This window comes from Streptomyces tardus (genome assembly GCF_018101125.2).
In the GTDB taxonomy this organism is placed as follows: domain Bacteria; phylum Actinomycetota; class Actinomycetes; order Streptomycetales; family Streptomycetaceae; genus Streptomyces; species Streptomyces tardus.
In genome coordinates this window covers 349985-406860 of record NZ_JAELVF020000001.1, presented here as the reverse complement: position 1 = coordinate 406860, position 56876 = coordinate 349985, and the positions used below count along the sequence as shown (strand labels likewise).

The following is a 56876-nucleotide window of genomic DNA, read 5'->3' as shown; positions in this document are numbered from 1 at the left end:
AGAGTCATCGAGCGATGGCCGGTCCAGCATTCCGAGCCGCCGCGGTACGGGTACGCGTCCCCGCGACCAGCGCCAACATCGGCCCCGGCTTCGACGCCTTCGGCCTCTCCCTCGGCCTCTACGACGACGTCGTGGTCCGGGTCGCGGAGTCCGGACTGCACGTCGACATCGCGGGTGAGGGCGCGGACAACCTCCCCCGCGACGAGAGCCACCTGCTGGTGCGCGCACTGCGCACCGCCTTCGACGTGCTGGGCGGTCAGCCGCGCGGGCTGGAGGTCGTCTGTGCCAACCGCATCCCGCACGGCCGCGGCCTGGGCTCCTCCTCCGCCGCCATCTGCGCGGGCATCGTGGCCGCCCGCGCGGTGACGACCGGCGGCGCGGAGCGGCTCGACGACACCGCGCTGCTGGAGCTGGCCACCGAGATCGAGGGACATCCGGACAACGTCGCGGCCTGCCTGCTCGGCGGCTTCACGCTCGCCTGGACGGACTCCGGGGCTGCCCGGGCGATCCGCATGGACCCCGCGGACTCGGTGGTCCCGGTGGTGTTCGTGCCCGCGCGGCCGGTGCTCACCGAGACCGCGCGCGGGCTGCTGCCGAAGAGCGTTCCGCACGTCGACGCCGCGGCCAACGCCGGCCGTGCGGCGCTGCTGCTGGAGGCCCTGACCAGGCGCCCCGAGCTGCTGCTGCCCGCGACCGAGGACCGCCTCCACCAGGACTACCGCGCGCCGGCGATGCCGGAGAGCGTCGAGCTGGTCAACAGGCTGCGCGCGGACGGAGTTCCGGCAGTCATCTCCGGTGCGGGGCCGACGGTGTTGGCGCTCACCGAGGACGGCTCGGCGGAGAAGATCGCACACACGGCGGGCGAGGAATGGACCGCCAACAGACTCGCGCTCGATCTGCGCGGCGCTGGAGTGCTGCCGCTGAAGGGCCCGGATGCGGGCAGTTGATGTTGTCGCCGGCCGTGGATTGCCGGTGATGGAGAGGGGGAATGTTTGTTACGTCCGGTAGTGTTAACCTCAAGCCAGCACTCGCAGCCCTTTGCGGTGTGGTGCTTGGAGTCCCCAATCGGGGCAACTCATCCTTCCGGGAGCTTCCCACGCTGTCTGAGCTGCATGCCGAGCAGTGTTGACCACATCCCGGAGCGGCGTGAATGACGCACACCTCTCACGCCATTTTTGAACCGACCTCTCCGCCGTACGCACAGGCGGGACTTACCGCCACGGCGCGGTCTCAGCAAATCACGGACCGCAGCCGGACAGCACAACCGGTCGCCGAGCCAGACAGGCCGACGCCCGCTCCAGGGAAGGACCCTTCGTGAGCGACACCACCGATCTGATGGGCGTGAACGCCGACGCGCCTGCCAAGGACGCCTCTGCCGCGCCTGCCTCCGGTGCTGCCACCGGCACCACCGGGCGGCGCCGCCGCACCGGTACCGGTCTTGAGAGCATGGTCCTGGCAGAGCTTCAGCAGATCGCTTCCGGCCTCGGCATCAAGAGCACGGGCCGGATGCGCAAGAGCCAGTTGATCGAGGTCATCAAGGAAAAGCAGACCGCCTCGGGCGGTGGCGATGCGGGCGGCGCCAAGGAGAGCGAGCCCGCCGCCGACACCAAGAAGACCGCAGCCAGGTCGGCCGGCCGCAAGAGCGCCGACGCCGATCGCGGCGACGAGGCCGAGGCCGAGGCCAAGCCGAAGCGGCGCAGCACCTCGCGGGCCCGTACGGGCGACGCGGAGGGCGCGGGCGACGCGGGGCAGGTCGAGATCCCGGGCCAGCCCGCCGGCGCTGCCCAGTCCGAGCAGAACGGCGAGGGCGACAAGCGCGGCCGTTCCGCGAGGGGCGAGGGTCGCGGGGACTCCGCCAACTCCGGTGCGAGCAGGGGCGATTCAGCCTCCGAGAGCGCCGACTCGCGCCAGGACGGCAAGGACGGCAAGCACGACGGCGGTCGCGGTGACGGCCGTCAGCAGGACCGCCAGAGCAAGCGTCAGCGCGGTCGCCGGGGCGAGAACCAGGGCGGCCAGCAGAACGACCAGCAGGGCGGTCGCCACAACCGCGGCGACAACCGGGACAACAACCGCGGCGACAACCGCGGCGACCGCGACAACCGTGGTGACCGCGGCGACCGGGACAACCGCGGCGACCGCGACAACCGTGGTGACCGTGACGACGACTTCGACGGTGGGCGCCGCGGGCGCCGCGGGCGCTACCGCGACCGTCGGGGCCGCCGCGGTCGTGACGAGTTCGAGCCGCAGGTCAACGAGGACGATGTGCTGATCCCGGTCGCGGGCATCCTCGACATCCTCGACAACTACGCGTTCGTGCGCACCACCGGCTACCTGCCCGGGCCGAACGACGTGTACGTCTCCCTCGCCCAGGTCCGCAAGAACGGCCTGCGCAAGGGCGACCACGTCACCGGCGCGGTCCGTCAGCCGAAGGAGGGTGAGCGCCGCGAGAAGTTCAACGCGCTCGTCCGGCTGGACTCGGCCAACGGAATGGCGCCCGAAGAGGGCCGTGCGCGCGCCGACTTCAGCAAGCTGACGCCGCTCTACCCGCAGGAGCGCCTGCGGCTGGAGAGCGACCCGGGTGACCTGACGACGCGGATCATCGATCTCGTCTCGCCGATCGGCAAGGGGCAGCGCGGTCTGATCGTGGCACCGCCGAAGACCGGCAAGACCATGATCATGCAGGCGGTGGCCAACGCCATCACCACCAACAACCCCGAGTGCCACCTGATGGTCGTCCTTGTCGACGAGCGTCCGGAAGAGGTCACCGACATGCAGCGGTCGGTCAAGGGCGAGGTCATCTCCTCGACCTTCGACCGCCCCGCCGAGGACCACACCACCGTCGCGGAGCTGGCGATCGAGCGGGCCAAGCGGCTCGTCGAGCTGGGCCACGACGTGGTCGTGCTGCTGGACTCGATCACGCGACTGGGCCGTGCGTACAACCTCGCGGCGCCGGCCTCCGGCCGAATCCTCTCCGGCGGTGTCGACTCGACCGCGCTGTACCCGCCGAAGAAGTTCTTCGGCGCCGCGCGGAACATCGAGGACGGCGGCTCGCTGACCATCCTGGCCACCGCTCTGGTCGAGACCGGCTCGCGGATGGACGAGGTGATCTTCGAGGAGTTCAAGGGCACCGGCAACATGGAGCTCAAGCTCGACCGGAAGCTCGCCGACAAGCGCATCTTCCCCGCGGTCGACGTGGACGCCTCCGGCACCCGCAAGGAGGAGATCCTGATGGGCAGCGAGGAGCTGGCCATCGTCTGGAAGCTCCGCCGGGTGCTGCACGCCCTCGACCAGCAGCAGGCGATCGAGCTGCTGCTGGACAAGATGAAGAAGACCGGCTCCAACGCCGAGTTCCTCATGCAGATCCAGAAGAACACCCCGGCGCCCGGCAACGGCGACTGAGGTCGCGGGCGGCCGGGGACCCGTTCCCGGCCACCCGGCCCCGCGCCCGCACGGGCGCCAGGATGTGCGCACCTCCCGCCGGAGGTGCGCACATCTCTGTCGTGGGGCAGCACCCGGGAGGCGTCCTCCCGGGTGCGGAATAATTACGGCCGTCCCCCGGTTTTGGGAGGTACGGCCAGTAATGGCAGACTGGTACGTCGGTTCCGGTTCACGCCCCGCAAACCCGCGCGGGCGACCCGGCGCCCTCCCGAACCTAGGAGACACCTTGAAGCGCGACATCCACCCGGAGTACGTGGAGACCCAGGTCAGCTGCACCTGTGGCGCCTCGTTCACCACCCGTAGCACCGTTGGAGAGGGCGCGATCCGCGCAGACGTCTGCTCCGAGTGCCACCCCTTCTACACCGGCAAGCAGAAGATCCTCGACACCGGTGGCCGTGTGGCCCGTTTCGAGGCTCGGTTCGGCAAGAAGGCCGGGACCAACTAGCGACCCGACAGCGCCGGTTTCCGGCCGCCCTGCCCGGCGGTGCGGGACCGGCGCTTTGTCGTCCACGCCGTTCCATTCCGGTCCCGCCGGTGCGTACGCCCCGTGCGGCCTCCGGCCCACTCCCTAAGGACAACCGATGTTCGAGGCGGTCGAGGAACTCATCGGCGAACACGTCGACCTCGAGAAGCAGCTCGCAGACCCGGCGATCCACGCCGACCAGGGCACGGCCCGCAGGCTCAACAAGCGCTACGCCGAGCTGACGCCGATCATCGCCGCCTACCGGGGCTGGAAGCAGAACGAGGACGACATCGCGACCGCGCGCGAACTCGCCGCCGACGACCCGGACTTCTTCGCCGAGATCAAGGAACTGGAGTCCGGCCGCGAGGAGTTGACCGAGCGGCTGCGCCTGCTGCTGGTCCCGCGCGACCCGAGCGACGACAAGGACGTCATCCTGGAGGTCAAGGCGGGCGAGGGCGGCGACGAGTCCGCACTGTTCGCCGGTGACCTGCTGCGGATGTACCTGCGGTACGCGGAGCGGCAGAACTGGAAGATCGAGCTGATCGAGTCCACCGAGTCCGACCTCGGCGGCTACAAGGACGTGCAGATCGCGGTGAAGGCCAAGAGCGGCCGGACCGAGCCGGGCCAGGGCGTGTGGGCGCGGCTGAAGTACGAGGGCGGCGTGCACCGGGTGCAGCGCGTACCGGCGACCGAGTCCCAGGGGCGTATCCACACCTCCGCCGCCGGCGTACTGGTGCTGCCCGAGGCCGAGGACGTCGACGTGGAGATCAGCGCCAACGACCTGCGGATAGACGTGTACCGCTCCTCGGGCCCGGGCGGCCAGTCGGTCAACACCACCGACTCCGCGGTGCGCATCACCCACCTCCCCACCGGAGTTGTGGCCTCCTGCCAGAACGAGAAGAGCCAGCTCCAGAACAAGGAGCAGGCCATGCGCATCCTGCGAGCGCGGCTGCTCGCGGCCGCCCAGGAGGAGGCCGAGCGTGAGGCGTCGGACGCGCGCCGCAGCCAGGTCCGCACCGTCGACCGCTCCGAGCGGGTGCGCACGTACAACTTCCCGGAGAACCGCATCTCCGACCACCGGGTCGGCTTCAAGGCGTACAACCTCGACCAGGTGCTCGACGGTGAGCTCGACCCGGTCATCCAGGCGTGTGTGGACGCCGACGCCGCGGCAAAGCTGGCTGCGGCACAGTAATCCGGGGGAAGCGAGTCCGATGGGGTGGGCAGGTAGTCGATCATGAACCTACTGCTGGCAGAGGTGGCACAGGCCACCAGGCGCCTGGCGGACGCCGATGTGCCGTCGCCGCGTTTCGACGCGGAGGAGCTCGCCGCCTTCGTGCACCGGGTCAAACGCAGTGAGCTGCACCGCGTCGGCGACAGCGACTTCGACGCCTTCTACTGGGAGGTCGTCGCTCGTCGCGAGGCCCGGGAGCCGTTGCAGCACATCACCGGCCGCGCCTTCTTCCGCTACCTCGAACTCCACGTCGGCAGGGGCGTGTTCGTGCCCCGCCCGGAGACCGAGTCCGTCGTGGGCTGGGCGATAGACGCGGTGCGCGCCATGGACGTCGCCGAGCCGCTGATCGTCGATCTGTGCACCGGCTCCGCGGCCATCGCCCTCGCGCTCGCCCAGGAGGTGCCGAGGTCGCGGGTGCACGCGGTCGAGCTGGACGATTCGGCGATCGTCTGGGCCCGCAAGAACGTCGAGGGCTCCCGGGTGCGGCTGCACCACGGCGACGCGCTCGCCGCGCTGCCCGAGCTGGACGGCCAGGTCGACCTCGTCGTCTCCAACCCGCCGTACATCCCGCTCACCGAGTGGGAGTACGTCGCCCCCGAAGCGCGCGACCACGACCCGCAGTTGGCGCTCTTCTCCGGCGAGGACGGGCTGGACCTGATCCGCGGGCTGGAGCGCACCGCGCACCGCCTGCTGCGGCCCGGGGGCGTGGTCGTCGTCGAGCACGCCGACACCCAGGGCGGCCAGGTGCCGTGGATCTTCGCCGAGGACCGTGGGTGGGCGGACGCGGCCGACCACCCCGACCTCAACAACCGACCCCGATTCGCCACAGCACGCAGGGAGGTGCCGTAATGGCACGGCGGTACGACTGCACAGAGGCCACCGACCGCAAGACCGGTCTGCGCGAGGCGGCTTCGGCCGTGCGCCGCGGTGAGCTCGTCGTCCTCCCGACTGACACGGTCTACGGAGTCGGCGCCGACGCCTTCAGCGGCGAGGCCGTCGGCGACCTGCTGGAGGCCAAGGGCCGCGGGCGCGGCATGCCCTCGCCGGTGCTGATCGGCTCGCCCAACACCCTGCACGGGCTGGTCACCGGGTTCTCCGAGGCGGCCTGGGACCTGGTCGACGCCTTCTGGCCCGGCGCGCTCACGCTCGTCGCCAGGCACCAGCCCTCGCTCACCTGGGACCTCGGCGAGACCGGCGGCACCGTCGCCGTGCGAATGCCTCTCCACCCGGTGGCGATCGAACTCCTCACCGAAGTCGGCCCGATGGCCGTATCCTCGGCGAACCTCACCGGGCACCCCGCGCCCCAGGACTGCGACAGCGCGCAGGACATGCTGGGCGACTCGATCGCCGTCTACCTCGACGGCGGTCCGACCCCCGACATCGTGCCGTCCTCCATCGTGGACGTGACCGGGGAGGTACCCACCCTGCTGCGGGCCGGGGCGATCAGCGCGGAGGAACTGCGCAAGGTCGTACCCGAGTTGAAGGAGGCCAGTTGACCGCGCCGCCGAGGCGCGAAGGAGGGGGCCACGCCCCCGCCGACACCTTCCGTATCCTCCATGTCTCCACCGGCAACGTCTGCCGCTCGCCGATCACCGAGCGGCTGACGCGCCATGCCCTGGCCGCGAGGCTGGAGGACGGGCTGAGCAACGGCCTGCTCGTGGAGAGCGCGGGGACCTGGGGCCACGAGGGCGCCTCGATGGAGGAGCACGCGGCCACCGTGCTCGGCGAGTACGGCGCCGACGCCTCCGGGTTCGTCGGCCGCGAGCTGCTGGACGAGCACGTCATCCGCGCCGATCTGGTGCTGACGGCCACCCGAGACCACCGCGCACAGGTGATCTCCATGGGCCACTCCGCGGGCCTGCGGACCTTCACGCTCAAGGAGTTCACCAGACTGGTGCGCGCCATAGACTCCGCCACCCTGCCCGCCGCGCACAGCGCCGACTCCGTCGCCGAGCGGGCCCGAGCGCTCGTGCAGGCCGCGGCGGCGCTGCGCGGCTGGTTGCTGGCGCCCACCGCGGACGCCGACGAGGTCTACGACCCGTACGGCGCCCCGGTCTCGTACTTCAGACTGGTCGGCGCCGAGATCAGCGCGGCGCTCGATCCTGTGGTCACCGCGCTGACCGGGGTGCCGGCGCCTGCCTGACACCGCGGAACCGTTCCACCACCGGCCCGTGTCCTAAGGTGTGGGCCAAGGATGCTCGAAATACCTCTGGGGAGCCCGTGCGGGAGTATCTGCTGACGCTGTGCGTCACGGCCGCCGTCACTTATCTGCTGACCGGCCCGGTACGGAAGTTCGCGATCGCCGCCGGAGCGGTGCCGCAGATCCGCGCCCGCGACGTGCACCGTGAGCCGACGCCTCGGCTCGGCGGCATCGCCATGTTCGGCGGGCTGTGCGCGGGTCTGCTCGTCGCCTCCCAACTCGAGAACATCAGCGACGTCTTCACCCTCTCCGACGAGCCGCGGGCCCTGTTGGCCGGTGCCGGCATCATCTGGCTGCTCGGTGTGCTGGACGACAAGTGGGGCGTGGACGCGCTGGTGAAGCTCGGCGGCCAGATGATCGCCGCGGGCGTGATGGTCTGGCAGGGCCTGACCATCCTCTGGCTGCCGATCCCCACCGTGGGAATGGTCGCCATCACTCCGCTCCAGGGCACCCTGCTCACCGTGGCGCTGGTGGTCATCACCATCAACGCGGTCAACTTCGTCGACGGCCTCGACGGACTCGCCTCGGGCATGGTGTGCATTGCCGCGATGGCGTTCTTCATGTACGCCTACCGCATCTGGTACAGCTACGGCATCGAGGCCGCGGCCCCCGCGACGCTCTTCGCCGCCGTACTCATGGGCATGTGTCTGGGCTTCCTGCCGCACAACATGCATCCCGCACGAATCTTCATGGGTGACTCGGGGTCGATGCTCATCGGCCTGGTGCTCGCCGCCGGCGCGGTCTCCGTCACCGGCCAGGTGGACCCGGACGCGCTCAAGCTCTTCAGCGGCTCGGAGCGGGCCGCGGTCCAGGCGACCGTGCCCGTCTACATGCCGCTGATCCTGCCGCTGACCATCCTCGCGGTGCCGACGGCCGACCTGATCCTCGCCGTCGTCCGCCGTACCTGGAACGGGCGTTCGCCGTTCGCCGCCGACCGCGGCCACCTCCACCACCGGCTGCTGGAGATCGGCCACAGCCACAGCCGTGCGGTGCTGATCATGTACTTCTGGTCGGCGCTGATCGCCTTCGGCGCGGTGGCTTTCTCGGTGCAGTCCTCCAGCCTGGTGATCGTCCTGACGATCATGCTGCTGAGTGTGGTGGGGCTGGTCGTCCTGCTGCTGCCGCGCTTCAATCCCCGGGTTCCGACGTGGGCCCAGCGCTTCACTCCGCCCCGCTACCGCATCCCCGCAGCGGCGGCCCGAAGGAACGGCGGGAAGTCCCCCGGCGGCGCGGGTGCGGCAGGGGAGAGCGGCGCCGCGGAGTCGGGAGCCGGGGAGGACGACGCGCAGAAGTCCGTCGAAGAGGCCGGGAAGCCCGGCGAGGGTGCACCCGGCGAGGCCGGTGCGGGGTCCGTGAAGGCCGAGAGCGGCCCGGAGGCGGCCAGGGCCGCTGGGCTGAACGGCGCAACGGCGGTGGGGGAGCGGCACCGCTTCCCCGGGCGCGACCGGATCGAGAGCAACTCGTCCTGACGGGCCCCAACGAGCTGCTGGGACACGGCAGTTGGGGCACGAGTGACACTCGGTGCGAAGTCAACGCTCAGTTGATGAGGTTCGCTCTCAGGTGTGATTGTTGGCACTCGATGTAGGTAAAGACCTCATCAAAAAGTTTGTGATAGCGTTCACGAGAACCGGCGAGGGAGTCGGAGAGTCGTGGTGCGACGGCTCTCGCCCGCGTGGTCACGCAACCGGTACTGCTCACTGTTGTGAGCCCCCTGACCTTCCGTTTCCTGTGCTGGAGCAGCCTTCATGCAGTCGAACGACGCCCGGATTCTCCGCGGCGCCGCGATTCCCGCCGCCGCGGTCGGCCTGGTGGCCGTCGTGGTAGCCGGATTCGTCGCGGGCGGCAAGGGTGCGCTCGGTGCCGCTCTCGGCGCGGTGGTGGGCATCGCCTTCTTCGCCGCCGGCCTGCACGGTCTGCGGGTGGTCGGCCAGCGATGGCCCGAACTCCTCATGAGCGCCGGGATGTTGGTGTACGTGACTCAGGTCGCGGTACTGCTGATCCTGCTGCTCGTCTTCCGGGACGCCACGTTCATGAACGGACGGGCTTTCGGTCTCGCCGCACTCGCCTGCGCGGTGGTGTGGCCGATCGGTCAGGCGTGGATGCAAAGTCGCGTCAAGACGCTCTACGTCCAGCCGAGTTCGGAGGACAAGCCCTCCGAAGAGGGGCCTCGGTGATGAAAGCTACTCACGAGTGCTCCGAAGGTAGGGGCGACATAAACCCCTCGCGGTCGGACTGCTATGGTCCGACGCCGAGAGTGCTACTACGAGCCAAGCGGCGCGCGCTGAGCGGGACGGCGCCGCGTACTCACCACTCCGCCTCGAGCCGCCGTGCCGACCTCGTCGGACGGCTCGGCTCTTCCCGCGATATCCAGTCCAGTGCCGCTACGTGGCCCTGTGCCACGCAGACACATCGAGGTAGCCGTACCTATGCGTCAGACCGAAGGAGCTCGCGGTGAGTAGTGACCAGATGCTCGCCCTCAAGGTCGACTGTCACCTGTTCCAGGGCTGTGGCTTCGCGGAGTCGGCGCCGGGTGTGCACTCGTTCTTCTTCAAGCCGATCGCCACCGTTGCCGGCGTGGAACTCACCAAGCCGATGCTGCTCGCGGTGCTCGGCAGCGCCCTGATCATCGGTTTCTTCTGGGCCGCCTTCGCCAAGCCGAAGGTGGTTCCGGGCAAGTTCCAGATGATCGCCGAGGTGCTGTACGACTTCGTGCGCAAGGGCATTGCGCGCGAGGTGATGGGCAAGAAGGGCGAGCCCTTCGTCCCGCTGCTGGTCTCGCTGTTCTTCTTCGTCTGGATGATGAACCTCTGGGCGCTGATTCCGCTCGCCCAGTTCCCGGTGACGTCCGTCATCGGCTACCCGGTCGCGCTCGCGCTCATCGTCTGGGTCACCTACATGACGGTGACCTTCAAGACGAACGGGTTCGTCGGCGGCGTCCGCAACCTGTGCGTCCCCAGTGGGCTGCCGAAGCCGATCTATGTCATCCTCACGCCGATCGAGTTCGTGTCGAACATCTTCGTTCGTCCGTTCACGCTCGCCGTGCGACTCTTCGCCAACATGTTCGCGGGTCACATCCTGATCCTGATCTTCACGATCGCGACCTGGTACATGCTCGGCACCGTGCTCGGCACCGTCTACGCCTCGGCCTCGTTCGCGCTCACGCTGATCATCACGGTCTTCGAGATGTTCATCCAGGCGCTTCAGGCCTACGTCTTCACGGTGCTGACCGCCACCTACCTCTCCCAGGCGCTCGAAGAGGCGCACTGAGAGTTCTCTGAGCCACCACGGACCGCTCAACCCTGAAACGTCCGGTGGACCAACCACCCACCGGCCCACCAAGAGAAGGAACCACGGAATGTCTGCTCTCGAGACCCTCGCGGCTGTCAACGGCAACGTCGGCGCCATCGGTTACGGCCTCGCCGCGATCGGCCCCGGTATCGGCGTTGGTTACATCTTCGGTAACGGTGTTCAGGCCATGGCCCGCCAGCCCGAGGCTGCCGGCCTGATCCGCCAGAACATGCTGCTCGGCTTCGCCGTCGTCGAGGCCCTCGCCCTGATCGGCTTCGTCGTCCCCTTCATCCTGCCCACGGACTGATCCGGGCGACCGGCGGACAATCACTCCACGAGAGGCAACCATGGACCTGCTGGCAGCAGACAAAATGGATCCTCTGGCGCCTTACTGGCCCGAGATCCTCATCGGTACCATCTGCTTCGGCATTATCTTCTTCGTCTTCTACAAGAAGCTGCTGCCGTCGATCAACGCGGCACTGGAGAAGCGCCACGACGAGATCGTCGGCGGTATGGAGCGTGCCGAGCAGGCGCAGGACGAGGCCCAGCAGACGCTCGAGGAGTACCGCGAGCAGCTGAAGGACGCCCGTCACGAAGCCGCGCGTCTGCGCCAGGAGGCGCAGGAGCAGGGCGCCGTGCTCATCGCCGAGATGCGTGCGGAAGGCCAGCGGCAGCGCGAGGAGATCGTCGCCACCGGTCACGCGCAGATCGAGGCCGACCAGAAGCAGGCGTCGCTGGCTCTGCGCCAGGACGTCGGCAAGCTGGCCACCGAGCTCGCGAGCCGGATCGTCGGCGAGTCCCTCGAGGACCACGCCCGGCAGAGCCGTGTCATCGACCGCTTCCTCGACGAGCTCGAGGTCAGCGCCAACGACTCGGCCTCCGACGCGCAGTCCCACGGCTCGACGAACGCCGAGGCACGCTGATGAACGGGGCGAGCCGTACGGCACTGGCCGCAGCGAAGGAGCGTCTGGACGCGCTGACGGACAACACCTCCGTCGACGCCGTCAAGATCGCCGACGAGCTGGCCGCCGTCACCGCCCTGCTCGACCGCGAGGTGTCGTTGCGTCGGGTCTTCACCGACCCGGCGCAGCCAGGCGAGGCCAAGGCCGAGCTGGTCGCCCGACTGCTGGGTGACAAGGTCGGTGGCGAGACCGTCGACCTGCTGTCCGGCATGGTCAGGTCCCGCTGGTCGCGTCCGCGCGATCTGGCGGACGCGGTCGAGGAACTGGCGGATGTTGCCGACCTCACCGCGGCCGAGCGCGACGGCAGTCTGGACGACGTGGAGGACGAGATCTTCCGCTTCGGCCGGATCGTCGGCACCTCGCCCGACCTGCGTGCGGCGCTCAGCGGCAAGGGCGACCAGCCCTCGTTCAAGAGCGCGCAGACCGAGCTGCTCCACCGGCTCCTCGGCGGTCGGGCCCGGCCCACCACCGAGCGTCTGGTGATCAGGCTGGTCGGTCAGCCGCGGGGACGTAGCCTGGAGGGTGGCCTCGAGGCCCTCTCCAAGCTGGCCGCGGAGCGCAGGAACCGCTCGGTGGCAGTCGTCACCTCGGCGGTGCCGCTCAGCGACGAGCAGAAGCGGCGTCTCGGTGCGGCCCTCACCCGGCTGTACGGCCGTGAGGTGCACCTGAACCTCGACGTGGACCCCCAGGTCCGCGGCGGAATCCTGGTGAAGATCGGCGACGAGGTCATGAACGGCACCGTCGGCGACCGAATCCAGGACGTCGAGCGGCGGATGGCCGGCTGAGCCGGCCACACCAACTCAACAAGCAGTACTTAGCGGCCCGAGTTGGGCCGTAGCAGATATATACGGGCCCAACAAGGAGAGCAGGGAACCCAGATGGCGGAGCTCACGATCCGGCCGGATGAGATCCGGGGTGCGCTGGAGGACTTTGTCCAGTCGTACTCGCCGGACGCGGCCTCGCGCGAAGAGGTCGGCACGGTCAGCTATGCCGGTGACGGCATCGCCAAGGTCGAGGGTCTTCCCTCGGTCATGGCGAACGAGCTGCTGAAGTTCGAGGACGGCACCCTCGGTCTCGCCCTCAACCTCGAGGAGCGCGAGGTAGGCGCGGTCGTCCTCGGTGAGTTCAGCGGCATCGAGGAGGGCCAGCCGGTGCACCGCACCGGCGAGGTGCTCTCGGTTCCGGTCGGCGACGGCTACCTCGGCCGCGTCGTGGACCCGCTGGGCGCCCCGGTCGACGGCCTCGGCGAGATCGAGACCACCGGTCGTCGCGCGCTGGAGCTGCAGGCCCCCACGGTCATGCAGCGCAAGTCGGTGCACGAGCCGATGGAGACCGGCTACAAGGCCGTCGACACCATGACCCCGATCGGCCGCGGTCAGCGTCAGCTGATCATCGGCGACCGGCAGACCGGCAAGACGGCGCTCGCGGTCGACACGATCATCAACCAGCGCGCCAACTGGCGCAGCGGCGACCCGAAGAAGCAGGTCCGCTGCATCTACGTCGCCATCGGCCAGAAGGGCTCCACCATCGCGTCCGTGCGCGGTGCCCTGGAGGAGGCCGGCGCGCTGGAGTACACGACGATCGTCTCCGCGCCCGCGTCCGACCCGGCCGGCTTCAAGTACCTGGCGCCGTACACCGGTTCGGCCATCGGCCAGGAGTGGATGTACCAGGGCAAGCACGTCCTGATCGTCTTCGACGACCTGTCCAAGCAGGCCGACGCCTACCGCGCCGTCTCGCTGCTGCTGCGTCGTCCGCCGGGCCGTGAGGCGTACCCGGGTGACGTCTTCTACCTGCACTCCCGGCTGCTGGAGCGCTGCGCCAAGCTCTCCGACGAGATGGGCGCCGGTTCGATGACCGGTCTGCCGATCGTCGAGACCAAGGCGAACGACGTGTCGGCGTTCATTCCGACCAACGTCATCTCCATCACCGACGGCCAGTGCTTCCTGGAGTCGGACCTGTTCAACGCGGGCCAGCGGCCGGCGCTGAACGTCGGTATCTCGGTCTCCCGCGTGGGTGGTTCCGCCCAGCACAGGGCGATCCGGCAGATCACCGGTTCGCTCCGTGTGGACCTGGCCCAGTTCCGTGAGCTGGAGGCGTTCGCCGCCTTCGGTTCGGACCTGGACGCCGCGTCCAAGTCGTCGCTGGAGCGCGGTCAGCGGATGGTCGAGCTGCTGAAGCAGCCGCAGTACAAGCCGTTCCCGACCGAGGAGCAGGTCGTCTCCGTCTGGTCGGGCACCAACGGCCTGATGGACGAGGTCCCGGTCGCCGACATCCGTCGCTTCGAGACCGAGCTGCTGGACTTCATGCGCCGCGAGCACAAGGACCTCATGACGAGCATCCGCGAGGGTGCCAAGATGTCCGACGACACGCTCCAGAAGCTGCGTGAGACCGTCAACTCCTTCAAGCAGCAGTTCGAGACCGCGGACGGCAAGCTGCTGGGCGAGGGCTGACGATGGGTGCCCAGATCAGGGTCTACAAGAGGCGGATCAAGTCCGTCTCCGCGACCAAGAAGATCACCAAGGCGATGGAGATGATCGCGGCTTCGCGCATCATCAAGGCGCAGCGGAAGGTCGCGGCGTCCACTCCGTACGCCGACGAGCTGACCTCCGCGGTCACCGCGGTGGCGCACGGTGCGGACGTCAAGCACCCGCTCACCACCGAGGTGGAGAACCCGAAGCGTGCGGCGGTGCTGCTCATCACGAGCGACCGCGGTCTGGCCGGCGGTTACTCCAGCAACGCGATCAAGGCCGCCGAGCACCTGACGAGCGAACTGACACACGACCGCAAGGACGTGCAGACGTACGTCATCGGGCGCAAGGGTGTGGCGTACTACAACTTCCGTGAGCGCCAGGTCGAGCAGACCTGGACCGGTTTCACGGACAGCCCGTCGTACGCCGACGCCAAGGCCGTCGCGGCGCCGCTGATCGAGGCCCTGAAGCAGGACACCGCAGAGGGCGGCGTGGACGAACTCCACATCGTCTTCACGGAGTTCGTCTCGATGATGACGCAGACCCCGGTCGAGCGCCGGATGCTGCCGCTCAGCTTCGAGAAGACCGCCGAGGAGTCCGCCCAGGTCTTCATGAGCGACCGGGTGCACGCCCTGTACGAATTCGAGCCGTCGGCCGAGGAAGTACTGGACGAGCTGCTTCCGCGCTACGTCGAGAGCCGTGTCTACAACGCCCTTCTGCAGTCGGCTGCCTCCGAGCACGCCGCCCGCCGCCGGGCGATGAAGTCGGCGACCGACAACGCGGAAGATCTCATCAAGTCGCTGAAGCGGCTTGCCAACGCGGCCCGTCAGGCCGACATCACCCAGGAAATCAGCGAGATCGTCGGCGGAGCCAGCGCGCTCGCCGACGCGTCTGCGGGGAGTGACCGATAACTATGACCACCACTGTTGAGACGCCCGTCGCCACGGGCCGCGTCGCGCGGGTCATCGGCCCGGTCGTCGACGTGGAGTTCCCCGTCGACGCGATGCCCGAGATCTACAACGCGCTGAACGTCGAGGTCCCGGACCCGGCCGAGGAGGGCAAGCTCAAGAAGCTGACCCTCGAGGTCGCCCAGCACCTCGGCGAGGGCGTGGTCCGCGCCATCTCCATGGAGCCCACCGACGGTCTGGTCCGCCAGGCCGCGGTGACCAACACCGGCGAGGGCATCACCGTGCCCGTCGGCGACGTCACCAAGGGCCGGGTGTTCAACACCCTGGGCAAGATCCTGAACGAGCCCGAGGCCGAGTCCGAGGTCACCGAGCGCTGGCCGATCCACCGCAAGGCCCCGGCGTTCGACCAGCTCGAGTCGAAGACCGAGATGTTCGAGACCGGCCTGAAGGTCGTCGATCTGCTGACCCCGTACGTCAAGGGCGGCAAGATCGGTCTGTTCGGCGGCGCGGGCGTCGGCAAGACCGTGCTCATCCAGGAAATGATCATGCGTGTGGCCAAGCTGCACGAGGGCGTTTCCGTCTTCGCCGGTGTCGGTGAGCGCACCCGTGAGGGCAACGACCTGATCGAGGAGATGGCCGAGTCCGGCGTTCTCCCGCAGACCGCGCTGGTCTTCGGTCAGATGGACGAGCCGCCGGGGACGCGTCTGCGCGTGGCCCTGGCCGGTCTGACCATGGCGGAGTACTTCCGCGATGTGCAGAAGCAGGACGTGCTGTTCTTCATCGACAACATCTTCCGCTTCACCCAGGCCGGTTCCGAGGTCTCCACGCTGCTCGGCCGCATGCCCTCCGCGGTGGGCTACCAGCCGAACCTGGCCGACGAGATGGGTGTGCTCCAGGAGCGCATCACCTCCACCCGCGGCCACTCGATCACCTCCATGCAGGCGATCTACGTGCCGGCGGACGACCTCACCGACCCGGCTCCGGCGACGACCTTCGCCCACCTGGACGCGACCACCGTGCTCTCGCGTCCGATCTCGGAGAAGGGCATCTACCCGGCGGTGGACCCGCTGGACTCCACCTCCCGGATTCTGGACCCGCGCTTCATCAGCCAGGAGCACTACGACACGGCCTCCCGTGTCAAGGGAATTCTGCAGAAGTACAAGGACCTCCAGGACATCATCGCCATTCTCGGCATCGACGAGCTCGGCGAGGAGGACAAGCTCACCGTCCACCGCGCCCGTCGTATCGAGCGCTTCCTGTCGCAGAACACCCACGCGGCGAAGCAGTTCACCGGTCTCGACGGATCGGACGTACCGCTGGACGAGTCGATCACCGCGTTCAACGCGATCGCCGACGGCGACTACGACCACTTCCCCGAGCAGGCGTTCTTCATGTGCGGTGGCCTGGAGGACCTGAAGTCCAAGGCCAAGGAGCTGGGCGTCTCCTGACTCCCGCTTCCGGTCGGGGGCGGGTCCGCCCGCCCCCGACCACGGCACACCCCCTATCCTGTGACAACCCCAGTAACACCCCTGTAGAGGAGCCACTGTGGCTGAGCTGCACGTCGAGTTGGTCGCCGCCGACCGCAAGGTCTGGTCGGGCAAGGCCAGCCTGGTCGTCGCGCGCACCTCGTCGGGTGAGATCGGCATCATGCCCGGCCACCAGCCACTGCTGGGTGTGCTGGCGTCCGGCCCGGTCACCATCCGTACGACCGGTGAGGACCAGCTGGGCAAGGACGGCACCGTGATCGCCGCGGTGCACGGCGGGTTCATCTCCTTCGCGGACGACAAGCTCTCGCTTCTCGCCGAGATCGCCGAGCTGTCGTACGAGATCGACGTCGAGCGCGCGGAGCGTGCGCTGGACGCCGCGAAGGCCGATCAGGACGCCGCCGCCGAGCGGCGCGCGGATGTCCGTATCCGGGCTGTGGCGGTCGCACGCTGAGCCCGAATCGAGTCGTCACTCAGCCGCGGACGGGCCTGGAACACTGTTCCTTGCCGGTCCGCGGCTGAAGCCATCACAGATGCGTTCCGCACCGGGCGTGCGGATGCGCGGGATTGAGCGAGGAGGTCAGTGAACGATGGTCCTCGCTCTGCTGCTGTGCGGACTGTTCCTGCTGCTTGTGGTGCTGGGACTGTTCGTCTTCGGTCTGCGCCGCCGGCTCATCCAGCGTTCCGGAGGAACGTTTGACTGCAGTCTGCGCTGGGACATCCCCGCCGAGCACTCCGTCGACTCCAAGGGCAAGGGCTGGAGCTACGGCGTTGCCCGCTACCGGGGCGACCGGGTGGAGTGGTTCCGCGTCTTCTCCTACGCGCCCCGCCCGCGACGGCTGCTCCAGCGCGAGGCGATCGAGGTGCTGGAGCGTCGTACCCCGCAGGGCGAGGAAGAGCTGGCGCTCCTGTCCGACGCCGTCGTGCTCGCCTGCCGCTTGCAGGGCACGCGGGTGGAGCTGGCGATGAGCGAGGACGCGCTCACCGGTTTCCTCGCCTGGCTGGAGGCGGCCCCGCCCGGCCAGCGCGTCAACGTCGCCTGAACCGGGGGGTTTCCGGACCGCCGCAGCCGCCCTGGGTCGCCGGCGTCGGCCGTACTGCTCGGGGCGCTCGCGCGGGCCGCTGGAAGTCGGAGTGGAGCGAGAGCGCCATGGTGTCCGCGTCGCCGTCAGCGCGCACGGTGGTGAACCCCTCGGAGAGATAGAGCTCGCGCGCCCTGTTGGCCCGTTCGACGCTCAGCGAGAGCTCCTGGTGGCCCGCCTCGCGGGCCAGCCCCCGCAGCCCCCTCAGAAGTGCACGTCCCACGCCCCGCCCACGCCACGGCGGCACCACCCCCAGGCTCAGCTCCGGCACGTCCGGGCCGACGAAGCCGTATCCGGCGTCCTCCGCGGGGAAGAGCCGCAGCCAGGCCGCGCCCACCGGCTCCTGCTGCGCGGTCTCGGCGATCAGCCCGAGGTCGCCCGTGCGCGGCCAGCCTTCGACATAGCGCGCGGTGGCCCGGTCGGCGAGCAGATGGACGCGGCTGACCTGCTCCCGCTCCGGTGACCAGTTGGCCGCGGCGCCCAGCATCTCCACGAGGAACGGGCTGTCCTCGCCGACCGCTTCGCGCAGCCGTACCGCGGGCGGCGCTGTGCTGTCCGTGTCCACTGGCGGTCCGCCTCTCAGTCGCCGCGTACGCCCCATTCTCCGGCAAGCACCGCTGCCTGCGTACGGCTTTTCAGGCCGAGCTTGTGCAGCAGCCTGCTGACGTGGGTCTTCACGGTCGCCTCGGCCATCGACAGCGCGCCGGCGATCTGCGCGTTGGACAGGCCCTCGCCGAGGCGGGCGAGCACCTCGCGCTCCCTGGCCGTGAGGGTGGCCAGCTCCGGCGGAGGCGTACGACCGGGCGCTGCCGCGGGGGAGGCGAACTGGCGGATCAGACGCCGGGTGACGGCGGGGGAGATCATGCCGTCGCCGCGTGCCACCGTGCGCACCGCCTCGACGAGGGTGGCGGCGTCGGTGTCCTTGAGGAGGAAGCCGGCCGCGCCCGCGCGCAGCGCCCCGAAGACGTACTCGTCGAGGTCGAAAGTGGTGAGCACCAGCACGTCGCAGACGGCGTCGGCGGTGAGCGCCCGGGTGGCGGCGACCCCGTCCAGCCGGGGCATCTGGACGTCCATCAGGACCAGGTCCGGACGCAGTCGGCGGGCGAGTGCGACCGCCTCCTTGCCGTCGGCGGCCTCGGCGACCACCTCGATGCCGGGCGCGTTGTCGAGGATGAGGACCAGCCCCGACCGGACAGCCGCCTGGTCCTCCGCGACCAACACCCGTACTGCGCTCACCTGTGTCCAGCTCCTTCGTCCAGCGGAAGTACCGCACGCACCAGCCAACTCCCCTGCTGCGGACCGGCGTTGAAGTCGCCGCCCAGCAGGGCCACTCGTTCCCGCATGCCTACCAGGCCGGTGCCCGTACCCGGTACGCGCGGTGCGGCGTCCGGGCCCAGCGGGTTCTCGACGGTGACGACGAGAGCCTCCGCGGTCGTGCCTGCGCCGCCGCCCGCCGTCCCGTTCGGTGCCGTGCCCGCCCCGGTGCGTTCCCGGACGAGACGTACGGTGACCGTGCCCGGCCCGGAGTGCTTCAGGGCGTTGGTGAGCGACTCCTGGACGAGTCGGTAGGCGGCCAGTTCGACCGGCGCGGGCAGCCGCGGCGCAACCGCGGCGCCGTCGCGCTCGTGGTCGAGCACGAAGCGCAGCCCGTGCTCGGCACCGCTGCCGCGGGCCCGTTCCACCAGGGCGGGCAGCCCGGCGAGGGTCGGTACGGGCGCGGGCTCCCCGTCCTCGCCGCCGGTGGTGCGCAGCAGCTCGATCAGCCGGCGCATCTCGGCCAGTCCCTGCACGCTGTTGTCCCGGATGACGCCGAGGGCGCGTTGGGTCGCGGCGTGGTCGTCGAGGGTCTGGGCCGCGGTGGAGTGCACGGCGATGGCCGACAGGTGCCCGGCCACCACGTCGTGCAACTCCCGTGCCATCCGGGCCCGTTCGGCGTTCACCGCCTGGGTGCGGTCCATCTCGGCCAGCAGCGCGGTCTGTTCGGCGCGCAGCCGTTCGTACGCGGCCTCCTCGCGGTGCCGGCGGACCAGCAGCCCGGTGCCGGCCGGGAAGGTGGTGACGAGGCTGACCACCAGGCCGATCAGGAACGCCTCCGGATCGCCCAGCGCGGCGAGCGCCCCGATGGTGGTGGCCAGTGTCAGGGCGACGCTGGCGGGGACCATGGCACGGGAGAGCCGCGCGTTGCCGTACATCACCGCGGCGTAGACGAGGTCGGAGAAGAGCAGGATCGTCACCAGCAGCGAGGCGGTGAACAGATCACCGACCAGGGCGAGCAGCCCGACCAGTACCGCCCACGGTTGGGCAGTGCGTCGGCCGAGCACCGCCAGGCACATCACCGCGAGCGGGATCAGGCTGTGGACGCCGTACCGGTCGGCCTGCTGGACGTTGTTGAAGAGGCCGAGGGACCAGAGGAAGAGCCCGCCGACCGCACCGGCGAGCGCGATCAGCACATCGTCGCGGTGCGGGCGCAGCCGCGGGTGTCGGTGCTCGGCGGGCGGGGCACCGTCCGGTGCGGGGGTCGCGACAGTCACATGGTCCATCCCAGCATGCCGCCGGTAGAGTCTCCGACGTTCCGCACGGCACTGGGGGAGGCACCATGGCGATGATTCTGATCGGGCTGGCCGCGCTGGCGTTCGGAGCCCTGGTGGCGTGGAAGGTCCGGGGGACCAACGAGCGAATAAACCGGCTCGAGCGCACCGAGACCGTGACGATCAGCGATCTGCGTGCCATGCAGCAGGCCGCCGCGGAAGCCGCAGGGCCGGGCCACTTCCGCTACCCGTGCGAGGTGGTCGGGGTCGCCCTGGCGCACCGGGACGGGCTGATCACCTCGCAGCTCAAAGAGATCCCGTGCGTGTGGCACCGACACAAGATCACCCGCAAGTACGAGGAGTACCGCAGGGACGGCAAGGGGCGCCGCCGCAAGGAGACCCGTCACGAGGTCGTCTCCCAACACCGCAGCGGCACCGCGTTCTTCGTCGAGGACGCGAGCGGCAAGGTGGTGGTGCGGCCCTCGGGCGCGGACGTCGTCGGGGCGTCGAAGCCGCTGAACAAGTTCGTCCAGCAGCAGGGGAGCAGGGGCGGCGTCAGCGTCGGCCCGCTCACCTTCGGAGGCGACGGCGGCACCATCGGCTTCAAGCACGAGGAGTGGGTGCTGCGCGAGGGCGTGCAGCTCTTCATCCACGGCGAGGCGAGCGACGTCAACGGCTATCTGGAGATCGGCAAGCCCGCCGAGGCCGGTGAGTACATCGTCTCCGCCAAGTCCGAGCGGGAGCTGCTGAAGGACGAGACGCGCGAGCTGATGATCGGCGGCACGATGGCCGGAGTGATCCTGCTGGGCGGCGCGGTGCTGCTCGTCCTCGGCATCGTGCTCTGAGCCCGGGCGCCGGAGTCGAGGCCCGGCCGGCGGGGTGCCGCAGGACTGCCGGGCCGCCGGTGCCGGGAACACCGCACACCCGGCCCGACGGGTACATCGAAGGATGCAGTACGGGATCGTCGCCGGTGACGACGGTTTCGGCCCGTCCGCGGAGGAAGCTGGAGACAGCAAACCGACTCCGCGGGAAGGGCTGAAACCGACGTGATCGTCGCTCTGATCGTCATCTGCGAGGTCGCCTTCTGGGTGCTCCTCGCCGCCGGGCTGGCGCTTCGCTATCTGGCACGGATGCCACGCCTGGGCGCCGCCGTTCTGCTCTGCGAGCCGCTGCTGGAAGTGCTGCTGCTCGCCGTCACCGCCGTCGACCTGCGCAACGGCGCGACCCCCGGCTTCAAGCACGGGCTGGCGGCCGTCTACATCGGCTTCACCGTCACCCACGCCCACTACTTCATCCGCTGGGCCGACGGCCACTTCGCCCACCGTTTCGCAGGCGCCCCGCGTCCGGTGAAACCGCCCAGGTACGGGATGGCACGGGCGCTGCACGAGTGGAAGATGGCGGCGCGGGCGATCCTCGGCGCGGGCATCGCGGCGGTGCTGCTCCAGGCCGCGATTCTGTACGTGGGCGACGACGGCCGGTCGACGACGCTGCGGGAGTGGCAGGCCAAGATGGGCTTCGTCACGGTCATCTGCGTGATCTGGGCCGGGAGTTACACGCTCTGGCCCAAGCGCGGCCCGGAGCCCGCACCGGTAGCGGCGCCGCAGGCCGGGCAGCCCGCCCACCGGCAGGACCGGGAGCCCGCCCACCGCGTCGACCGGTACGCCGACCCGGATCGGGATCGCGCCGAGGAGTCGTACCCCGGGCCGGGCGGGCGCTGAGGGCGGCCCGGGGCACGGGTGTCAGCGGTTCTCGCCCGGCACCCACAGCACGTCCCCGACCGACTTGTTGGCGGTGCGGGCGAGGATGAACAGCAGGTCCGAGAGGCGGTTGAGGTAGGTGGCGGTGAGGGCGTTCATGCTCGCTCCGTGCTCCTCCATCGCTTGCCAGGTGGAGCGCTCGGCACGGCGTACGACGGTGCATGCCTGGTGGAGCAGGGCGGCGCCCGCGGTGCCTCCGGGGAGGATGAAGCTGCGCAGCTTCTCCAGCTCGGCGTTGTAGGCGTCGCAGTCGGCCTCCAGCCGGTCGACGTAGGTCTGTTCCACCCGCAACGGTGGGAACTCCGGTTCCGCGACCACCGGGGTGCTGAGATCCGCGCCCACGTCGAACAGATCGTTCTGCACCCGTACCAGGACCTCTCGCACGCCCTCGGGCAGCTCGCCGAGTGCCAGTGCCACCCCGATCGCGGCGTTGGCCTCGTTGGCGTCGGCGTACGCGGCGATCCGGGAGTCGGTCTTGGCGGTGCGGCTCATGTCGCCCAGAGCAGTGCTGCCCTTGTCGCCGGTACGGGTGTAGATGCGCGTCAGATTGACCATGCTTCGAGACTACGCCCGCCCCCGGGGCCGGGCCCGGCACCGCGCAGATGGCCGACCGCGGCCAACACGGCACGTGGAAGCCGGACTTGGGCGGCCGGCCGACCACTCACGGCGTTCACGGCAACACGGAGGGGACCAGCGGTCCGCTCGCGGGTGTGATGTCCATCTGGTGAGACGTGACGCGCATCTCTTCGTTCCCCACCGAGCGCCCACGGACGCTAGTCTCCGCCTGAGAGCACTGACGCTCCGTCGCCCGGCCGCAGATCGTGCGGGACCGGCGGACGTCGTGCACCGGGTCCCGCGCACGCGTGCGGCGGGCCGGCCAAGCCAGCACCACACCGGGCAACCGCCCCTGGCGCACCCGGTGTTGTGCCCGACCCCGCGAGCCGGCGGGGACACGTAGAGGGGACGCACACGTGGCCAGGAAGCTTGCCGTCATCGGAGCCGGACTGATGGGCTCGGGCATCGCCCAGGTCTCCGCCCAGGCGGGGTGGGACGTGGTGCTGCGGGATGTCACCGATGAGGCGCTGGCTCGCGGCAGGAGCGGCATCGAGGCGTCGTACGCCAAGTTCGTCGCCAAGGAGAAGCTGAGCGAGCAGGACGCCTCGGACGCCCTGGCGCGGATCACGACCACCACCGACCTCGACGCGGTGTCCGACGCGGACATCGTCGTGGAGGCGGTGTTCGAGAAGCTCGAGGTCAAGCAGGAGATCTTCCGGGCGCTGGACAAGCTGACCCGGGAAGACGCGGTGCTGGCCTCCAACACCTCGGCCATCCCGATCACCAAGATCGCGGCGGTCACCGGGCGTCCCGAGCAGGTCGTGGGCGCGCACTTCTTCTCGCCGGTCCCGATGATGAAGCTCTGCGAACTCGTGCGCGGGCTGAAGACGAGCGACGAAACTCTCGCCACCACAAGGGAGTTCGCCGAAAGCGTGGGCAAGACCTGCATCGTCGTCAACCGTGATGTCGCCGGCTTCGTCACCACCCGCCTGATCACCGCCCTGGTGGTCGAGGCGGCCAAGCTGCAGGAGTCCGGCGTCGCCAGCGCCGAGGACATCGACGTCGCCTGCCGCCTGGGCTTCGGTCACGCCATGGGGCCGTTGGCCACCGCCGACCTCACCGGCGTCGACATCCTGCTGCACGCGGCGGACAACATCTACGCCGAGTCGCGGGACGAGAAGTTCGCCGCGCCCGAGCGGATGCGTCGGATGGTCGACGCGGGCGACCTGGGACGCAAGAGCGGCGAGGGCTTCTACCAGCACTGACCGGGCACTTCGGGCTCACCCGCCCGCCTGCGCGGACCGCCCGGACGTTGCGGACCGCGTGAAGCCGCGGACCGCGCGGTCCCGCCGTCGCCGAGCCGCGGCCGGTGCGGGTCCGCTCTGCCGTACCCGGTGGTGTTCGCGGGGCCGTGGCTCCGGCGACGGCGAAGCGATCGCCAAGGCCCTACCGGCAGTGGCTGCAGCCCGTACGAGATCTCACTCGCGCGGGTGATTTCGGCGACGGTTCCGCCCTGAACAGGAACTTCGTCGGCTGAACGGCAGTCAGTCGGGTGGAGCCGCGCAACTGTCCGTGCGGCGCGATCCGTCGTGGTGCGGGCCGCGCGACAGTGGCACGAAGGCCATCCAGAGACGACAGAACGAGAACGCACAGGGAGCGTATATGCACATCAGGGGCGACCACGCCGAGTTGGTCGTCGGGGGGCGCCTCGACGTCCGCAGCGCAGCGGACGCCCGTACCAGCCTGCACACCGCGCTCGACGGAGGTCAGGGCGACCTCGTGCTCGATCTGGGCGCACTGGACTCCTGGGACGCCACCGGGCTCGGCGTGATCATGGGCGCCCACCGCAGAGCGGGGCGGTGTGGGCGCCGGCTCGTGCTGCGCTCCGTGCCGCCGCAGATGCAGCGGCTCCTGGTGGCGACGCGACTGCACCGCATCCTGGCCATCGAGGGCGCCGCCATCGGCGCACCGCGTGACGGCGGTGACACGGTGGGCGGGATGTATCCGGGCGAAGTGCGCGAAAACCAGCAGCACTTGGGCCAGGCGTACGAGAGCCGGAGCAACCGGCCCGAACGGTACGAGCGGTACGAGCGGTACGAGCGGCACAACCGGTACGAAGGCACACATGCGCACCCCGCCGGTGTGCACGAACGGCAGCGACCCGAGTACCCAGCGCTGGACGACGGCGGCCAGGACGGCGGAACGCTCACAAAGCCGTGACGATTCCGGTCGCCGCCCGGGGGTGCCCTGTGGTCGAACCGAACAAAGGTCTAGGGTTCGGTTGACTGTCGCAGAAGGTGGCCCGGGAGTACGGCGACCACCACGTCTGGGGGGCTTGGAACCATGGACCCGACGCACCGGGGCCCGCAGAGTCGGGACGGCCGGGACAGCGGTGCGCTGGCCAGGACCGTGCAGCTGGTCGCGGACGAGTATCTGCTGACCGTCAACCCCGTCGACGGCAGTGAGATCGAGATCTGCCCGCCCGCGGACCTGCCGGCGCCGCCGGAGCGTCACACCGCCGAGGCACGCGAGGCGTTTCAGCGTGCCGCGGCTCCCAGTCCGCCGGTCGGCCCCTCGGCCCGGATCACCGAGCAGCTTCCGCTGCTGGAGCGGCAGGACGAGCGCGAGCGGGTGGTGCGGCTGCTCTCCCGGGGCCGTTCGGTACGGCTCGTGGGCCGGCCCGGATCGGGGCGCACCGCACTGCTGAACGCCGTCGCCGAGGACTGCGCAGGCCTGGCGCCGGACGGAGTGATCCGGCTGGGCGGCCACCGCCGTACTCCCTCCGACCTGCTGCACGAGCTGTACGCGGCCGTCTACCACGCCCCCTGGCACCGGCTGGGACGCAGTGAACTCCTCGCCGCCGTCAGCGGTATCGGTGCGGTCGTCGTCCTCGACGACGTGGCCTTCGGCGGCGCCGCGCTCGACGAGCTGCTCCGGCTGACTCCCGAGTGCGCCTTCCTGGTCTCCGCCGCGCCCGACATCCCGGCGGGCTCCACCGAGGGCACGCTCACCGAGGTCGTACTGCCCGGGCTCAGCCGCGAGGCGAGCACCGGGATACTGGAGCACGCCGTGGGGCGCCCGCTCCGGCAGGACGAGTCCGACTGGGCCGCGGACCTGTGGTTCGAGTCCGAGGGCCTGCCGCTGCGGTTCCTCCAGGCCGGCGCGGTGCTGCGGCACCGCGATGCGCTCGGTGCGCCGGACAGGCCCGACGAGGCACAAGCGGCCTCGGGTGGGTATGCGGAGGCGCAGGAGCCCTTCCCGACGGTCGAACTCCCCGCGCTCACCGTGGGGTTGACCCCGCTGGCGGTCGCCGGGACGCTGAGTCCGCTCGGCCGCGAGTCGCTGCGCTACGGCGTCGCGCTGGACGGCGAGATGCCCCACCAGTCCCATCTGCCCGCCCTGGTGGACGATCCGCAGGGAGACGCGGCGCTCGCCGAGCTGACCGCCGCGGGACTGGTCACCGCCACCGGCAGCGGATACCGACTCTCCGGAGACCTCGCCGGGCAGCTGGCCGACGAGGGCTTCACCGACGCGGAGGCCGACGCCGATCGCGCGCTTCGTGCCGCCCAGCACTACGCATGGTGGGCGGGCCACCCCTCGGTCACCCCGGATCGGGTGGCGGCCGAGGCCCCCGCCGTGCTCGCGGCGATCCGCGGGACCAGGGCCGGTGGCCACTCGAGCTCCGCCGCGCTGCTCGCGCACACCACCGCTCCGGTGCTCGCCGCCGCCCTGCACTGGTCGGCCTGGGAGCAGGCGCTGCGCGGTGGTCAGGAGGCGGCGCGTCTTGCCGGTGAGGTGGCCGAAGAGGCGTACTTCCACCACGAGTTGGGCGTGCTCGCGCTGTGCCTGGGCAATGTGGAGCGGGCCCGTTCGGAGCTGGAGGCGTCGATCGGGCTGCGCGGCGCGCTGGCCGACAAGCGCGGTGCGGTCGCGGGCCGCCGTGCGCTCGCCCTGGTCGAGGACCGTTCCACGCTCGCTCTCGGCACGCCCTCCGTCGCGGGCGCGGCCCTGCCCCCGGCGTTCGCCGGTGCGCGCGAGGACAGTACAGCCCCGACGGCCGTCGCCGCGGCGGTGCCGTTCGCGGGCGACCCGGGCGAGCCGGGTGCGTCGGACGCCACCGTGGTGGGTGCCGCCGTCCCCGAGCGGGAGCGGCGGGCGCCGGTGCTGGGCACCACGAAGCGCAACGTGGCCGCGGTGGGAGCGGGCGCGCTCTTGGCGGTGGCGCTCGGCGCGATGCTCACCGTCGGGAACGTCTCCGGCGGCGAGGACCCCGGGGACACCGTGAAGCCCGACACCTCTTCCTCCCAGGACGCCGACGACGTCCCGGTGGAGGGGCCGGAGGACGATCCGACCTCGCGGGACCCGAAGCCCGAGCCCTCCGAGTCCGACGGTTCGCCGTCGCCGAGCGGGTCCCCCTCCTCGGACGACCCCACCTCGCCGACCCCGTCGGACGACCCGACCACTCCGACCGACGACCCCACCACGCCGTCGGACGAGCCGAGCGACCCCGAGCCGACCGACGATCCCAGTACGCCGACGGACGAGCCGAGCGACCCGGAACCGACCGACGACCCGAGCGAGCCGACGGACGAGCCGACCGACCCCGAGCCGACCGACGATCCGTCGGAGAGCGAGTCCCTGCCGGGGCCCAGCGCTCCCTCGGGCCCGAGCCCGTCGTCCTCGCAGCCCGAGCGGACCGGCCCGCAGGCTCCTCCGGCCGGCGACGGCGGCCTCACCATAGGCTGAGCCGCAGCCGCAGCCGCAGCCGCAGCCGCAGCCGCCGATCGGTGGCTGCCGCTCCAAGTGGTCGGCGGAGAAGGGGAATTGTGCACCCGCGTGCCGGCGTCCCCGTCGGTTCCGGCGGCAAGGCCCGCTCGAACGGCAGCGCGGGCAAGGACCGTTTTGGGCGGCGGTGGGGAGCCGGCGCCACTGTCGGTGAAGGCCGTATCGACGGAGACCGCGGTGGGCGCGGACGCCCCGCCGACGGAGCCGCCTCCGGCGACCTGCCCCGGCTCGATCAGTGACGGTGCGTCCGCCGGAGCGGTGCCCGTTCCGGGCGCCGGAAGAAGCCCCGGAGGGGGCGTCAGAAGAGGCGCAGCTTGTCGTCCTGGATACCGCGCAGCGCGTTGTAGTCCAGCGTCACGCAGCTGATGCCGCGGTCCGTCGCCAGCACGCGTGCCTGCGGCTTGATCTCCTGCGCCGCGAACACGCCCTTGACCGGCGCCAGATGGGGATCGCGGTTGAGCAACTCCAGGTAGCGGGTGAGCTGTTCGACGCCGTCGATCTCGCCGCGCCGCTTGATCTCCACGGCGACCGTCACGCCGTCCCGGTCGCGGCCGAGGATGTCCACCGGCCCGATCGCGGTCGGGAACTCCCGGCGGATCAGCGACCAGCCCTCGCCGAGCGTCTCCATCCGGTCCGCCAACAGCTCCTGGAGGTGCGCCTCCACGCCGTCCTTGATCAACCCCGGGTCGATGCCCAACTCGTGGGAGGAGTCGTGCAGGACCTCCTCCATCGTGATGATCAACTTTTCGCCGCCCTTGTTGACCACCGTCCACACGTTCTCCGCGCCGTCTCCGTCGCCCCCGCCCTCCTTCAGAGTGCACGGCGGGGACATCCAGTTGAGCGGTTTGTACGCGCGGTCGTCGGCGTGAATGGAGACCGATCCATCGGCTTTGACCAGGATCAGCCTGGGAGCGGAGGGCAGATGGGCGGTGAGCCGGCCGGCGTAGTCCACGGAGCAGCGGGCGATGACGAGACGCATGGTCGGCCACGCTACTTCAACCTCGGCGCGGCACGCGATTCGCCCCTGCTTCGCCCCGTTCATGCGTGGCTTGTAGACGCCACAACCACATGAACCGGCCACTGTGGGTGGCCAGTTGTGCGCGCAATCGTATGGTCGGCCGGGCAATCCGGTCTTACCGTAGGTAGTGGAGGAATTGCCGAGTGAGACGGCAGCCGCCTGTCAGGCGTGCCCTCGTCTCACTTTGCACCCTCTGCCCCATCCGTGAGGCCCCGTCAGGTCGGGGTCGCGAGAGGAGAACCACATGTCGCTCGACGTCTCACCGGCGCTACTCGAGCAGGCCGAGCGAGGCGAGGTCGACGAAGCCGCGTTCGTCGACTGCGTCAAGAACTCTCTCCCGTACGCCTGGGAGATGATCAGCTCCCTGGTCACCCGACTGCAGGTCGACGGCGGGGAGTTCGCCGACAACCAGACGCCGCCTCCGGACGAGCAGGCGCGCGGCCAGCTCCTGCGCGCACTGGCCAGCGACGCCATACGCGGCGCGCTGGAGCGGCACTTCGGGGTCCGACTGGCGTTCCAGAACTGCCACCGTGTGGCGGTCTTCCTCCTGGACAACTCCGTCGACGACCGTCACGCCCGCTTCACCTCGGTGCGCGGTCAGCTGCTCAACCAGTCGCCGGTGCTGCGCGACTGCTGACCGTCCTGGACGCGTCGTTCGCAGCCATCGCCGAGCCCGCGGCGTCCCGTGGCCGCGGTGAACCGAGCGACGCGTCCGAGGTCGTCAGCGCTCCGTGCCGACGAGGTCCTCAGCCCCTGCGCCGCCATCGAGCAGCGGCAGCACCTCGCCACCGAGGCGCCGCAGATTGAGCTCGGTGGCGGCCAGATCGCCGGTGCCCTCGGCAAGCAGGGCGAAGTGCCGGATGCCGGTGCGTTCGGCCGTCGCCGAGAGCCGCTGTGCGCACAACTCCGGTGTACCGACCGGATGCAGCTCGCTGAGGAGACCGGTGTAGGCGAGCGGGTCGCGCATCGCCCGGGCCCTGCCGTCCACGGTGACGTACGCGCCCAGGCCGTCCCGGAACCAGCCCGGCATCGCCTTGGTCAGTGCCTCGACCGCGTCCTCGCGGCGGTCGGCGATCTGCACCACTCCGACCGAGACATGCGGAGCACCGAGCACCAACTCGGGCGGGTGCCCCGCCGCTTCGGCCTCGCGCCGCCACAGCGCGACCATCCCGGCCTTCTCCTCGTCCCCGCAGTGCATACCCAGCAGCATCGGCAGCCCGCGCCGCGCCGCGACCCGTACGCCCCGCGGCGAGATGCAGGCGACCGTCACGCCCGGGCCCGAATCCGCCTGCGGATGCCCGCTGTTGACGAGGTCACCCGCCCGGGGCACGACGCTGACGTCCCGGAAGCGGTACCGCCCGCTCCGCGAACCGACGGACTCCTCGCGCAACCAGCGCAACAGCAGGTCCAACTCCTCGGGGAAGTCCCGCTCGTAGGCGTCGACGCCGCCGCCGAAGACCTCCAGGTCGACCCATGGGCCGCCGCGTCCCACCCCCAGCCGGAAGCGGCCTCCGGACACCAGGTGCAGCATCGCGGTCTGCTCTCCGAGCGCCACCGGGTGCAGATTCGGCAGCACGCTCACCGCGGTGCCGACGGTGATCCGCTCGGTGCGGCCGAGGAGGTAGCCGGCCAGCGTGGCCGCGTTCGGGCAGGTGCCGTACGGGACGAAGTGGTGCTCGGCCAACCACACCGCGTCCAAGCCGGCTCTCTCGGCCGCCTCGGCGCTGCGCACCGCCCGGTGCAGGGCCTCGCCGTGCCCCTGACCGGGAAACTGTCCTGCCAGAACGAAGGCTCCCAGTTGCATTGTCAGCTCCTTCGGCCCGGCCCTGGGCCGGAGTGCTCACTCGCTGCGGACGGGAGGCGCCGGTCCCGGACGCGTGGCCGTTCTCCTTGCATCCCCTCGCACACGTACGCGGTCGCGGGCGCCCGCAGTCATGAGACGTGCGGCGCCAACTCCCGTTCCCTCTACGGCACTAACGGCTGACACGTGCCCAGGGCACGGCTTCGCCGCCGGGTTGTTGTGATCATCGGGCGCGTCCGGGGGTCCGTTCGGTGCGTACCCTGGAGGGAAGGCGGACGGAGCGGTGGGGGAGCGCTGCGTCCGCGCAGCAGCCAGGAGCCCCGGCTCCCGAGGACGATCGAGGTGTCGTGTGTCTCCCCGTCGCAACCGCCCGCGCGGTGCCGTCAAACCCGGTGGTGCCGAACCGGCCGTGCGCCACGGCCTGGAGCGGTCCGAGAGCTGGCAGGGCGACGCCTGGGCGGTGCGGCACATCAGCGGAGCCGCAGCCGTCAAGCACTACCGGTGCCCGGGGTGCGAGCAGGAGATCCCGCCCGGAGTGCCGCATGTGGTGGCCTGGCCGCAGCACGGGGACGGTGACGACCGCAGGCACTGGCACAAGGGGTGCTGGAACGCCCGGGACCGTCGCGGCGCCCGCCACGGCCGCTTCTGACCCGGCAGCCGGCGCAGGCGGGCCGCCCGCCGCGCACCTGGACCGTGCTCGCCCGCATCCGCACCGTGTTCGCGCCCGCGCCGTGCCCCGCGCCGTGCCCCGCGCCGAGAGTCGGCCGACACGGCTGAGGCCGGACGGTTCGCCGTGAACCGTCCGGCCTCAGCCGTGAGTTGAACCCGCCCGGGGGGCCGCGTCCGGGCTCAGACGTCGCGAATGGCCAGCCGGGTGTACGCGGCTGCCAGTACCACGGCAGTTGCCCCGGCCAGCAGTCCGAGCAGCGGCCAGCCGGTGGCGTCGATGTCGCCGGCCATCGAGAAGCGGTGCAGCGTGGAGAGGCCGTTGAGCGGCGAGTACTCGCGGAATTTGTCGCTCAGATCCGTGGTCTTCTCGGAGATCAGCAGGAAGAACGAGATCACGATCGGCATCAGCACCAGCCCGATCATGATGGTGATGGCGGCCGGCGCACTGCGCAGCAGCGCACCGAAGGCCAGCGCCAGCACCCCGAGAAGCGCCACGTACAGGGAGGCGCCGACGGTCGCGGCGAGCCACTCCGCACCGGTCGTGACGGCTTCGCCGGCCTCCTCGGACGCCTCGTTCGCGGCGAATCCGTCCAGCGGTTTGCCGCCCAGCATCATGTTGTTGAGCAGTCCGGTGATGCCTGTGGCCAGCAGCGTCATCAGGAAGGACAGCAGGAAGAAGACGGTCGCCTTCGCGGTCAGCACCCTGGCGCGCTGCGGGCAGGCCGTCATGGTGGTGCGGACCATCCCGGTGGTGTACTCGGAGCTGATCACGAGCACACCCATCGAGATGATCGCCAACTGGCCGAACATCAGGCCGTAGAAGTTGGGCCCGAGCACCGCCATGATGGCGTGCTCCTCGGTGTTGACACCCACTCCGACCAGGAAGCCGATGCCGACGGTGAGCAGGAACATCGTGACCAGCGCCCACACTGTCGACCGCACCGAGCGGATCTTGGTCCACTCCGAGGCCAGCGCATGGCCCAGGTGGGTCTTGGGAATCGCCATCGAGGACTGGTACGGCGCCACAGCACCGGCGTAACCAGGCTGCTGCGGCACGGCGTTGGGCTGCTGTCCGCCGTGCGGGAACCCGGCGCCGGGGGGCTGGTCGGCCGGCGATCGGCCGCCGTCGGTCTGCTGCGGCTCCTTCGTCAGAGTCGCAGGAGCGCTCTGCCCCTGGCCTCCGTACCCGCCCGACTGCGGTGCGGGTGGCTGCTGTGGGGCCGCGTACGGCTGGGCGGCTGCCGCCTCCGGTGCCATGGGCGCGTGCGACGGCGGCTCCTGCGGCGGTGACCCCGGCGGGGGACCGTGCGGAGCGGCCGGCTGCGGGGCGTACGGCTGGTGTCCGTACGGCTGCGGGGCGTGCTGCTGTTGCGGGGCGTACTGCTGCGACGGGAGCTGCTGCCCGTACTGCTGCGGCGGCGCCTGCGGCGGTGCGTACGGGCCCGACGGGGGCGGTCCCGGCGGGGGAGTGCCGGCGCCCTGCGGCGGGGCCGGAGTGTCGAACGGGCTGCCCTGCGGCGGCGCCGGGTGCTGCTGCGGTGCGTGGGGCGGTGCGCCGGGCTGCGGGTGCTGGGGGTGCCCCTGCTGGTGCGGGTGCTGCTGCGGCGCGCCCTGCTGCGGGTGTTCGGGCTGCTGGGGCGTGGTCATCGGGCGGCCTCGCTGTCGGACGTGGGGGCACCGGGCGTCGGTGCGGCGTACGGCTGGGTGCCGGGGGCGCCACCGGGCCAGGGCTGCTGCTGCGGCGGGTGCCCGCCGGGCGCCGGTGTGCCGTAACCGGTGCCCGGTTGCTGCGGCATCGGCTGCGGGGCGTACCCCTGCTGCGGATACCCCTGAGCGCCCGGTGCCGGGTGTCCGGGGCCGGCCGGGTAGCCGTGGCCCTGCGGGGCGTGGCCCTGCGGGGCGTGGCCCTGCCCCGGCATCCCCTGCGGAAGCGGCTGGAGCGAGCTGCGGGTGTCGACCGTGGCGCGGTAGTCCACCGCCCCCTGCGTCATCTGCATGTACGCCTCCTCCAGGGAGGCGTGGTGCGGCGACAGCTCCCAGAGTCGTACGTCCGCCTCGTGCGCAAGGTCGCTGATCTGCGGCAGCGCGAGCCCCGTCACCCGGAACCCGCCGTCCTCCTCGGGCAGCAACTGGCCGCCGGCGCGGGCGAGTGCGGTGCGCAGCTTCTCCGGGTCGTCCGGACGGTCCTCGGGGACCCGGACGCGGGCGTAGCCCTGGGAGTTGTGCGCGATGAAGTCCTTCACCGACATGTCGGCCAGCAGCTGGCCGCGGCCGATCACGATGAGGTGGTCGGCGGTCAGTGCCATCTCACTCATCAGATGGCTGGAGACGAGCACGGTGCGGCCCTCGGAGGCCAGCTGCTTCATCAGATTGCGAATCCACAGGATGCCTTCGGGGTCGAGGCCGTTGACCGGCTCGTCGAAGAGCAGCACCGGCGGGTCCCCGAGCAACGCCCCCGCGATACCGAGCCGTTGGCCCATGCCGAGCGAGAAGCCCTTGGACCGCTTGTGCGCGACCTCGCCGAGGCCGACGACGTCGATCACCTCGTCCACCCGGGAACTCGGCACTCCGGAGAGCTGGGCGAGGCAGAGCAGATGCTCGCGGGCGCTGCGTCCGCCGTGCACGGCCTTGGCGTCCAGCAGCGCGCCCACCTGGCGAGCGGCGTTGGGCAGCCGACGGTACGGCAGCCCGTTGACGGTGACGGTGCCCGCGGTCGGTTCGTCGAGCCCGACGGTCATCCGCATGGTGGTGGACTTGCCCGAGCCGTTCGGCCCGAGGAAGCCGGTCACCACACCGGGACGCACCTGGAACGACAGCTGGTACACCGCCGTCTTGTCCCCGTAGCTCTTGGTCAGGCCGACGGCCTCGATCATCTCTCTCCGCCCCTGTGCCGCTCGCGGTCCGCCGGGTATCGGCCGACGGGTGGCCAACCCGGTTTCCGGGCCTCGGGGAGCGTACTCCAGACGTGTGACAGCCGCTCCGACCGGCTTGGCGGGGAGCGGCTGTCAGCTGTGCGAGATGGACCGTGACGCGCGAATCGTCGGAAGTGCCCGCCGGTCCGGGGGCTCAGGCGTCCCGGCGCTTGAGCATGACGTAGCCGCCGATCAGCGCCGCCGCCACCCAGGCGAGCATGATGAGCAGCGCACCGCCCGGACCGTACGCCCGGTCGAAGTCGGTGAGGTCGTTGACCGCGAGCATCGTCATCCCTGCCTGGTCGGGCAGGAACTGGGCGATCTTGCGGGTCGCCTCCACCACTCCGAGGATGCCGGAGACGATGAAGAAGAAGGGCATCAGAATGCTGAACGCAAGCAGCGGACTGCGCAGCATCCAGGTCACGCCCATGGAGAAGAGCGCCATCAGCGTCATGTAGAGCCCGCCGCACACCACCGCGCGCAGCACGCCGTCGTCGGTGATCGACGCCTTCTCCTCGCCCAGCACCAGCTGGCTGCCGAAGAAGGTGGCCACGCTGGTCACCATGCCGACCAGGAGCGCCAGCGCGGTGCAGGCGACGAGCTTGGCGGCCATGAAGACACCGCGCTGCGGCACCGCGCCGAGCGAGGCCCGGATCATCCCGGTGCTGTACTCGCCGGAGACGACCAGCACACCGAAGGCGACCATCGCCAGCTGACCCATGCTCATGCCGCTGAAGCTGACATAGGTCGGGTCCAGCGGCCCGCCGCGCTCCTCGTTGGAGAGGTTCTTCAGCAGGGCGCTGAAGGCGATGCCGATGGAGACGGTCAGGAAGAAGGCGAGGACAAGCGTCCACAGCGTGGAGCGGACGGTGGTGACCTTGGTCCACTCCGACTTGAGTACCCGCGTCAGATGGGCCATGGCTCTCAGAATCCTTCCTTCTGCTGCTGCGGTCCCCAGCCCTGCTGCTGCCCCGGCGGCGGTGCCGCGGCCGGTTCTCCGGGGCCGGGCAGTGCGGTGTGCGCGTGGTACTCGACGGTCTGGGCGGTGAGCCGCATGAACGCCTCCTCCAGCGACGCCTGTTGGGGGCTCAGCTCGTGCAGCACCAGCCGGTGCTCGGCGGCGAGCTCACCGATCCGCACCGCCTGCGCGCCCTCGACCTCGATTGCTCCCTCGGCGCCCTCGGTGGGTGCCAGCCCGTCGGCGACCAGCACGTCCCGCAGCCGCTCGGGCTCCGGAGCGCGCAGCCGTACGTACGTACGGGAGTTCTCCTCGATGAAGCTCTCCATCGTGGTGTCGGCGAGCAGTCTGCCCCGGCCGATCACCACGAGGTGCTCCGCGGTCAGCGCCATCTCACTCATCAGGTGGCTGGAGACGAAGACTGTGCGGCCCTCGGAGGCCAGATGCTTCATCAGATTGCGGATCCAGTGGATGCCCTCGGGGTCGAGGCCGTTGACCGGCTCGTCGAACATCAGGATGCGCGGATCGCCGAGCAGCGCCGCGGCGATGCCCAGACGCTGACCCATGCCCAGCGAGAAGCCGCTCGGCCGCTTCTTCGCGACGCTGCCCAGCCCCACCAGGTCCAGCACCTCGTCCACCCGCCGGGTGGGGATGCCGTTGGACTGCGCGAGGCAGAGCAGGTGGTTGCGCGCGGTGCGTCCGCCGTGGATCGACTTGGCCTCCAGCAGCGCGCCGATGTGGTTCAGCGGGTCCTTCAGCTGGTCGTAGTGCTTGCCGTCGATCCGGACGTCACCCGCGGTCGGCCTGTCCAGGCCGAGCATCATGCGCATGGTGGTCGACTTGCCGGCGCCGTTGGGCCCGAGGAAGCCGGTCACCACCCCCGGACGCACCCCGAAACTGAGCCGGTCGACGGCGGTCTTGGTGCCGTACCGCTTGGTCAGCCCCTCTAGCTCGATCATGCGCCGACGCTAGTCGATGCAACGGACACCGTGCCAGCGGAACGTGTGCCTCCGAACCGCCGGAACCGGGCCCCGTCCCTCCGGAACGGCGCGCGGCGCCCGGCACCGCCCCTGAACGGGCGGACCGGGCGCCACAGCGCGGGACCGACGAGCGGGCGTCAGCGGGTCTGCTGAGCCGGAACGCTCTTGGTGGCGCTGTCGTCCTCGTCCTCGGTCTCGACGCCGAGGCTGGCGGCGACCGAGGCGCCCGTGACGCTCGCGAGCATTTCGCGGACGTTGGTGAGCTGGGCGTTGATGCTGTCCCTGCGGTTGGTCAACGCGGTCAGCTCGCGCTCGGACTCGCTGCGCACGCGGTCCGCCTTGGCGTTGGCGTCGGCGACGATGTCCTCGGCCTGGCGCTGCGCGGTCTCCACCGTCTGGCGCGCACGCCGCTCGGCGTCCGTACGCAGCTTCTCGGCCTCCAGGCGCAGCTGCTCCGCCCGGTGCTCGATCTCGGCGAGCCGCTTCTCGGCCTTGGCCTGACGGGAGGCCAGGTCCCGCTCGGACTGCTCCCGTCGCTTGGCGAGGTTCGTCTCGAAGTCGGTGGCGGCCTGGGCGGCCTTGGCGCGGGTGTCCTCGAAGAGGGCGTCGGCCTCCTCGCGCTTGGACAGGGCGTCCTTCTCGGCCTCGGCGCGCAGCGAGGCGGCCTCGCCCTTCGCCTTCTCGGCGATCCGCTCGCCCTCTTCCTCGGCCTTCGCCCTGCGGTCGGTGGAGTACGCCTCGGCGTCGTCCCGCACCTGCTGCGCGGCGCTCTCGGCGAGCTCGCGGTGCTGCTCGGCGGCCCGACGGGCCTCCTCACGCAGGTCCTTGGCCTCCTCCTCGGCGAGGCGGAGGATCTTCTCCACGCGGGCACCGAGGCCGGCGTAGGAGGGCTCGGAGTCGTTGACCTGGGCCTGGGCGTTCTGCGTTTCGAGGTGGAGCTCCTCGATGCGCTTCTCCAAGGACGTGATGCGCGCGAGCGCGTTGTCCCGGTCGGAGATCAGCTTCGAGATGCGCTCGTCCACCTGACCGCGGTCGTAACCACGCCGCACCTGCTCGAAGCCGTAGGGGGAGGAAGTGTCGCTCATGGGAATCCTGTCGAATGAGACCGGTGAGGTGATCGGGGAAAGGGGGTGAGCCGTCGCGGGGTCCCGCGGGCGTGCGCTGCCCGGTGCTGAAAGCTCAGGCCCCGGGCGGGAGTTGCTCCAGGCCGCTCCTCACCCACCACGGCGACTGACGGAATGGTCGGCCGCCCGGGGGCGGGAGGGAGCCGGCGATGCGCCGCGCCCCTCCTCGCGCCGGGAGGCGTACCCGCTCCGCGTCGGGTCGTGGCCCGCGAGGGGAGGTCCGTGGTGTCGTGAGACATCGATCATGAAGTGCTACCTGCGCTGCTGCCGTTCTGCATCTGACGCTGAAGCACCTCCGCGCGCTCGTCCAACAGACCCGTGCGGACGGGGGGTTGGTCCCGCTCGGACGCCGACCGCACTCCATGCCTGTCCACCCGCTCGCGGTCGTATCCGCGCCGCGGGGGCGCGAATTCGGCAGCGAAGGTGTCACTCATGGGCTTCCTGTCGGAGAGAGCGTTGAGGGCTTGGGAGAATCCTAGGGGGATGGACGGCGTGTCATCGAGCGGATGTCCGTTTGATGTGGAGAATGCTCGCTCTTTCGGGTGGCTGCGAGGTGACTGGCACACTTACGAGCCCTTTCCACCCTTCGCCGGACGACCGTTCTTCCCGCTGCCGGCGCCCGCACCGACGGCCTCTTCGCCCTCGGACCCGCGATCCGCGCCGCCCGTGCCGGACTTCTCGGCCGCACCGCTCTTGCCGCCCAGATCGCCGCCCACGCCCAGCGATTCGAGCATCGCCTGGACGCGTGAGATCTCCGAGTTGATGTCCTCGCGGCGCCGGGCGAGCACGTCGAGCTCCTTGCGGCTCTGCTCGACGGTGCGCTCCGCCTCCTGCTCGGCCTCGTTGCGGATCCGCTGGGCCTCCGCCGCGGTCTCCGCACGCTTCTGCTCGGCCTCGTTGAGTAGTCCCTCGGCCTTCCGAACCGCCGCGATACGGATCTTGCCCGCCTCCGAACTCGCGTCCGAGAGCTGCTTCTCGGCCCGCTCCTTCGCCTCGGCGAGCTGCTCCTCCGCGGCCTTGACCAGCGCGTCGCAGCGCTCGCCGGCCGACTTCATCGCCTCGGCCGACTCCCTGCGCGCCCGGGAGTGCAGGTCCTCGACCTCGCTCTCGGTGCGCTCGCGCAGCTCCTCGGCCCGCTCCCGGATCGCGGTGGCGTCCCGACGCGCTTCCTCCAGCATGGTGTTGGAGTCCTCGCGGGCCCGCTCGACCAGCTCCGTACCGCCGGACCTCGCCTCGCGCTCCAGCCGCTCGGCCTCGTCGCGCGCGGCGCCGACCATCGAATCGGCCTGCTTCTCGGAGCGGGCGGCGGTCTTGAGTGCCTCCTCCTGCGCTCCGCTGACCAGCTTGTCGGCCTGCTCCGCCGCTTCGGAGAGCTTGCGGGCGGAGTCCCGCCGAGCCTCGTCGCGCATCCGGTCGGCTTCCGTCCGGGCCCGCTCCGCGTCGGCCTCGGCGCGCGCACGCTGCTCGGCCGCCTCCTCGATGGCCTCCGAAACGGTGCGCTCCGCAAGCGACTTGGCCGCCGCCGACTCCTCGTCGGCCTCGCGGCGCACCTTGAGCGCGGCCTGCTCGGCCGCCGAACGCTGCTCGGCGATCTCGGCCGCGGCCTCCTCGCGCAGCCCGGACACCGCCTGCCGTACGGAGGCGGCGTGCTCCTCGGCGGCGGAGACCAGCTCCGCGCCCCGACGCTCGGCCTCCTCCACCAGCCGCGTCGCCTCGGTCTGCGCCTCCTCGACCCGCTTGTGCGCGGAGGACAGCAACTCCTCGCTCTGCTCCCGCGCCTGGGAACGCTCGCGATGCGCCTCCTCGCGCGCGTCGGCGAGCAGGTCGTCGGCCTCCCGCCGCCGCCGTGCCGCTTCCTCCTGGGCGTCGGAGAGCGCCTCGGCGGCCTCCGCGCCGGTCCGCTCCGCCGCCGCTGCCGCCTCGGTGCGGATACGGTCCGCGGTGTCCTGCGCCTCGGCGCGCAGCTGCTCGGCCTCCGCCGCCGCCTCCGAACGCAGCCGTACGGCCACCGACTCGCCCTCGGCGCGTGCCGTGGAAGCGTCGGCCGCGGCCTCGGTGCGCAGCCGTTCGGCCTCCTCGGACGCCTGCTGCTGGAGGGTGCGCACCCGGTCGGCGATCTCCGCGCGCTGCCGCTCCGTCTCGCTCCTGGCCTCCTCGCGCAGCCGCTCGGCCTCGGTGCGCGCCTCCCGCAGCGACTGCTCGGCCGCGGCGACCTTCGCCTCCGCGTCCTCGCGCAGCGCGGTGAGCTCCTCGGCGGTGCTCGTCCTGACCTGCTCGGCGGCCTCCTCGGCCTCGGAGCGCAGCCGCTCGGCGGCCTCGGTCGCGTCCGTCCTGGTGCGCCCAGCGGCCTCCTCGGCCTCGGTGCGCAGCTGTTCGGCCTCGCTCCGCGCCCGCTCCAGCGCCTCCTCGGACTGCCGACGCAGGCTGGTGGCGCGCTCGATCGCCTCGGTGCGCACCCGCTCGCCGTCGGTGGTGGCCGAGCTGCGGGTCTCCTCCGCGTCGGAGTTCGCCTGGCCGATCAGCTCCTCGGCCTGGCTCGCGGCCTCCTCGATCTGCTGGACGGCGTCCTTGCGGGCCTCGCCGCGGATCCGCTCGCCCTCCTCGACGGCCTCGGCGCGCAGTTGCTCGGCCTCGCCGCGCAACCGCCGTGCCTCCTCCTGGAGTTCGACCGTCTTGGCGCGGTACTCCTTGGTGTCCGCCTGGGCGGACCCCTTCAACTCCTCGGCCGTGTCGTGTGCTTCGGCGCGCAGCCGGTCGGCCTCTTCCTCGGCGTCCTTGCGCAGCCGCTCGGCGTCCTCGGAGGCGCTCTTGGTGGTGGTGCGCGCTTCCTCGGTCGCCTTGCTGACGATCTCCTCGGCCTTGCGTGCCGCCTCCGCCAGCTGCGCGGCGGACTCCTCCGCGGACTTGGTGCGACCGCTCTCCCTGGCCTCGGCGAGCAGGCGGTCGGCCTCGGTACGGGCGTCGACGAGCTTCTGCTCCGCCTCGCTCTTAAGAGTCTCTGCATCCTTGGTGGCGTCGCCGACCATCCGCGCGACCTCGGCCTTGGCCGTGCGCACCCGCTGCTCGTTGGTCGACTCGGTGTCCGCCGACTCCTTGGCGGCGGCGCTCCTGGCCTCCTCGACCAGACGCTCCGCCTCGGTCCGCGCCTCGCGCACGGACCGGTCCGCCTCCGCTATCCGCTCCTCGGCCCGGGACTTGAGGGTCGCCGACTCCTGACGGGAGGCCTCGGACTCCGAACTGGCCGACTGCCGCAGCCGCTCCGCGTGCTCGGCGGCCTCCTGGGCCTGCTCCGAGGCGGCCTTGAGCAGCCGCTCCGCGTCCGCCCTGGCGCGACGGATCACCGCGTCGGCCTCGGAGCGCGCGGTCTCCGACTCGCTCGCCAGCCGCTGCCTGGCCTGCTCGACGAGCCGCTGGGCCTCGGTACGGGCCTCGCTCAGCGACTGCTCGGCCTCGGTGCGGCTCTCCTCCACCAGCCGGCGGGCCTGCGACTCGCTGCGTGCGCGCAGTTGCTCCGCCCAGGCGACGTTCTCGTTGACGTGGGACTCGACGGTCGAACGGCGCTCGGCCAGCTCCTGGTCGAGCTGCTGGCGGCGGCGCACCGCCTCGCTGTGCAGATCGGACTCGAGCCGGGAGCGTGCCTCGGACTCCTCCTGCTGGAGGCGCTGGGTCCGCAGACGTACGTCGTGCACCTCGCGCTCGGCGTCGGCGCGCAGCTGCTCGGCCTGCAACTGGGCGTTGCGCAGCAGCTGTTCGGCCTGACTGGAGAGGTTGTCGTACCCTGCCGGGCGCGAGGCAAGGCTGCGCCGCGCCTCGTGCAGCTTGGCACGGAGCACTTCGACCTGGTAGCCGAGGTCGTCGGCGTGGTCGACGGCCTTGTCCCGCTCCTTCTTCAGCCGCTCCATCTCGGCCTCGAAACGCGAGAGGTGGTCGTCAGCCTCGTAGCGGTCGTAGCCCCGCACTTCGCGGTCCCATCCGTCCCCTGGTCGACAAGGTGTGAACGTCCAGTCTTCCTGCTAGAAGCGTCGCCATCCCGAAGGATGTGAAGAACATCCCGGCGAGACGTTCCGAGGAAATGGTGTCAGATCATCGGCGGGAGGCGGAACGGGTGTGGAGAGCCTGTTCGTGCCGTACGCCGCTTCGCCACTCTACCGATGTTCACGGCGGCCGGTCGCGCCTTGTTCAGACCCGCGGCCGACCCGATACCCCGCGGTGCACAAGGCGTAGTGGTGCGACCGCATTTGGCGACTGTCCGTCACGTTCCGTACCGGATCGGGCGTCCTTCACCGATCGGTCGCCGATTCGCTGCCGTGCTCGGGCGCCGCGGGCTTCTCCGCACCGGCCGAGGTCACCAGTTCGGTGAGGACCCCGTGGCAGTCCTTCGGATGCAGAAACGTGATCCGCGAGCCCATCGACCCTGTCCGCGGCTCGTCGTAGAGGACCCGCACGCCCTTGTCCCCGATCTTCTGTGCATCGCCGTCCACGTCGGCCGTGCCGAAGGCGATGTGGTGGACGCCCTCGCCGTTCTTCGCCAGCCACTTGGCGACCGCGGAGTCCTCCCGGACCGGCTCCAGTAGCTGGATCCAGGAGGCGCCGCCGTCGTCGGTGCCGTTGATCCTGAGCATGGCCTCGCGCACGCCCTGCTCCTCGTTCACCTCGCGATGGAACACCTCGAAGCCGTAGGTCGCCCGGTAGAACTCGACGGTCCGCTCCAGGTCGTGGCAGGCGATCCCGATGTGGTCGATACGCGTCAGCATGGGACCAGGACATCGGTACACGGCCGGTTGCGCAAGGTGCGCACGGTCACACCTCCAGGACGATGACCGGGCTCAGTACCGCTCAGTAAGCTGGAGGTTAACCCTCATTCACTTTTCCACCGAAGGGGCCTCGGCATGAGTGGCACGACCGGCACCACCTCCGTGATCGTCGCGGGCGCGCGTACACCCATGGGACGTCTGCTCGGCTCGTTGAAGCCGTTCTCCGGTGCCGACCTCGGCGGCTTCGCGATCAAGGCGGCACTGGAGCGCGCCGGCGTCACCGGCGACCAGGTCGAGTACGTGATCATGGGCCAGGTCCTGCAGGCGGGCGCCGGCCAGATCCCGGCCCGCCAGGCGGCCGTCAAGGGCGGTGTCCCGATGAACGTCCCGGCGCTGACGATCAACAAGGTCTGTCTCTCCGGGCTGGACGCCATCGCCCTCGCCGACCAGCTGATCCGCGCGGGCGAGTTCGACGTGGTCGTCGCGGGCGGCCAGGAGTCCATGACCAACGCGCCGCACCTGCTGCCCGGTTCGCGCGCCGGCCACAAGTACGGCGCGATGGAGATGCTCGACTCCATGGCCCACGACGGGCTCACCGACTCCTTCGACGGAGTGCCCATGGGCGAGTCCACCGAGCAGCACAACACCCGCCTGGGCATCGGCCGCGAGGTGCAGGACGGGATCGCAGCCGCCTCCCACCAACGCGCCGCCGCCGCCCGCAAGAACGGGCTCTTCGAGGCCGAGATCACCCCCGTGGAGATCCCGCAGCGCAAGGGCGAGCCCGTCGTGGTGGCCGAGGACGAGGGCATCCGCGCCGACACCACCGTCGAGAGCCTCGCCAAGCTGCGTCCCGCCTTTGCCTCCGACGGCACCATCACCGCCGGCACCGCCTCCCAGATCTCCGACGGCGCGGCGGCGGTCGTGGTGATGAGCCGCGCCAAGGCCGAGGAGCTGGGCCTGGAGTGGATCGCCGAGATCGGCGCCCACGGCAACGTCGCCGGCCCGGACAACTCGTTGCAGTCCCAGCCCTCCAACGCGATCCTGCACGCCCTCGGCAAGGAGGGGGCGCAGGTCGCGGACCTGGACCTGATCGAGATCAACGAGGCGTTCGCGGCAGTGGCGCACCAGTCCACCAAGGACCTCGGCGTCAGCGAGGACCGGGTGAACGTCAACGGCGGCGCGATCGCTCTCGGCCACCCCATCGGCATGTCCGGCGCCCGGCTCGTGCTCCACCTGGCGCTGGAGCTGAAGCGGCGCGGCGGCGGTCTGGGCGCGGCGGCGCTGTGCGGCGGCGGCGGGCAGGGCGACGCCCTCCTCGTCCGCGTCCCGCGGGCCTGAACCCGGCGGCGCCCGGGCGCGGTCGTCCCCGCGGCGGCCCGGCCCGGCCCGGTCATCGGCCATCGGGGCGTCCGGTGTTTCGATCGGAACGCGACACCCGGCGGGCCGGTGCTCCGCCACGGTACCGCCGCCCGTCGCGGCGTCACCGACTCTCGTGACGGACCGCCCGTACCCTGCTCTCACCCAGGGGTGCGGGCGGTCCGCCGCGTACGGCCGCGGCCCGGCGCCGCACCCCGCCCCGACGGCGAGGAGCACGCGGCGATGGTGGCGCAGCACACGGAGATCGCCCGACTCGTGGAGCAGGCCCGTGCCGGGCGGCCCCGCGCCGTGGCCCGACTGATCACCCTGGTCGAGAACGCCTCGCCGCTGCTGCGGGAGGTCATGGCCGCGCTCGCCCCGCACGGTGCCGGCGCACACGTCGTCGGGCTCACCGGTGCGCCGGGAGTGGGCAAGTCGACCACCACCTCGGCGCTCGTCTCCGCCTATCGGGCCACGGGCGCGCGGGTCGGAGTGCTGGCGGTCGACCCGTCCTCACCGTTCTCCGGCGGTGCGCTGCTCGGCGACCGCATCCGGATGTCCGAGCACGTCGGCGACCCGGGCGTCTACATCCGCTCGATGGCGACCCGCGGCCACCTCGGCGGGCTCTCCCGCGCCGCTCCCCAGGCGATCCGGGTGCTGGACGCGGCCGGCTGCGACGTGGTGCTGGTGGAGACGGTGGGTGTCGGCCAGTCCGAGGTCGACATCGCGGGCCTGGCGGACTCCTCGGTGGTGCTGCTGGCGCCGGGGATGGGCGACGGGGTGCAGGCGGCGAAGGCGGGCATCCTGGAGATCGGCGATCTGTACGTCGTCAACAAGGCCGACCGCCAGGGTGCGGACGCCACCGTGCGGGAGCTGAACCACATGCTCGGCCTCGGCGAGGCCCGTGAACCGGGGGACTGGCGGCCGTCGATCCTGCGCACCGTTGCCAGCCGGGCCGAGGGCGTCCCCGAGCTGGTGGCGGCGCTCGACCGCCACCGGGAGTGGATGGCGGAGCACGGGGTCCTGGCCGGACGGCGACGGCGCCGTGCGGCCCGCGAGCTGGAGTCGCTGGTGGTCGCCGCGCTGCGGCAGCGCCTGGCGGAGCTGCCGTCTGGCGGCCGGTTGGAGTCGCTGGCCGAGGAGATCACCGCCGGCCGGCTCGACCCGTACACCGCGGCCGACCGGCTGCTCGACTGCCTCACCGCCGCAGCCGCACCCCCGCACTGAACGACGTACGGGCCGCCCCTCCCGTACGGCTCGTACGCGTGCGTACGAGCCGTACGGGAGGGGCGACCCGGCGGGCGTCGGACCTCGGAAGCGGAGCGCGAGGCGATCAGTCGTCGTCGCGGTCGTCGCGGTCGTCGTCCCGGTCGTCCCGGTCGTCCCGGTCGTCATCGCGGTCGTCGTCGTGGACCGTGGCCTTGCCCGACTCGACGTTGACGCGCAGCTCCACGTCGTCGTCGTCATCGCGGCCGTCGACCTTCTCGAAGTCGACCTTCCACACCGTTCCGCGCTTCTCCAGGTCGATCTCGTCGATCGTGCCGGGGACCCGCTCGTTGGCGATGCGCGCCGCGTCGGCCAGCGAGGTCTTGGCGTCCGCCAGAACGGCGCGCACCTGCTTCGCGGTCCGTTCGTTGCGGTCGTCGTCGTCATCGGTCCGGCTGGAGACGACCTCGCCGCCCTTCCTGGCGACGTCGACCCGGCGCCACTCGCCGTCCTCGGTGAGGATGTCGACCTCCCAGACCCGGTCGTCGTCCTCCAGCTCCAGCTTGTAGGCGTGGCCCGGCTCGGCCTTCAGCGCCTGGCCGACTGCCTGCTCGGCGCTGATCCACGAGCCGCCGTTGCCCTTGCCGTCCTTGCTCCCACCGCGGTCGTCCCGGTCGTCCGAACCGGCGTCGTCCGCACCGGCGTTGAGGGTGCGGGACGCGGGCTTGCGGTCGTCGCCGTCGTCGGCGAAGGCGGTGCCTGCGAGCACCGCACCCCCCGCCACGCCCGCAGCGGCCAGGGTCGCGATGATGACGTTGCGCTTCATGGTGTGCCTCCACAAGAGTCTCGCCCCCGAGCGGGGCTCCCGTCCGGCCTCGTCGACCGGACAGCACTCACACTGCCCGGTGCTGCCTGAAGGCTTCCTGAAGCAAGCTGAAGAGGGCTTCAGGAAGCGTCTGCCACTCTTGCCCCATGCGCGTGCTGATCGTGGAGGACGAGCGGAGACTTGCGACGTCACTGGCCAAGGGCCTGACGGCGGAGGGCTTCGCGGTGGACGTGGCACACGACGGCCACGAGGGGCTGCATCTGGCCACGGAGAACCCGTACGACCTGATCGTGCTGGACATCATGCTGCCCGGCGTCAACGGCTACCGGATCTGCGGCATGCTGCGCGCAGCCGGGGACGAGACGCCGATCCTGATGCTCACGGCCAAGGACGGCGAGTACGACGAGGCCGAGGGACTGGACACCGGCGCCGACGACTATCTGACGAAGCCGTTCTCCTACGTCGTGCTGCTCGCCCGCATCCGGGCGCTGTTGCGCCGACGCGGCACCGGCGCCTCGCCCGTGCTGCGCATCGGCTCGCTCACCGTCGACCGCGCGGCGCGCACCGTCGCCCGCAACGACGTCCAACCCACGCTCACCGCCAAGGAGTTCGCCGTACTGGAGCAGCTCGCGGTCCGCCCGGGCGAGGTGGTGTCCAAGTCCGAGATCCTGGAGCACGTGTGGGACTTCGCCTACGACGGCGACCCGAACATCGTCGAGGTCTACATCAGTACTCTGCGTCGCAAGCTCGGCGGCGGGCTGATCGTGACCGTGCGCGGCGCCGGATACCGGTTGGTCTCCGATGACCGGTAAGTTCTTCGCCTCCGTCAAGGCGCGCGCGGCGCTGGGCGCCACCCTCGTGGTCGCGGTGGCACTGGCCGCGGCCGGCGTCGCGGTGGTCTGGCTGCTGGAGACGAACCTGATCCGCGAGGTCGACCTCCAGGCGGAGGTGCGGGCCCGGGACGTGGCCGGCCAGATCGCCACCGGCACGGCGCTCGGTTCGATCGAGGTCGGCGACCAGCCGGTGCAGATCCTGGACGGCAACGACCGGGTGCGTGCCGTCAGCGACGGGCTGGACTCCATCACCGGTACGCCCGCCGGAGGCGTGAAGGCCGTCGGCCCCGCCGCCTCGCCGACACCGACCCGACCCTCGCCGGAGAAGTCCGCGCCCTCGAACCCGGACGACGACGATGACGACGACGATGACGACGACGATGACGACCGGGAACGCCCGCGCAACGGCGACGGCAACGGCGACAACGACGGCGAGGACCCGCTCGGCCCCGGGGAGGTGGACGACGACCTGGACTTCGTCCGCGGCAGCGCCGTCGTCGACGGCAGCGGCGGCGACTACCGCTTCGCGGTCGCCGAGGCCAAGACCCCGCGCGGTGAGACCCTGACCATCTACGCTGGCGCCCCGCTCGATCTGGAGCGTGCCGCCGTGGACACCATCCGCAACGCCCTGCTCATCGGCGGTCCGCTGCTGCTGGCGATCGTTGCGGTCACCACCTGGCGCGTCACGAGGCAGGCCCTCCGGCCGGTGGACGGCATCCGCCAGGAGATGTCCGAGATCACCCGCTCCACCGACCTCAGCCGCCGGGTTCCCGAGCCGCAGGTCGAGGACGAGGTCGGCCGACTCGCCCGTACGACCAACGAGACCCTCACCGCGCTGGAGTCCTCCGTCGAGCGGCAGCGCCGCTTCGTCGCCGACGCCTCGCACGAGCTGCGCAGCCCGATCGCCTCACTGCGCACCCAGCTGGAGGTCGCCGAGGCGCACCCGGAGCTGCTCGATCTGCCCGGCGCCGTCCACGACACCGTACGGCTCCAGGACCTCGCCGCCGACCTGCTGTTGCTCGCCCGCATCGACGCGGGTGAACGGCCGGTCGGCGCGCGGCTGGACCTCGCGGCGCTGGTCGACGAGGAGCTGGACCGCCGTACCACCGATCCCCACCCCCTCACCGCTCAGCCATTGGAGTCGGCCGAAGTGACCGGATCCGGTGGGCAGTTGGCGCGCATCCTCGGCAACCTGCTGGACAACGCCCAGCGTCACGCCACCGGACGGGTCCGCGTCTCGGTGCGCACGACCGCGACCGAGGCGGGCGGGAACCGGCTCGCCGAGCTGGAGGTCGCGGACGACGGCGCGGGTGTGCCCGAGGCCGAACGCGACCGGGTCTTCGAACGCTTCGTACGCCTCGACGACGCCCGCAGCCGGGACGACGGCGGCGCGGGACTCGGCCTGGCCATCGCCCGCGAGGTCGCCACCCGGCACGGCGGCACCCTGACCCTCACGGCGGCGCCGGAGGGCGGAGCGCTCTTCACCCTCCGCCTGCCCCTGGCCGACTGACCGAGCCGGGCCCCGCCTCCGGCCGCCGGCACCCACCCCGCTCAGAACCGCCCGCGCCGCTCCCGCAGGCGGTCGACGATCGGGGCCATCGAGTCCTCCAGGGCACTGAGGGCACTCGGCGGCAGCAGGTCGATGAAGTGCCTGCGCACCGAGTCCACGTGGTGCGGAGCCACCTGCCGCATGGTCGTCCAGCCGTGCTCGGTGAGCACCGCGAACAGCCCGCGTTTGTCGGTGTCGCAGTGCTCCCGGCGCACCAGCCCGGCTTTCTCCATCCGTGTGATCTGGTGGGAGAGACGACTCTTGGACTGGAGCGTCGCGGTCGCCAGATCGCTCATCCGCATCCGGTGCTGGTCCGACTCCGAGAGGTTCACCAGGATCTCGTAGTCGTTCATCGTCAGATCGAAGGGCTGGAGGTCCTTCTCCAGCTGGTGCGTCAGCATCCGGCTGGCGTCCAGGTGCGCCCGCCAGGCCCGTTGCTCAGCCGGGGTGAGCCACCGAGTCGCACCCTGCTCGGCTTTCGCGCCGTGGCCGTTTTCCATGTCCATAACGCGACTTTACCCAGCTCCTGACGGTCCTCGGACCGCCGCGGTCCGTGACCACCCGCAGCGACCCGGCAGGGATCCGAACGTGGGCACCTGAGACCGGGACAACCCCGCGACCTGCTCCGGAGCCCGGATCCACCGCCCCGCCGCGCCCGCGCTACGGCTGCGGTGGGCCGCCGGGGACACCCTGCTGCTGCGGTGTGCCGCCGACCGACTGCTCGTCCAGCATCTTCTCGGTCGACTGCACCAGCACCGTCCCCGCACCGGTGAACTCGAACTGGTGCTCCTCGCCGGACGCCCCGCCGATGCCGGTCAGATGCCGTACGCCGCCGAGGAAGCCGCGCAGGTACTGGTGGTCGTAGTGGTGGCACGGCGAGGGGCAGTCCGCCCAGCCGACCAGCGCCTGCGGGTCGACCCGGATCGGCGGTTCGACGAAGTGCACCTGGCCGTTGGAGGCGGCGACGAACTTGCCGGTGCCGATCAGCGTGACGAAGCCCGGGATGATCGACTGCTTGAGCGACAGGCTCGGCTCGAAGGCGAGCAGATTGCCCGAGCGGACGGTGAGGTTGCCGTCCTCCAGGTCGTAGGAGTTGATGTCGTACGCGCGGTCGGCCAGCAGCAGCTTGCCGTGGCCGTTGGCCACCACCCAGTCCGCGGCGTGCAGCGGGCTGTGGAAGCTGGAGGCGATCAGGCCGTCCAGCGGGCCGTGGCCGATCCCGTCGAAGCTGATCTGCCCGTAGTAGGCGATCATCTTGCCCTTCTGGAGGAACCACTGCCCCGCCAGCTCCACGCTGAAGGCGTACGGATTGGCGTTGTCGTTGGACGGCAGGGTCCGCACGTCGTACTCGACGGGGTCGCTCACAGCTTCTCCTCACTCGCCTGCACGAAGACCGTCCCCTGGCCGGACAGCTCCAACTGGAACGCCTCTCCGGACCCGCGGCCGACCATGTCCCGCCAACTCAGCGCTGTGGTCAGCCGGTTGGTGAGTCGGCCCCGGTGGCCGACGTACGCCTGCGGGTCGACGTTGACCGGACGGTCGGAGGCGACGCTCAGCTCCAGCACCCCGCCGTGCGCGAGCACCGCGACCGAGCCCTGCCCCTCCAGAGTGGTGGTGAACAGCCCCTGCCCGGTGGCCTGTCCGCGCACCATGCCCATCACTCCGCCCTGCGAGCCGAGGAAGACGGTGCCCTGCCGGAGGGCGCCGTCGAAGGCGAGCAGCCGGTCGGCCTCCACGTGCAGCAGTTCGCCGGTCAGATCGATCACATGCACCTCGTGGCCGCCGTGCCCGAACATCACGGTGCCGTTGCCCTCGACGGTCATCAGCGGTGCCGCCTCGCCGCGCACCCGGCGACCGATGGCCGACATGACGCCGCCCTGGCCGCTCATCAGGTTCGGGGTGAAGCTGAGCTCGCCGCGGTAGGCGATCATCGCGCCCCGCTGGCTGAAGATCCGCTGTCCCGGCGCCACTTGGGCCTCGACCATCTTGGTGCTCAGCCGCTGGAACCCCATCAGAGCTCGCCCCCGATCGTGTTGCGCTCACTGGGCTGGACGTAGACCAGGCCCTCGCCCTCGAAGCGGATCTGGAACGCCTCGCCCGACCCCTCGCCGATCACCGTGCGGAAGGTGACACCGCTCTGGAGCTTCTGCGTCAGCTTGCCGGTGTGCGCGATGTACGCGCCCGGGTCGACCTGGAGCGGGTTCTGCGCGTCCACTCGCAGCGCGAGGGCCGGGCCGTCGGACATCACCGCTGCCAGCCCCTGGCCCTCGACGGTCGTGGTGAAGAGCCCGTTGCCCTGCGAGGTGCCGCGCAGGCCGGTGAACGTCGTGCCGGTGCGCAGGCCGCCCTCGGTGGCGAGCAGGTTGCTCGCCTCCACGTGCAGCTTGTCGCCGCCGAGCCGGACCAGGCTGATGTCGCGGGCCCCGTCGGCGAAGTAGCAGGTGCCCCGGCCGGTGACTTCCATGACCGCCATCTGCTCGCCGGTGAGTCTGCGGGTGACGATGCCGCGCAGGCCGTTCCCGCCGCCGGTCAGCTTCTTGAAGGACATCTGCCCCTCGTACGCGACCATCGAGCCGTTCTTCGCCCGAACCGCGTCCCCGGCCAGATCGACCGCCAGGACCTTGCTGCCCTCAACCCGGAAATGCGCCACAGCCCACAACCTACCCCGGTCGGAGCAACGCCCGGGAGGCTGTCACAATGACAGTGCTTGTGCATTCGTTCACAAACCCGAGGACCTCCCATGGACCCCAAGACCAGCGCCGCGCTCAACCGACTCCGACTCGTCAGCTCGCCCGAGGCCGTCTCCTTCCTCCTGCTGCTGGTCTGCTCCGTGCTCAAGCGCACGACCGACTTCAACGCGGTCCCGGTGGTGGGCGCCGTTCACGGTGTGCTCTTCATCATCTACGTCCTCTTCTGGGCCGACGCCTGGAACCGCACCAAGTGGCCGCTGGGTCGTGCCGTCCTCTGCTTCGCCCTCTCCGTACTGCCCGCCGGCGGCTTCTACGCGGAGAAGCTGCTCCGCGAGGAGATCAAGTCCGGTGCGATCGCCGAGCGCGCCCGCAAGGAGCCGCAGCGCGAGGAGAGCGTTTGAGCAACGCCCCCGCCCCGGGCGTTTTCCGGGGCGCGGAGCCAGCGGCGAGCGGCGCCCCGGGCTGCTGCCGGTGCCTCAGCTGACGCACCGGCAGCCCCGTACCCCCTCGTTCCGCGTCGAGTGGCCCAGCGGATCTGACGCTGGGCCACCTTTGCATCACCAACATTCGACACCCCGCCCGCTGTCCCTTTTGCTGAGGAATGTCATCTATCTCGGCTGAGCGGAGGGACCCGTGCGGCTGTCTGGCTACGACTACGAGACCTACAGCCGTCTCGCGGGACCACTCGCGCCGGCGGAAACCCCCTACCGAGTCAGGTACCAGAGCCTGCTCAGCGCGGAACCCCACCGTGTGCGCGCCGTACTGCTGATGACCGCGGCACCGCTGCTCTCCGGAGTGCTGCTGCTCTTCCTGGTCTGGCCCTCGCACTGGACCGACCGCGACAACGCCCCGGCGTATCTGCTGGTCGCCGACGCGGTCATGCTCGGCTGCATCGGGCTGATCGAGTTGTTCCGGCTGATCAACGTCATCTCTATCGCCCACGCCACGATGGTCGCCCGCGACCCCGTGCCGGTACACCCCGAGGCCGGGACCCGGGTCGCCTTCCTGACCACCTACGTGCCGGGCAAGGAACCGATCGCCATGGTGCGCGCGACGCTGGAGGCGGCGGTCGGGATGCACCACGACGGGCTGCTGCACGTCTGGCTGCTCGACGAGGGCGACGACCCGCAGGCCCGCGAACTCTGCGCCGAGCTCGGCGTCCACCACTTCACCCGCAAGGGCGTCCCCGAGTGGAACCGGGAGACCGGCGTCCACCGGGCCAAGACCAAGCACGGCAACTACAACGCCTGGATCGCCATGCACGGCGACTCCTACGACTTCTTCGCCTCCGTCGACACCGACCACGTACCGCTGCCCAACTACCTGGAGCGGATGCTCGGTTACTTCCGCGACCCGGACATCGCCTTCGTGGTCGGGCCCCAGGTGTACGGCAACTACGTGCAGCCGGTGACCAAGTTCGCCGAGAGCCAGCAGTTCCTCTTCCACGCGCTCATCCAGCGCGCGGGCAACCGGTACGGCTCGGCGATGTTCGTCGGCACCAACAACGCGGTGCGCATCAGCGCGATCAAGCAGGTCGGCGGCCTGTACGACTCGATCACCGAGGACATGGCCACCGGTTTCGAGCTGCACCGCACCCGCAACCCCCTCACCAACCGGCACTGGCGCTCGGTCTACACCCCGGACGTGCTGGCCGTCGGCGAGGGCCCTGAATGCTGGACGGACTTTTTCACCCAGCAGATGCGCTGGTCGCGCGGCACCTACGAGACCCTCATCCAGCAGTACTGGCGCCGCCCCCAGCGGTTCGCGCCCGGCAAGCTGCTCAACTACTCGCTGATGCTCGCCTACTACCCGATGAGCGCGATCACCTGGATGCTCGGCGCGCTGAGCTGCACCCTCTTCCTGTGGCTCGGCGCCTCCGGCACACAGGTCACCGCGGCCGTCTGGCTGATGCTCTACAGCGATGTCGCGGCCCTCCAGATCGGCCTCTACATCTGGAACCGGCGCCACAACGTCTCACCGCACGAGCCCGAGGGGTCCGGTGGCCTCGCGGGCATGGCCATGTCGGCGATCTGCGCCCCGGTGTACGCGCGTTCGCTGATCGCGGCGGTCTTCCGGCGCACCTGCCGCTTCGTGGTGACGCCCAAGGGCGGGTCGGCCAGCCCCGACCGGCTGAGCACCTTCCGCATCCACCTCTTCTGGGCCGCGCTGCTCGGCAGCGGCTTCCTCGCCTCCGTCGTCCTCGACCACACCCATGTCGCCATGCGCACCTGGACCGTGCTCGCCCTGGTCATCACGGTGGCGCCGATCGCGATCTGGGCCTTCACCGAGTACCGCAGCAGACGGGGCAGCAGCGAGCCGCCCCAGGACGAGCCCCAGAAGGAGCTCGTCATGACCTCGACCGGGAGCTGATCCATGCCCTACCGTCCGAGCGCCAGGCTGAAGAAGACCGCGATAGGCACAGGAATCACCGTCGTCCTGGCCGCGCTCAACGCACCGGCGACCATCGGCTTCGCCTCCGAGCGGTACGAGGAGTACCGGATCTCGCGGCCGGAGTACAAGGCGGAGTACGGCTCGTGGTCGATGGCCGACGTGCCGAAGGAGTTCCGCAGCAACTCGATGCACGCGGCCCTGCTCCACACCGGCAAGGTCCTGCTGATCGCCGGCTCCGGCAACGACCAGAAGCAGTTCGACTCCGGCACCTTCGACAGCATCCTGTGGGACCCGGCGAACGACTCGTTCAAGAAGATCGACACCCCCGAGGACGTCTTCTGCGCGGGCCACGCCCAGCTCGACGACGGCAAGCTGCTGGTCGCGGGCGGCACCGCCCGCTACGAGCAGCTCGGCGACAGCGTCAAGAAGGCCGGCGGCGGGATGCTCATCAAGAACGAGAACCCCGCGAAGCCCAAGACGCTTCCCGAGGGCACCCGTTTCCGCGGCCCGGACGGTGCCGAGTACGTCTCCGACTTCCCCGTGGTCGTGCCCCGGGCCGAGAAGGACGAGGACGACGACGGCAAGATCGACATCACCGCGAGCGAGGTGCGCGTCTTCGTCGAGGCGGTGGAGGAGGGCGAGGAATCGGTCAGGGACGAACCCGCCCAGTACGAGATCCTCGGCCTGAAGGGCAAGGAGGCCGACGATCTCTACGGCCTCGCGGAGAAGATCACCCTGGACGACCAGGACTTCCAGGGGATCAAGGACACCTTCGAGTTCGACCCGGTGGCCGAGAAGTACGTCCGGGTCGACCCGATGGCCGAGGCGCGCTGGTACCCGACGCTGGTCACGATGCAGGACGGGAAGGTCCTCTCGGTCTCCGGCCTCGACGAGATCGGCGACATTCTCCAGGGCGACAACGAGATGTACGACCCGAAGACCAGGAAGTGGTCCACCGCGCCCAAGCGCTACTTCCCCACCTATCCCGCGCTCTATCTGACCGGGGACGACAAGCTCTTCTACTCCGGCTCCAACGCCGGTTACGGCGACGCGGACAAGGGCCGGGAGCCGGGCACCTGGGACCTGAAGGACAACACCTTCACCAAGATCGAGGGCATGACCGACACCGACCAGCTGGAGACCTCCAGCTCGCTGCTGCTGCCGCCGGCGCAGGACCGGAAGGTGATGGTGCTCGGCGGCGGCGGAGTGGGAGAGTCCGAGAAGTCCACTCCGCGCACCTCGATCGTCGACCTCAAGGCCAAGGCGCCGGAGTACAAGGACGGTCCGGACCTGCCGCAGGGCACCCGCTACCTCAACAGCGTGATCCTGCCCGACGACACCGTCTTCACCACCGGCGGTTCGAAGGACTACCGGGGCCGGAGCAGCAGCGACATCCTGAAGGCGCAGTTCTACGACCCGGCGAAGAACGAGTTCACCCCCGCCGCTGATCCGAAGGTCGGACGCAACTACCACGCCGCGGCGGTGCTGCTGCCCGACGGACGGGTCGCCACCTTCGGATCCGACCCCCTCTACAGCGACAGGGCCAACACCAGGCTCGGCACCTTCGAGAAGCGGGTGGAGATCTACACCCCGCCCTACCTCCAGGGCGAGCGGGGCGAGAACCGGCCGGTGATCGGAGAGGGCCCCGGGAAGCTCACGCCCGGGCAGGACGCCACCTTCGCCACCGAGGACGCGAAGCGGATCGACAAGGCCCGGCTGATGCGTCCCAGCGCTGTCACCCACGTCACGGACGTCGAGCAGCGCTCGGTGGAGCTGCCGGTGGAACGGAAGGCGGGTGCGGTGTCGGTGAACGTGCCCGAAGACCGTTCCACCGTGCCGCCCGGCTACTACATGCTCTTCCTGGTCGACGAGGACGGAACGCCGTCCGAGGCGAAGTGGGTGCACCTGCCCTGACCCCGCCGTCCGCGCGGAACGGTCACCGGCCGAAGCCGGGAGACGCGTCCTGCGCGCCTCCCGGCTTCCTGCGTCCCGGCACCCGTATCGCGGGGCATCGGCCCCCGGCGGCGGGCTGCCGTTGGGTAGGGTCGGACGGTGCCCAAGCCGCTCAGTCTCTCCTTCGACCCCATCGTCCGCGCCGACGAGCTGTGGAAGCAGCGCTGGGGGTCGGTGCCGTCGATGGCCGCGATCACCTCGATCATGCGCGCTCAGCAGATCCTGCTGGCCGAGGTGGACGCGGTGCTCAAGCCGTACGGGCTGACCTTCGCCCGGTACGAGGCGCTGGTGCTGCTCACCTTCTCCCAGTCCGGTGCGCTGCCGATGTCGAAGATCGGCGAGCGCCTGATGGTGCACCCGACCTCCGTCACCAACACCATCGACCGGCTGGAACGGGCCGGTCTGGTGGACCGCCGTCCCAACCCCAACGACGGCCGCGGCACCCTGGCTTCGGTCACCGACCGGGGGCGCGAGGTCTGCGACGCCGCCACCTCCGACCTGACGGCGATGGACTTCGGGCTGGGCACCTACGACGCCGAGGAGTGCGACGAGATCTTCGCGCTGCTGCGTCCGCTGCGGGTCGCCGCCGGGGACTTCCAGGAAGGCTGAGCGGCGCCTACGGGGCGCCGACGGTGCTGTCGGAGGGCCCGGTTACGCTCGTGTGCATGAAGCAGAGTGTGCTGACCCGGTACCGGGTGATGTCCTATGTCACCGCTGTGTGGCTGCTGGTCTTCTGCGGGTTCATGGTCGCCAAGTACGGCTTCGACACCGGCGACACCTTCGTCGTCTCCCAGATCCACGGTGTGCTCTTCATCGTGTACGTCGTCTTCGCCTTCGACCTCGGAAGCAAGGCGCGGTGGCCGTTCGGGAAGCTGCTCTGGGTGCTGGTCGTCGGCTGTATTCCGGTGGCCGCGTTCTTCGTCGAGCCCCGCATCAGCCGGGAGGTCGAGCCCCTGATCGAGCGGGACGAGCCCGAGCCGGTCGAGGTCTGAGGCCCCGGGTCGGTCTTGGCCCGGCTCGGTCTGGGCCGGGTCGGTCTGGCCCCGGGTCGGTCTGGGCCCGGCTGGGTCTGGGGCTGAGCCGAGCCCGCCCGCACCCGAGTCGTTTCCCGGTCGAGGGCCGGTCGGCGGCGGCTCCGGTGGTGAATCAGGACATCCGCGTACATTCGGTTCATGGATGCTGAAGCCATGGCCGAGGCGCGTCGGCGCTGGCAGGAACGCTACGACGCCGCGCACAAGCGGGAAGCGGACTTCACCACGCTGGGCGGCGATCCGGTGGACCCGGTCTACGGTCCGCGTCCCGGCGACGTCTACCGGGGCTTCGAGCGGATCGGCTGGCCCGGCGAGTACCCGTACACCCGCGGTCTGCACTCCACGGGCTACCGCGGACGCACCTGGACCATCCGCCAGTTCGCCGGCTTCGGCAACGCCGAGCAGACCAACGAGCGCTACCGAAAAATCCTGGAGCAGGGCGGCGGCGGGCTCTCCGTCGCCTTCGACATGCCGACGCTGATGGGCCGGGACTCCGACGACCCCCGTTCGCTCGGCGAGGTGGGCCACTGCGGCGTCGCTGTCGACTCGGCCGCCGACATGGAGACCCTCTTCGCGGGCATCCCGCTCGGCGAGGTCACCACCTCGATGACCATCAGCGGGCCCGCGGTGCCCGTCTTCTGCATGTACCTGGTCGCCGCGGAGCGCCAGGGAGTGGCGCACGAGGTGCTCAACGGCACGCTCCAGACGGACATCTTCAAGGAGTACATCGCCCAGAAGGAGTGGATCTTCGGGCCCGAGCCGCATCTGCGTCTGATCGGCGACCTGATGGAGCACTGCGTGCGCGCGGTGCCCGCGTACAAGCCCGTCTCGGTCTCCGGCTACCACATCAGGGAAGCCGGATCGACGGCCGCGCAGGAGCTGGCCTACACCCTGGCGGACGGCTTCGGCTACGTCGAACTCGGTCTCAGCCGCGGCCTGGACGTCAACACCTTCGCCCCGGGCCTCTCCTTCTTCTTCGACGCGCATCTGGACTTCTTCGAGGAGATCGCCAAGTTCCGCGCCGCCCGTCGCATCTGGGCGCGCTGGATGCGCGAGGTGTACGGGGCGAGCAGCGAGAAGGCGCAGTGGCTGCGCTTCCACACCCAGACCGCCGGTGTCTCGCTGACCGCGCAGCAGCCGTACAACAACGTCGTGCGCACCGCGGTCGAGGCACTGTCGGCGGTGCTGGGCGGTACCAACTCCCTGCACACCAACGCGCTCGACGAGACGCTCGCCCTCCCCTCGGAGCGCGCCGCCGAGATCGCGCTGCGCACCCAGCAGGTGCTGATGGAGGAGACGGGCGTGGCCAACGTGGCCGATCCGCTCGGCGGCTCCTGGTACGTCGAGCAGCTCACCGACCGCATCGAGGCGGACGCCGAGCGGATCTTCGAGCGCATCAGGGACCGCGGCGCCCTCGCGCACTCCGACGGGAGGCATCCGATCGGTCCGATGACCTCCGGCATTCTGCGCGGGATCGAGGACGGGTGGTTCACCGGCGAGATCGCCGAGGCCGCCTTCCGCTACCAACGCGCGCTGGAGAAGGGCGAGAAGAAGGTCGTCGGGGTGAACGTCAGCACCGGTTCGGTGACAGGGGAGTTGGAGATCCTCCGGGTCGGCCACGAGGTGGAGCGGGCACAGGTCGCAGCCCTCGCCGGACGGCGCGAACGGCGTGACGG

General features: G+C 70.6%; 52 protein-coding genes and 1 pseudogene (1 of these 53 cut by a window edge). 35 read left to right on the top strand and 18 right to left on the bottom strand.

All coding sequences use genetic code 11. The features are described from left to right. Positions 1-14: 14 nt before the first annotated feature. From thrB to JGS22_RS01610, 18 genes are all read left to right on the top strand, one after another. The gene (gene thrB / locus JGS22_RS01695) at positions 15-947 is read left to right on the top strand and encodes a homoserine kinase (protein ID WP_211039845.1); all 933 of its coding nucleotides are present in this window, start codon (positions 15-17) and stop codon (positions 945-947) included. 367 nt (positions 948-1314) lie between these two features. Continuing rightward, positions 1315-3399: a transcription termination factor Rho gene (gene rho / locus JGS22_RS01690; RefSeq protein WP_216814805.1), complete on the top strand. Its 2085-nt coding sequence runs from the start codon at positions 1315-1317 to the stop codon at positions 3397-3399. Between the two features lie 265 nt (positions 3400-3664). Continuing rightward, positions 3665-3883, top strand: a complete 219-nt coding sequence (rpmE, locus tag JGS22_RS01685) for a 50S ribosomal protein L31 (protein WP_211039847.1) — start codon at positions 3665-3667, stop codon at positions 3881-3883. Positions 3884-4019: 136 nt separating this feature from the next. Further along, positions 4020-5093 carry a peptide chain release factor 1 gene (prfA, locus tag JGS22_RS01680; protein ID WP_211039848.1) on the top strand — a complete coding sequence of 358 codons (1074 nt, stop codon included), beginning with the start codon at positions 4020-4022 and terminating at the stop codon, positions 5091-5093. 42 nt (positions 5094-5135) lie between these two features. After that, positions 5136-5981 carry a peptide chain release factor N(5)-glutamine methyltransferase gene (gene prmC, locus JGS22_RS01675; RefSeq protein WP_211039849.1) on the top strand — a complete coding sequence of 282 codons (846 nt, stop codon included), beginning with the start codon at positions 5136-5138 and terminating at the stop codon, positions 5979-5981. Further along, positions 5981-6628 (top strand): L-threonylcarbamoyladenylate synthase, encoded by a 648-nt coding sequence (locus tag JGS22_RS01670; protein WP_211039850.1) that lies wholly within the window; start codon positions 5981-5983, stop codon positions 6626-6628. The genes prmC and JGS22_RS01670 overlap by 1 nt, the downstream gene beginning before the upstream one ends. Further along, positions 6625-7275 carry an arsenate reductase/protein-tyrosine-phosphatase family protein gene (locus JGS22_RS01665; RefSeq protein WP_211039851.1) on the top strand — a complete coding sequence of 217 codons (651 nt, stop codon included), beginning with the start codon at positions 6625-6627 and terminating at the stop codon, positions 7273-7275. The genes JGS22_RS01670 and JGS22_RS01665 overlap by 4 nt, the downstream gene beginning before the upstream one ends. A gap of 77 nt (positions 7276-7352) precedes the next feature. Continuing rightward, positions 7353-8801, top strand: coding sequence for an MraY family glycosyltransferase (locus tag JGS22_RS01660; protein WP_211039852.1), 1449 nt, complete (start codon positions 7353-7355; stop codon positions 8799-8801). Positions 8802-9077: 276 nt separating this feature from the next. Beyond that, on the top strand, positions 9078-9506 hold the full coding sequence (locus JGS22_RS01655) for a Cg1360 family ATP-synthase-associated protein (RefSeq protein WP_211039853.1): 429 nt from the start codon (positions 9078-9080) through the stop codon (positions 9504-9506). 292 nt (positions 9507-9798) lie between these two features. Next, positions 9799-10599 (top strand): F0F1 ATP synthase subunit A, encoded by an 801-nt coding sequence (gene atpB, locus JGS22_RS01650; protein ID WP_211039912.1) that lies wholly within the window; start codon positions 9799-9801, stop codon positions 10597-10599. Between the two features lie 88 nt (positions 10600-10687). Then, a complete protein-coding gene (gene atpE / locus JGS22_RS01645) occupies positions 10688-10927 on the top strand; it encodes an ATP synthase F0 subunit C (protein ID WP_211039854.1) in 240 nt (79 codons plus the stop codon). A gap of 40 nt (positions 10928-10967) precedes the next feature. After that, a complete protein-coding gene (locus JGS22_RS01640; protein WP_211039855.1) occupies positions 10968-11543 on the top strand; it encodes a F0F1 ATP synthase subunit B in 576 nt (191 codons plus the stop codon). Beyond that, positions 11543-12367 carry a F0F1 ATP synthase subunit delta gene (locus JGS22_RS01635; RefSeq protein WP_211039856.1) on the top strand — a complete coding sequence of 275 codons (825 nt, stop codon included), beginning with the start codon at positions 11543-11545 and terminating at the stop codon, positions 12365-12367. The genes JGS22_RS01640 and JGS22_RS01635 overlap by 1 nt, the downstream gene beginning before the upstream one ends. A gap of 93 nt (positions 12368-12460) precedes the next feature. Beyond that, on the top strand, positions 12461-14032 hold the full coding sequence (atpA, locus tag JGS22_RS01630) for a F0F1 ATP synthase subunit alpha (protein WP_211039857.1): 1572 nt from the start codon (positions 12461-12463) through the stop codon (positions 14030-14032). Positions 14033-14034: 2 nt separating this feature from the next. Then, complete coding sequence (locus JGS22_RS01625) at positions 14035-14961, top strand: F0F1 ATP synthase subunit gamma (protein WP_211039858.1); 927 nt, start codon at positions 14035-14037, stop codon at positions 14959-14961. Positions 14962-14963: 2 nt separating this feature from the next. Continuing rightward, a complete protein-coding gene (gene atpD, locus JGS22_RS01620) occupies positions 14964-16406 on the top strand; it encodes a F0F1 ATP synthase subunit beta (protein ID WP_211039859.1) in 1443 nt (480 codons plus the stop codon). Between the two features lie 97 nt (positions 16407-16503). Next, a complete protein-coding gene (locus tag JGS22_RS01615; protein ID WP_211039860.1) occupies positions 16504-16896 on the top strand; it encodes a F0F1 ATP synthase subunit epsilon in 393 nt (130 codons plus the stop codon). Positions 16897-17032: 136 nt separating this feature from the next. Then, the gene (locus tag JGS22_RS01610; RefSeq protein WP_211039861.1) at positions 17033-17485 is read left to right on the top strand and encodes a DUF2550 domain-containing protein; all 453 of its coding nucleotides are present in this window, start codon (positions 17033-17035) and stop codon (positions 17483-17485) included. On the opposite strand, the gene JGS22_RS01605 is transcribed toward JGS22_RS01610, so the two are convergent. Genes JGS22_RS01605 through JGS22_RS01595 form a run of 3 tightly spaced genes read right to left on the bottom strand, consistent with a single transcriptional unit; the run spans position 17472 to position 20064 of the window. Next, complete coding sequence (locus JGS22_RS01605) at positions 17472-18089, bottom strand: GNAT family N-acetyltransferase (RefSeq protein WP_308405464.1); 618 nt, start codon at positions 18087-18089, stop codon at positions 17472-17474. The genes JGS22_RS01610 and JGS22_RS01605 overlap by 14 nt on opposite strands. A 14-nt stretch (positions 18090-18103) precedes the next feature. Beyond that, entirely contained in the window at positions 18104-18760 is a 657-nt protein-coding gene (locus JGS22_RS01600) for a response regulator (RefSeq protein WP_211039863.1), read from the bottom strand. Continuing rightward, positions 18757-20064 (bottom strand): sensor histidine kinase, encoded by a 1308-nt coding sequence (locus tag JGS22_RS01595; protein ID WP_211039864.1) that lies wholly within the window; start codon positions 20062-20064, stop codon positions 18757-18759. Before JGS22_RS01595 ends, JGS22_RS01600 begins: the two co-directional genes overlap by 4 nt. A 56-nt stretch (positions 20065-20120) precedes the next feature. On the opposite strand from JGS22_RS01595, the gene JGS22_RS01590 reads away from it, so the two are divergent. Both JGS22_RS01590 and JGS22_RS01585 read left to right on the top strand, forming a co-directional pair. Next, the gene (locus JGS22_RS01590) at positions 20121-20897 is read left to right on the top strand and encodes a GIDE domain-containing protein (protein WP_211039865.1); all 777 of its coding nucleotides are present in this window, start codon (positions 20121-20123) and stop codon (positions 20895-20897) included. A gap of 201 nt (positions 20898-21098) precedes the next feature. After that, positions 21099-21770, top strand: coding sequence for a hypothetical protein (locus tag JGS22_RS01585; RefSeq protein WP_308405463.1), 672 nt, complete (start codon positions 21099-21101; stop codon positions 21768-21770). 21 nt (positions 21771-21791) lie between these two features. Here the strand turns inward: JGS22_RS01585 and JGS22_RS01580 are convergent, their stop codons facing one another. After that, complete coding sequence (locus JGS22_RS01580) at positions 21792-22364, bottom strand: cob(I)yrinic acid a,c-diamide adenosyltransferase (RefSeq protein ID WP_211039866.1); 573 nt, start codon at positions 22362-22364, stop codon at positions 21792-21794. Positions 22365-22780: 416 nt separating this feature from the next. Between JGS22_RS01580 and JGS22_RS01575 the strand changes: the two genes are divergently transcribed. The 3 genes and pseudogenes from JGS22_RS01575 to JGS22_RS01565 all read left to right on the top strand — a co-directional run bounded on the left by JGS22_RS01575 (position 22781) and on the right by JGS22_RS01565 (position 27110). After that, a complete protein-coding gene (locus tag JGS22_RS01575; RefSeq protein WP_211039867.1) occupies positions 22781-23629 on the top strand; it encodes a 3-hydroxyacyl-CoA dehydrogenase family protein in 849 nt (282 codons plus the stop codon). A gap of 397 nt (positions 23630-24026) precedes the next feature. Further along, positions 24027-24338 (top strand): annotated as a pseudogene (locus JGS22_RS01570) (STAS domain-containing protein); the annotation flags it as partial. A gap of 369 nt (positions 24339-24707) precedes the next feature. Then, positions 24708-27110 (top strand): ATP-binding protein, encoded by a 2403-nt coding sequence (locus tag JGS22_RS01565; protein WP_211039868.1) that lies wholly within the window; start codon positions 24708-24710, stop codon positions 27108-27110. A 337-nt stretch (positions 27111-27447) separates the two neighbouring features. On the opposite strand, the gene nucS is transcribed toward JGS22_RS01565, so the two are convergent. Then, entirely contained in the window at positions 27448-28128 is a 681-nt protein-coding gene (gene nucS, locus JGS22_RS01560; protein WP_211039869.1) for an endonuclease NucS, read from the bottom strand. A 283-nt stretch (positions 28129-28411) separates the two neighbouring features. Here nucS and JGS22_RS01555 point away from each other — a divergent pair, with 283 nt between their 5' ends. Continuing rightward, on the top strand, positions 28412-28804 hold the full coding sequence (locus JGS22_RS01555; protein ID WP_211039870.1) for an SCO5389 family protein: 393 nt from the start codon (positions 28412-28414) through the stop codon (positions 28802-28804). 84 nt (positions 28805-28888) lie between these two features. On the opposite strand, the gene JGS22_RS01550 is transcribed toward JGS22_RS01555, so the two are convergent. Then, the gene (locus tag JGS22_RS01550) at positions 28889-29971 is read right to left on the bottom strand and encodes an LLM class flavin-dependent oxidoreductase (RefSeq protein WP_211039871.1); all 1083 of its coding nucleotides are present in this window, start codon (positions 29969-29971) and stop codon (positions 28889-28891) included. Positions 29972-30317: 346 nt separating this feature from the next. On the opposite strand from JGS22_RS01550, the gene JGS22_RS01545 reads away from it, so the two are divergent. After that, positions 30318-30617, top strand: a complete 300-nt coding sequence (locus tag JGS22_RS01545) for an Rv1322 family protein (protein ID WP_211039872.1) — start codon at positions 30318-30320, stop codon at positions 30615-30617. A gap of 200 nt (positions 30618-30817) precedes the next feature. On the opposite strand, the gene JGS22_RS01540 is transcribed toward JGS22_RS01545, so the two are convergent. The 7 genes from JGS22_RS01540 to mce all read right to left on the bottom strand — a co-directional run bounded on the left by JGS22_RS01540 (position 30818) and on the right by mce (position 41365). Continuing rightward, positions 30818-32284 (bottom strand): ABC transporter permease, encoded by a 1467-nt coding sequence (locus JGS22_RS01540; RefSeq protein ID WP_236072987.1) that lies wholly within the window; start codon positions 32282-32284, stop codon positions 30818-30820. Continuing rightward, entirely contained in the window at positions 32281-33510 is a 1230-nt protein-coding gene (locus JGS22_RS01535) for an ABC transporter ATP-binding protein (RefSeq protein WP_211039873.1), read from the bottom strand. The genes JGS22_RS01540 and JGS22_RS01535 overlap by 4 nt, the downstream gene beginning before the upstream one ends. A gap of 193 nt (positions 33511-33703) precedes the next feature. Then, positions 33704-34468 (bottom strand): ABC-2 transporter permease, encoded by a 765-nt coding sequence (locus tag JGS22_RS01530; protein ID WP_211039874.1) that lies wholly within the window; start codon positions 34466-34468, stop codon positions 33704-33706. A gap of 5 nt (positions 34469-34473) precedes the next feature. Next, positions 34474-35466: an ABC transporter ATP-binding protein gene (locus JGS22_RS01525; protein ID WP_211039875.1), complete on the bottom strand. Its 993-nt coding sequence runs from the start codon at positions 35464-35466 to the stop codon at positions 34474-34476. Between the two features lie 158 nt (positions 35467-35624). Further along, positions 35625-36572, bottom strand: a complete 948-nt coding sequence (locus JGS22_RS01520) for a coiled-coil domain-containing protein (RefSeq protein ID WP_211039876.1) — start codon at positions 36570-36572, stop codon at positions 35625-35627. Positions 36573-37177: 605 nt separating this feature from the next. Then, entirely contained in the window at positions 37178-40570 is a 3393-nt protein-coding gene (gene scy, locus JGS22_RS01515) for a polarized growth protein Scy (protein WP_211039877.1), read from the bottom strand. Positions 40571-40891: 321 nt separating this feature from the next. Next, positions 40892-41365 carry a methylmalonyl-CoA epimerase gene (mce, locus tag JGS22_RS01510; RefSeq protein ID WP_211039878.1) on the bottom strand — a complete coding sequence of 158 codons (474 nt, stop codon included), beginning with the start codon at positions 41363-41365 and terminating at the stop codon, positions 40892-40894. 135 nt (positions 41366-41500) lie between these two features. On the opposite strand from mce, the gene JGS22_RS01505 reads away from it, so the two are divergent. Both JGS22_RS01505 and meaB read left to right on the top strand, forming a co-directional pair. Beyond that, positions 41501-42703: an acetyl-CoA C-acetyltransferase gene (locus tag JGS22_RS01505; protein WP_211039879.1), complete on the top strand. Its 1203-nt coding sequence runs from the start codon at positions 41501-41503 to the stop codon at positions 42701-42703. Positions 42704-42964: 261 nt separating this feature from the next. Further along, on the top strand, positions 42965-43948 hold the full coding sequence (gene meaB / locus JGS22_RS01500; protein ID WP_211039880.1) for a methylmalonyl Co-A mutase-associated GTPase MeaB: 984 nt from the start codon (positions 42965-42967) through the stop codon (positions 43946-43948). A 106-nt stretch (positions 43949-44054) separates the two neighbouring features. Here the strand turns inward: meaB and JGS22_RS01495 are convergent, their stop codons facing one another. Next, entirely contained in the window at positions 44055-44753 is a 699-nt protein-coding gene (locus JGS22_RS01495) for a PepSY domain-containing protein (protein WP_211039881.1), read from the bottom strand. Positions 44754-44899: 146 nt separating this feature from the next. Between JGS22_RS01495 and JGS22_RS01490 the strand changes: the two genes are divergently transcribed. Together JGS22_RS01490 and JGS22_RS01485 are read left to right on the top strand one after the other, a co-directional pair. Beyond that, complete coding sequence (locus tag JGS22_RS01490; protein WP_211039882.1) at positions 44900-45565, top strand: response regulator transcription factor; 666 nt, start codon at positions 44900-44902, stop codon at positions 45563-45565. Continuing rightward, positions 45555-47096: a sensor histidine kinase gene (locus JGS22_RS01485; protein ID WP_211039883.1), complete on the top strand. Its 1542-nt coding sequence runs from the start codon at positions 45555-45557 to the stop codon at positions 47094-47096. Before JGS22_RS01490 ends, JGS22_RS01485 begins: the two co-directional genes overlap by 11 nt. A gap of 41 nt (positions 47097-47137) precedes the next feature. On the opposite strand, the gene JGS22_RS01480 is transcribed toward JGS22_RS01485, so the two are convergent. The 4 genes from JGS22_RS01480 to JGS22_RS01465 form a co-directional block, all read right to left on the bottom strand. After that, positions 47138-47641, bottom strand: coding sequence for a MarR family winged helix-turn-helix transcriptional regulator (locus JGS22_RS01480; protein ID WP_372454171.1), 504 nt, complete (start codon positions 47639-47641; stop codon positions 47138-47140). A gap of 154 nt (positions 47642-47795) precedes the next feature. Continuing rightward, on the bottom strand, positions 47796-48500 hold the full coding sequence (locus tag JGS22_RS01475; protein ID WP_211039884.1) for an AIM24 family protein: 705 nt from the start codon (positions 48498-48500) through the stop codon (positions 47796-47798). Continuing rightward, on the bottom strand, positions 48497-49147 hold the full coding sequence (locus tag JGS22_RS01470; RefSeq protein ID WP_211039885.1) for an AIM24 family protein: 651 nt from the start codon (positions 49145-49147) through the stop codon (positions 48497-48499). Before JGS22_RS01470 ends, JGS22_RS01475 begins: the two co-directional genes overlap by 4 nt. Next, a complete protein-coding gene (locus JGS22_RS01465) occupies positions 49147-49785 on the bottom strand; it encodes an AIM24 family protein (RefSeq protein WP_211039886.1) in 639 nt (212 codons plus the stop codon). The genes JGS22_RS01470 and JGS22_RS01465 overlap by 1 nt, the downstream gene beginning before the upstream one ends. Before the next feature lie 90 nt (positions 49786-49875). Here JGS22_RS01465 and JGS22_RS01460 point away from each other — a divergent pair, with 90 nt between their 5' ends. The 6 genes from JGS22_RS01460 to icmA form a co-directional block, all read left to right on the top strand. After that, positions 49876-50226, top strand: a complete 351-nt coding sequence (locus tag JGS22_RS01460) for a DUF3817 domain-containing protein (RefSeq protein ID WP_211039887.1) — start codon at positions 49876-49878, stop codon at positions 50224-50226. Positions 50227-50458: 232 nt separating this feature from the next. After that, the gene (locus JGS22_RS01455; protein WP_211039888.1) at positions 50459-52195 is read left to right on the top strand and encodes a glycosyltransferase family 2 protein; all 1737 of its coding nucleotides are present in this window, start codon (positions 50459-50461) and stop codon (positions 52193-52195) included. A gap of 3 nt (positions 52196-52198) precedes the next feature. Continuing rightward, positions 52199-54130: a radical copper oxidase GlxA gene (gene glxA / locus JGS22_RS01450; protein WP_211039889.1), complete on the top strand. Its 1932-nt coding sequence runs from the start codon at positions 52199-52201 to the stop codon at positions 54128-54130. Between the two features lie 138 nt (positions 54131-54268). Then, on the top strand, positions 54269-54778 hold the full coding sequence (locus JGS22_RS01445; RefSeq protein ID WP_211039890.1) for a MarR family winged helix-turn-helix transcriptional regulator: 510 nt from the start codon (positions 54269-54271) through the stop codon (positions 54776-54778). A gap of 56 nt (positions 54779-54834) precedes the next feature. Further along, complete coding sequence (locus tag JGS22_RS01440) at positions 54835-55161, top strand: DUF3817 domain-containing protein (protein WP_211039891.1); 327 nt, start codon at positions 54835-54837, stop codon at positions 55159-55161. Positions 55162-55341: 180 nt separating this feature from the next. After that, positions 55342-56876 carry the 5' portion of a coenzyme B12-dependent isobutyryl-CoA mutase large subunit gene (icmA, locus tag JGS22_RS01435; RefSeq protein WP_211039892.1) on the top strand. It continues 166 nt past the right edge of the window, so only the first 1535 of its 1701 coding nucleotides appear in the window; it begins with the start codon at positions 55342-55344; its stop codon lies beyond the right edge, outside the window.

Coding starts and splice junctions, on each gene's coding strand:
- JGS22_RS01485 (WP_211039883.1), top strand. CDS start 45,555: ATGACCGGTAAGTTCTTCGCCTCCGTCAAGGCGCGCGCGGCGCTGGGC.
- JGS22_RS01635 (WP_211039856.1), top strand. CDS start 11,543: ATGAACGGGGCGAGCCGTACGGCACTGGCCGCAGCGAAGGAGCGTCTG.
- nucS (WP_211039869.1), bottom strand. CDS start 28,128: ATGCGTCTCGTCATCGCCCGCTGCTCCGTGGACTACGCCGGCCGGCTC.
- JGS22_RS01595 (WP_211039864.1), bottom strand. CDS start 20,064: ATGGACCATGTGACTGTCGCGACCCCCGCACCGGACGGTGCCCCGCCC.
- JGS22_RS01490 (WP_211039882.1), top strand. CDS start 44,900: ATGCGCGTGCTGATCGTGGAGGACGAGCGGAGACTTGCGACGTCACTG.
- JGS22_RS01525 (WP_211039875.1), bottom strand. CDS start 35,466: ATGATCGAGCTAGAGGGGCTGACCAAGCGGTACGGCACCAAGACCGCC.
- JGS22_RS01480 (WP_372454171.1), bottom strand. CDS start 47,641: ATGGACATGGAAAACGGCCACGGCGCGAAAGCCGAGCAGGGTGCGACT.
- JGS22_RS01640 (WP_211039855.1), top strand. CDS start 10,968: ATGGACCTGCTGGCAGCAGACAAAATGGATCCTCTGGCGCCTTACTGG.
- JGS22_RS01440 (WP_211039891.1), top strand. CDS start 54,835: ATGAAGCAGAGTGTGCTGACCCGGTACCGGGTGATGTCCTATGTCACC.
- JGS22_RS01670 (WP_211039850.1), top strand. CDS start 5,981: ATGGCACGGCGGTACGACTGCACAGAGGCCACCGACCGCAAGACCGGT.
- JGS22_RS01505 (WP_211039879.1), top strand. CDS start 41,501: ATGAGTGGCACGACCGGCACCACCTCCGTGATCGTCGCGGGCGCGCGT.
- atpE (WP_211039854.1), top strand. CDS start 10,688: ATGTCTGCTCTCGAGACCCTCGCGGCTGTCAACGGCAACGTCGGCGCC.
- mce (WP_211039878.1), bottom strand. CDS start 41,365: ATGCTGACGCGTATCGACCACATCGGGATCGCCTGCCACGACCTGGAG.
- JGS22_RS01495 (WP_211039881.1), bottom strand. CDS start 44,753: ATGAAGCGCAACGTCATCATCGCGACCCTGGCCGCTGCGGGCGTGGCG.
- JGS22_RS01550 (WP_211039871.1), bottom strand. CDS start 29,971: ATGCAACTGGGAGCCTTCGTTCTGGCAGGACAGTTTCCCGGTCAGGGG.
- meaB (WP_211039880.1), top strand. CDS start 42,965: ATGGTGGCGCAGCACACGGAGATCGCCCGACTCGTGGAGCAGGCCCGT.
- JGS22_RS01655 (WP_211039853.1), top strand. CDS start 9,078: ATGCAGTCGAACGACGCCCGGATTCTCCGCGGCGCCGCGATTCCCGCC.
- JGS22_RS01540 (WP_236072987.1), bottom strand. CDS start 32,284: ATGACCACGCCCCAGCAGCCCGAACACCCGCAGCAGGGCGCGCCGCAG.
- JGS22_RS01555 (WP_211039870.1), top strand. CDS start 28,412: ATGTCGCTCGACGTCTCACCGGCGCTACTCGAGCAGGCCGAGCGAGGC.
- atpD (WP_211039859.1), top strand. CDS start 14,964: ATGACCACCACTGTTGAGACGCCCGTCGCCACGGGCCGCGTCGCGCGG.
- JGS22_RS01610 (WP_211039861.1), top strand. CDS start 17,033: ATGGTCCTCGCTCTGCTGCTGTGCGGACTGTTCCTGCTGCTTGTGGTG.
- JGS22_RS01625 (WP_211039858.1), top strand. CDS start 14,035: ATGGGTGCCCAGATCAGGGTCTACAAGAGGCGGATCAAGTCCGTCTCC.
- JGS22_RS01470 (WP_211039885.1), bottom strand. CDS start 49,147: ATGGGGTTCCAGCGGCTGAGCACCAAGATGGTCGAGGCCCAAGTGGCG.
- JGS22_RS01535 (WP_211039873.1), bottom strand. CDS start 33,510: ATGATCGAGGCCGTCGGCCTGACCAAGAGCTACGGGGACAAGACGGCG.
- JGS22_RS01565 (WP_211039868.1), top strand. CDS start 24,708: ATGGACCCGACGCACCGGGGCCCGCAGAGTCGGGACGGCCGGGACAGC.
- prfA (WP_211039848.1), top strand. CDS start 4,020: ATGTTCGAGGCGGTCGAGGAACTCATCGGCGAACACGTCGACCTCGAG.
- prmC (WP_211039849.1), top strand. CDS start 5,136: ATGAACCTACTGCTGGCAGAGGTGGCACAGGCCACCAGGCGCCTGGCG.
- JGS22_RS01530 (WP_211039874.1), bottom strand. CDS start 34,468: ATGGCCCATCTGACGCGGGTACTCAAGTCGGAGTGGACCAAGGTCACC.
- JGS22_RS01580 (WP_211039866.1), bottom strand. CDS start 22,364: ATGGTCAATCTGACGCGCATCTACACCCGTACCGGCGACAAGGGCAGC.
- JGS22_RS01590 (WP_211039865.1), top strand. CDS start 20,121: ATGGCGATGATTCTGATCGGGCTGGCCGCGCTGGCGTTCGGAGCCCTG.
- thrB (WP_211039845.1), top strand. CDS start 15: ATGGCCGGTCCAGCATTCCGAGCCGCCGCGGTACGGGTACGCGTCCCC.
- glxA (WP_211039889.1), top strand. CDS start 52,199: ATGCCCTACCGTCCGAGCGCCAGGCTGAAGAAGACCGCGATAGGCACA.
- JGS22_RS01520 (WP_211039876.1), bottom strand. CDS start 36,572: ATGAGCGACACTTCCTCCCCCTACGGCTTCGAGCAGGTGCGGCGTGGT.
- atpA (WP_211039857.1), top strand. CDS start 12,461: ATGGCGGAGCTCACGATCCGGCCGGATGAGATCCGGGGTGCGCTGGAG.
- atpB (WP_211039912.1), top strand. CDS start 9,799: ATGCTCGCCCTCAAGGTCGACTGTCACCTGTTCCAGGGCTGTGGCTTC.
- JGS22_RS01460 (WP_211039887.1), top strand. CDS start 49,876: ATGGACCCCAAGACCAGCGCCGCGCTCAACCGACTCCGACTCGTCAGC.